The sequence below is a fragment of the Rhodococcus sp. SMB37 genome (genome assembly GCF_004345605.1).
Taxonomy (GTDB): domain Bacteria; phylum Actinomycetota; class Actinomycetes; order Mycobacteriales; family Mycobacteriaceae; genus Rhodococcus.
Genome location: NZ_SLVY01000024.1, coordinates 1 through 57,127, shown reverse-complemented (window position 1 = coordinate 57,127; position 57,127 = coordinate 1). Strand labels below are relative to the sequence as shown.

Below are 57,127 nucleotides of genomic sequence, written 5' to 3'. Positions count from 1 at the left end.
TCGTCACCGCTCCGCTCATGCACGGCGCTGCCATGTACGCGGTGTTCATGGGCCTGTTCATGGGCTTCCCCCAGGTGATCATGTGGAACTTCGAACCGGCGGAGGCGCTGCGTCAGATCGACGAGCACAAGGCCGCCGTGCTCATGGTCGTCGGAGATGCGATCAGCCGTCCCATCGCGGACGTCCTCGCCGAGCGTCGCGACGAGTTCGACCTCAGCTCGCTGATCGTCATCGGTTCGGGAGGTGCGCTGTGGTCGGTCAGCGTGCGCGACCGCCTGAAGGAACTGCTCCCCAATGTCATGCTGCTCAACTCCTTCGGCTCGTCCGAATCGGGAGCCAACGGCGCCCTCACCCCCGGCGAGGACGGTAAGCAGAGACTGCCCGCATCCCCGAAGGTGCGTGTCGTCGACACCGACTATTCGACGATCGAACCGGGATCGGACGCCATCGGCTACCTCGCGCGGGTCGGTCACGTACCGGTGGGCTACTACAACGACCCCGAGAAGACCGCCGCCACCTTCCCCGTCGTGGACGGCACACGAATGTCGCTGCTCGGCGACCTCGCCACGGTCGAGGCGGACGGCTCGATCATCGTGCTCGGCCGCGGCTCGGCCTGCATCAACAGTGGTGGCGAGAAGATCTACGCCGAAGAGGTCGAGGAGGCCGTCAAAGGTCATCCCGCGGTGGAGGACGCACTCGTCACCGGCGTACCTGATCCCAGTCTGGGCGAGACGGTCTCGGTGGTCGTGCAGCTACGTGAGGGTGCGCACGAGCCGACGCAGGAGGAGCTCGCCGAACACTGCCGGACCGTCATCGCCGGGTACAAGGTCCCCCGGCACGTCGTCGTGATGCCGCAGATCGTCCGCTCCCCCGCAGGCAAGGCCGATTACCGGTGGGCCAAATCGGTACTGACGGAGTCGGTCACCACCGAGGTCTGATCACCTGTGGGTGCTGCACTCGGGTCGGTGTTCGCGGCGCCGATAAGGGACTCGAGGGTGGCGGTCAGTACGGATCGGCTCTTGCCGGCGGCCCACCGCGTGACTGTGCCCCTGCGGTACTCGATCAGGGTGAGCGCGTCGCTGTCCTCGAGCGCTGACGGCGCCGGAGCGCCGCTGCCGGAGCCGATGCTGGTCTGATGCAGGGCGAGGACGTCCAGCGAGATCCCGACACGAGCGAGTGCTTCGGTGACGGCCTCCACCGGGCCGACGCCGTGATGCGAGCTGGAGTGCTCGGAGTTGTCCACGCGCAGTGTGAGAGTCGTGGTCTCCTCGGTGGTATCGAAGCCCGTCAGTTCGATGGCGGGCTTGTCACCCGGTGTGAAGATGTACTCGGCCGCGAAGATGTCCCACAGTTGTGATGCGGTGACCTCGCTGCCGGTGGCGTCGGTGTGCTTCTGCACGTGGCGGGCGAAGTCGATCTGCAGACGCCGGGGCAGTTCGATGCCGTACTCGGTTTCCAGCAGGTAGGCGATGCCGCCCTTACCGGACTGCGAGTTCACCCGGATGACGGCATCGTAGCTGCGGCCGAGGTCGGCGGGATCGATGGGCAGGTACGGCACGACCCACTCGGTCTCGCTGGCTCGACGGCCCTCGGCGGCAGCGCGGGCATGGTGCTCGGCGAAACCCTTCTTGATCGCGTCTTGGTGAGTGCCACTGAAGGCGGTGTGCACGAGGTCGCCGACATACGGATGTCTGGGATGGATCTCGATACGGTTGGCGTGCTCGACGGTGCGGCGGATCTCGTCGATGTCGGAGAAGTCGATCATCGGATCGACGCCCTGCGCATGCAGGTTCAGAGCGAGGGTGGCGATATCGACATTGCCCGTGCGCTCCCCGTTGCCGAAAATGCAGCCTTCGACGCGCTGTGCTCCGGCCAGGACGGCGAGTTCGGCACACGCGACCCCGGTACCGCGGTCGTTGTGCGGGTGCACGGACAGGATCACCGCGTCGCGACGATCGAGGTTCTTGTGCATGTATTCGATCTGATCGGCATACACGTTCGGCGTTGCGATCTCGACGGTCGCCGGCAGGTTGAGGATGACCGGACGCTGCGGCGAAGCATCCCACAGCTTCGTCATCGCATCGCAGACCTCGAGGGCGAAGTCGGGCTCGGTGAGGTTGAAAACCTCGGGTGAGAACTCGAAACGCACATTCGCGAGGTCGCCGGCGAATTCGAGCACATCCCGGCCTCCGGACGTGATCAATTCGGTGAGCGCCGTGCGGTCGTGCCCGAGTACGACATCACGCCACGTCGGTGCGGTCGCGGTGTACATGTGGATGACAACGTCATTGCGGACGCCTCGGACCGACTCGACAGTGCGCTCGATGAGGTCGCGGCGGGCCGGAGTGAACACGACGATCGTGACGTCGTCGGGTGCGATGTCGGTCTCGGCGATGAGGCGGACGAAGTCGTAGTCGGTCTGCGAGGCCGACGGATAGCCGACCTCGATCTCCTTGTAACCCATAGCGACCATCAGCTCGAACAAACGGCGCTTGCGGGCGGGATCCATCGGCTCGGCCAGCGCCTGATTTCCGTCGCGCAGATCGACCGGTACCCACAGCGGGGTTGTGGTCAAGCGCTTGGACGGCCAGTCGCGCTCTGTGAGTGGAACTTCCACACGTGAGTACACATCACGGTAACGGTGTGAGGGCATCTGTGAGTGCGTCTGCCGATTCCAGGACGGAGCATCGGCGGGTACCCGTCCGGCGGGAGTGTTGATGCTGGGGAAGGCGGTCATGTTAGTGGTTCCTTCTGCGGGTCGTGAAGTGTCGACCGGCGCGTTCGGGCTCCACGACGGGAGCCGGTCGGGCTACACCCCGCCGTGGCGGCGAAGAAGAAGGAATCCGAGGATGAGCATGCGGCGACACTATCACAACTCCTCAGACAAGCTGAGGAGCTGAAGGGTGTCGAGCCCGGCATGGGAGAATGGCGACATGTCACTCGTCCGTCGTGAGTCACTCGCCGAACAGGCTGCTGACCTGCTGTTGTCGCGAATCAGAGGCGGCGAGTGGAACGTGGGAGACAAGTTGCCCGGGGAGACCACGCTCGCCCCTCAGCTCGGAGTCGGCCGCTCGACCGTGCGCGAGGCGATCCGGCAACTCGCCGGTCAAGGGGTGCTCGCTTCGCGTCAAGGGGCAGGGGTGTTCGTCACCGCCCTCGATATTCCGGAGAACTGGGATGCAGTGCTGCATCGCGCCGACATCGTCGCCGTCATCGAGGCTCGCATCGCGGTCGAGGTCGAGGCTTCCGCTCTGGCGGCCGAACGCCGCACGCCCTCGGAACTCGAGAACCTGCGCCGGGCATTGGTCGACCGCGCGAAGCATCGAGTGGACATAGAAGAGCACGTCCACACCGACTTCGCTTTTCATCGCGGCATCCTGCTCGCAGCGCACAGCGCGATCCTGCTCGAACTGTTCACTCACTTCGCGCCGCGCAGCCGTCAGGCGATGGTCGACATGCTCCGTCTCCGAGGCACTCATGGAGACGACGCCGACCACGCCACACACGAACGCATCTACAACGCGATCGACTCGCGTGATGCCCTGACTGCAGCCTCTCTCACACGCGCCCACCTGAATTCACTCAAGGAACTACTTCTCTGAGGACGCGGAGGGAACAAGGTCTCGGTCGGCCACTTCCCTAGGAATCGAGTTGTTGCCCGGGCGGCTTCGGTGCATTCAGGGCGAAGCCGACACCGATCATCCGGATCACGAAACACACTGCGGCCGCGCTGAGAAGGGCGGCCGTCCCGGCAAAACCCCATGCGTAGGCGGCAGCGAATCCTGCCGCGCCGATCAAAGCCGGAATGGCATAGAGTTCGCTGGTCAAAACGGTGGGAATTCGTCGCACCATGACATCACGGATGGTGCCGCCGCCCACTGCGGTGATCGTGCCGACGAGGATTGCCTGCAGAATGCCGAAATCCAGAGCCAGGGCCTTGGAAGCGCCGAGCACTGCGAAGACACTCAGGCCGATGGCATCGAGGACCGTGATGGGGAATGCGAGGCGGTCCAGTACCCGACTCAGGGCGAACGCAATCAACCCACCTGCTGCCGCCACCGCGAGATATCGCCAGTCCAGGAAGGTGGCCGGCGGCAGGGCGTCGAGGAGGACGTCGCGGATCACGCCGCCCCCGAGCGCGGTGAACATGCCGAGTGCCACCACACCGACGATGTCGAGCCGTGCCGCGCGGACGGCGGTCAACGCGCCGTTGAGCGCGAAGACGAAGGTGCCGGTCAGATCGAGAACGAGCAGCAGCGTCGATTCGGTGGGCATAGTGGACTGTCTACCGGACGCTGACGTGGATCACCCATCCGACAGCCGGTAGAACCGGAAGAAGCTGAAATCCTCGATCGGGAGGATGTCCATCCGGGCGAAGCCGGCCTCCTGCGCGTACTTCCGAAGAGTGGCGGGACGCATGACGGTGCCCGTCCCCACACTCGGTTGATGACTCATCCCGTCGGGGAGGCACACCGTCAGACTGTATCCGTACATGAGTCGCTCGACGTCGTTGCCCGGCGCGGTGAACTCCTCCCCGACGGCCTCGTCCATCACGATCACCGCGCCGCCCGGCACGAGCGCGCGACGTGCTGCCGCGAGCACCTGCACCGGTCGCGGCATGTCATGAATGCACTCGAATGCGAACACGGCTCGGAAAGCCGACTCGGGCAGTCCGGATGCGTCGGCTTGGGTGATCGTGATCCGCTGTGCCACTTCCGGTTCCGACGACACGTTCGAGCGAGCGAGTTCGACGCTGGCGGTGTCGATATCGAAGCCGTGCAGTGTGGCGTTCGGATAGGCTCGGGCCAAGGCGATGGTGGACCATCCACCACCGCAACCGATGTCGGCGATCGCAGCTCCCGGGGCGCGGAGCAGTTCGTCGACCTCGGGTACAGACTGCAGCGCACCCGGCAATGCCAGCTCGAACCACGGGCGGTTCACGTCGGACTGCGACTCGCGCGCGTCGCTGCCGTAGCGCGCCCAGCCGACGCCACCGCCCGTGCGATACGCCTCGAGCAGGGCCGGCATCTGCACGGCGCCGCTGGTCAGGAGGCGCGGCAGCGGAGTCAGATACGCCAGGCTGCGCTCGTCGGTGAGTACTTCCGCTCCGGCGGGCGACAGTGTGAAGTGCGGGGGTTCGTCGTGGTCGACGGAGAGCAGTCCGGTCACGGCCTGCTGTTCGAGCCACTCGCGTGCATACCGCGGGTGGGTCCCGGTGCGGGCGGCGAGTTCGTCGGCGGTGGCCGGGCCGTCCGACGCAAGACTGCGGTACCAGCCGAGTCGGTCGCCGAGATAGATGGCGAACACGTCGATCGCGCCGAGGGCGGCGTCGACGATGCGCTGGGCATAGGCGTCGACCGAATCCGTTTCGGCGACGGAAAGCGAAGGTTGTTCGGGAGTGGATGTGGACATGGCGGTCATCTCCGAAGAGGAGGAAGAAAAGAACGGATGGTGTCTACCATCGTGACTCTCGACGGGGCCGGTGTCACCGGTCGTTCGCCGTTCGAATCATCTTTCGTGCCGAGCCGCGCTACCGTTCGGGAATGAGCGCTTCGTCCGACGTAGCCATCGACGTACTCGAGAAACTGTCCGGTCTGCGTGAGGGCCTGGAGGACTTCTACCGCGACCTGCATGCGCACCCGGAACTGTCGCATCAGGAACACGAGACCGCGAGGAAGGTGGCCGACCGGCTCCGCGACATCGGATACGAGGTGCGCGACGGCATCGGTGGCACCGGTGTGGTCGGGGTGCTCCGCAATGGGGACGGTCCCACGGTCCTGCTGCGCGCACGTCCTTCCGGCACCGGCCGGCCACGTGGGCGCCAGGTCCGGGGCGGTCCTGTCCGCCGCCGACAGCATGAGCATCACCGTGTACGGCCGGGGAGCACACGGTTCGATGCCGCAGGCCGCAGTAGATCCCGTGGTGCTCGCCGCGATGATCATCGTGCGCCTCCGAATCGTCGTGTCGCGCGAGACCGCGCCCGGTGAATCGGCGGTGCTCATCGTGGGCAGTGTCCACGCCGGCAGCAAGGGCAACGTGATCCCCGACAGCGCGGTGCTGCAACTCAACCTGCGCACCTACGACGAGGGCACCCGCGAAGTGATGCTCCGAGTGATCCGCAGGATCGTCACTGCCGAATGCCAGGCCTCGGATGAAGACTTCAGCGACATTCCGAACGCGCTCGGCGTGCCGTATACCTACTGGGGCATCGGCGGTATCGACCCGTCGACCTATCAGAACGCCGTGCAGCCGGACCGTGTCGCACAGGACATCCCGGGCAACCACTCACCGGCGTTCGCGCAGGTCGTGCAGCCCACACTCGACACCGGGGTGGGAGCGCTCGTCGTCGCCGCGCTCGCCTGGCTCGGAGCGAACCGGTCCGCTCAGGGCTGATCGGTCGAGGACCTCACGAGGTCGACGAATGCGCGCCCGGCCTTCGACAGCGTCATCGGGTCGAACGCAAGGGCGACCGTGCGGGTGAACGTCGGCTCGCACGGCCGCACCACGGCGATGTCGCGGACCGATTCCGCGACCGAACGCTCCAGCAGCGACCCGCCGATTCCTGCCAGCACCATCGGGGGCCGTGCCTCCCGGTGATCGGTGACCGCCGCGATGCGCGGCGCGGCGCCCTGCCTGCGCATCTCACGGTCGATCTCGTCGCTCAGGATGCCGCCTCCGCGCGGCACGAACACCATGGGAATCGACGGCAGTGAGGCCAGCTCTACCGGCCCGGGCGGGAGTTCGGTTCCCGGTGGATAGGCGAGCCAGTATTCCTGCTCGCCGAGTTCGATCACCTCGAGTCCGAGGCCGTTCTCGAGCGGTAGGTGCGCGACCACGAACTCGCAGTGCCCGTCGCGGATCACCGAGGCGGAGTCGCCCTCGCTGCGGAGATCGCCGAAACGCACAGTCGCCTTGGGGTGGGCGCGCCGGAACCGGGCCACCAGATCGATGATCGGGCCGGTTGCGAGGGCGGGGAACACCATCAGGTCGAGGCGGCCGGTGACCTCGGCGGAATGCGAGGTCAGTAGCTCCTCCACCCCTGCGACATCACGCAGGATCTGGCGGCTCGGTCCGATGAGGCTGTGTCCGGCGGCGGTGAGCACCATGCCGCGGCCGATGCGGTGGAACAGCTGCACGCTCAACTCGCGTTCGAGGCTGCGCAGCGCCTGTGACACGGTCGGTTGCGCGACTCCGAGCGCGGTGGCTGCGCCGTTTATGCCGTCGTTCTCGACGACTGCGAGGAAGTATTCGATCTGGCGGAATTCCATCGTCTACGCTCCCGGTTTCGTGCCGGTTGCGGCCGAGATGAATGCGGCCGCTGCCGGTGACGGTTCTCCGGCTCGCAGGACGAGCCCGACGGGACGGTGCAGCGGCGGGTCGAGCCGCAGGACGGTGGCGCCGGGTATCTGTTTTTCGGCGACCTGTCGGGGCACCACGGTCGCTCCGGTGCCGCGCATCACGAATTCCCAGATGGCGGTGGGGTGAGCGCAGTCGACGACGACGTTGTCGGAGCCGAGCAGCTCGCCGGTTTTCGCAGCGTCGGCGGGTGATCCCAGATCGATGACCAGGGGAACCTTGCGGACGATCTCGCGCGGCACCGGATCGGGAAGTTCGGCCGCCAGATCGGGGTGCAGGGCGAGGACCATCTCCTGTTCGAGGAGCGGGACGGTGATCATGCCGGCGTGCTCGGCCGACAGGTCGGTCACTCCGATCTCGGCCTCGCCGCGTCGGAGTGCGGAGTGCACACCGGCCGGGCCGTCGGAGTCGGAGATTGCCACCATGATGCCGGGGTGGCGGGTCCGGAACCGTCGGACGAGTTCGACGACGGGATGGATGGAGAACGCGGAGTACGTCACGATCTGGATGCGACCGGCCTCGAGCTCGCGGACCGCCGCGACCTTGCTCTTCGCGCGTTCGACGTCGGCGAGAATGCGGCGCGCCGCGACCTCGAGGGTGCGGCCGTCCTCGGTCAGGGTGAGGCGCCGGCCGGTCCGGTCGAAGAGAGTGGTACCCAGCCGGCGTTCGAAGGTTCGGATGGCCTGCGACAGCGATGGCTGTGAAATATACAGAGCCTGAGCTGCTTTCGTGATTCCACCGTGGTCGATGACGGCCACGAAGTAAGTCACGAGATGCAGGTCCACCCGTTCATCCTAGGTGGTCGAGTATTCGACGGTGCCTGTCGGGCTCGAGCCGGATCCCCGACGCCGATCCGGCAGCTTCCGATGGTGGGGTTCGGCGAGTGATGCCGCACTCATCGGTCGGCCACTGTCTCGAGCTTCGGCTGCAGCTGATCGGCAACCCATGGCACCGCCAGCACGGTCGGCGAACGTAGTGCCATGGCGACGGTCATGTCCGTGACCCAGGTGCGTCCGTCGACGACGGCCGGCACCACTGAGAAGGTGGGTGACCCGAGGAGTTGCGAACTCGCCTCGTCCGATCCGGCCGCAACGATCACGAGATCGGCGTCGAGCACCCCGTAGTTCTCCTCGGAGACGACCGCCGTGCCCGGATTCTGGACGTTGTCTTCGAGCGCGAGCACCTCCGGGGAGATCTTCATGCCGTAGCGGGCGAAGAACTGGGACATGGGGTCGTTCTCATTGTTGATCACATTGACCAGACCCGGTGCCGGAGCGGCAAGGAACAGCCAGGTCCTCCCGTCCAGGCCGTCCGGAGCGTCGGAGGCGGATTCGACGGACGCAACGAGTTCGTCGCCGACCTCCTCTTCGCCGAGGATCGTTGCGACATCGCGGGTGACGGTCTGCCAAGAATCGCCGAACGCGTTCTCGTGGAAAGGGATCACGGGAACCACGTCACCGAGTTCGTCGTAGATCGCCTCCGCGTTGCCGGCCTCCTGAGCGAGCACCAGGTCGGGGTCGAGCGAGAGGATCTGCTCGTAGTCGTATCCGCCGACCTGATCCATCTGCAGAAGTGTGGTCGATGCCGGATCCAGCAGGTCCTCCTGCCACGGTGAGATTCCGGTGGCGCTTACGGGGCTGGCGGCCGCTCCGACCAGGGTGCCCCCCAACGCCAGTACAGCATCGGTCGCGGTGGCCCCCAACGCGACGATCCTCTTGGGCTCGGACTCGATTACCGTCTCGCCGAACGCGTGCGTCACGGTGATCGATTCGGATTCGGTGACAATTCCCGTCGCTTCACTCGCCCCGGTCACAACCCCCGTCGATGAAGCTTCCTGCGAACATCCCGCAACCAGTGCCGCTGCACCGATGAGACCGGCCATGCCGGTGATCCGCCATTTCATTTGTTTCTCCTGAATTCGTACTGCACGAGACCGATAGCGCATGTACGCCACCGGAAAACCTGGCTCGATCACCCTCCGGGCGATTCCCCGCTGGCGGTCAAGCCGGATCCGCGAGGACGGAGAGCATCTGCGCGACTTCTTCTTCGCTCATGTTCTCCACGGCATCGGTGAGCAACGAGGTGAGGCGTTCGGCGATTCCGCTCGGCGTCGCCGGTGAAGCCATGACGTCTGCCAGCGTGACCGTCACCGGATAGGCCTCGGAGAGTCGTGCCGCGACAGCCGTTGCCGTCACGGAATCGCCGCCGAACGCGAACAGGTCGTCGTGGGCGCCGAGCCGTTCGAGGCCCAGTGCTTCCGCAACGGTCTCCGCGACGGCGTCCTCGAGGCCGCTTCGGGGTGCTACGAACTCCGTTCCCGTCTCCGGGCGCTCTGCGCGAGTGAGAGCGACGGGATCGGTGGCCGATGCCGTCGGCATATGGTTCGACCGGCCGATTCGATGCCGCTGTCGCTCGAACGGGTACGTGGGTAGCGGCACACGACGTCCGGAACCCGCGAAGCTCGTGTGATCCGGTTGCGCGCCCGCGCACCACAGACGTCCGGCAAGGTCGGCACCGGCCGTGCCCGCAGGCCACGCCGACTCCGGTCTGCCGACCGTTGCCACGACATCGGTATCGACACCGCACGACCTGACGAGGGAACCGAGTGCGGTTCCGGGCCCGACTTCCACCCACACGGCATCCGGATGGGTGCGGTCGACCACCGCGACCGAGTCCGCGAACCGCACCGTGGTCCGCAGCTGGGTGCTCCAGGTGCCGGTGTCCGTCGCGGTCGCCGCGTCGAGCATCGTGGCAGTGGAGGTACAGATCATCGGGATCCGCGGTGTGCGCAATCCGAGGGCCCGGATCACGTCGTCGAATGGTCTCACCACCTCGTCGACCAGGGGCGAGTGGAAGGCTCGGTCCGTCGGGAGCAGCGTGACGCTCCGGTTGTCCTCCCGCAGGCGCTCGACGACCGTCGCGATGTCGTTGGTCGTTCCGCTCACCACCACCTGCCTCGGTCCGTTGACTGCGGCGACGCACGCGCCGGTCCCGGTGAGCGCGGATCGGACGTCGTCCTCGGTGCACCGGACGACGGCCGTCGCACCCGCTGCGGTCGAGGCCATGAGACTGCCGCGTGCGGCGACGGCGGTGATCGCATCGCCGAGCTCGAAGATCCCCGACGCCACGGCAGCTGCGAATTCGCCGATCGAGTGCCCGAGCAGCACCGTCGGGATGATGCCCAGATCCTGCAGTGCCATGACGGTGGCGTACTCGACGGTGAACAGTGCGGGCTGGGTCAGGTCCGTGCGCGCAAGTTGGCGGGTGAGATCGTCGTTGTCGTCGGTTGTCTCGACGGTGAGGAACTGACGCAGGTCGATACCGATCAGTGGCGCGAACCTCTCGGCGCAGCGGTCGACCGCGGCGGCGTAGGCGGGCACGTCTCGATACAGGTCCGAGCCCATTCCCGGGAACTGGCTGCCTTGCCCCGGGAAGACGAACACTACGTCTTCGCCTCCGGCTGCGTGGACCGCAGCCTTCGTCGACGACGCCCGCAGCGCTTCGGCGGCGTGGGCCCTCGGTTCGACGATCACGTGGCGCCGGAAGCCCAGTTCAACCCGGCCGAGGCTCAGTGTGGTGGCGGCGTCCGCGGGGTCGAGGTCGGTTCCGTCGAACGCATCCGCGAGCCGGTTTGTCAGCGTGTTCAACGCAGCCGGCGTCGCGGCGGACAGCGGCAGCACAAGAGGGCCCGGGGTCGCCTTTCGGCGACCTGCCGGAGCAACCGGGGGTTCCTCCACGACGACGTGGGCGTTCGTGCCGCCGATACTGAAGGCGCTGATGCCGGCACGTCTGGGACTTCCGGGCGTGCGTGGCCACGCCGTGGCGCCGGCGTTGACCCGGCACACCGACGACTCGAAGTCGATCGCCGGATCGGCCTCACGGAAGTCGGGGACCGGCGGGAGCGTCTCGTGTTTCAGCGCGAGCAGTACCTTGATCAGGGCGCTGGCTCCCGCGGCGGTGTCGGTATGGCCGATCACCGGCTTGAGTGCACCGAGCAGACAGGACCCCGGTGCCGCACCGCTGAGTGCTTCCTCGAGCGCCTCCACTTCGATAGAGTCGCCGACTCTGGTTGCCGTTCCGTGTGTTTCGACATACGAGATGGTGCTCGGGTCGACCTCCCCAACGGCGAGCGCCTCGGCGATCACTGCGGCCTGCCCTCGGGGGCTGGGGGCGGTGAACCCGACCTTGTCGGCGCCGTCGTTGTTGACGGCGCTGCCCTTGATCACCGCATGGATCGTGTCGCCGTCCTCGAGCGCGTCGGCATACCGTTTGAGCAGCACAGCTGCCGAGCACGGAACGAACGGGAACGAGGAAGAGCTCTCCGGCCACACCTACCGGACACACCATGCCGTTGGGTTCGGCGACGACGAGCCGGAAATCGGATGTGATCCCGGCATGTTCACCGGCTATTGAAGATGGCCGCGACGCGGGATCGGTCAGGTTCCGGATCCGGTCGAGGTCGACGTCGTCGACGATGACGAGTTCGGACAGTGGGGTCCCGGGATTGCGCACGGCGTTCGTAAGGAGGTTCGACAGGTGTCGCGCGATATCGAGCACGGTGGATTCGTCGAGGACCGATCCATCCGCGACCAGGGTCACGGCGCCCTGATCCACGCCGTCTGCCCAGTGGACGACGAGGTCGAATTGGGCGGGAGATGCCCCCAGTTCGACTGGGTGGGCCGTCACGTCACCGAATCGCAATGAGCCGGGCGCGTCCTGGCGTACGAAGTACACATTGCACAGGGGCGTGCGAACTCCGTCGCGGGTCGGGGCCACCGCAGCGACGACCGACTCGAAAGGCAGGTCTGAGTGGCGGAGCGCATCGGTGTGGGTGCGGGCCGTGGCTGCGACGTGGTCTGTGAACGAGCTGTCCGGGGCGATGTCGGGGCGCACGAGCACGGTGTTGACGAAGTATCCGACCACGTGTTCGTAGGCCGGCCCACCGCGCCCGTCCACCGCGGTGCCGACGGTGACCCGGTCGGGACTGCCGTAGCGGCACAGCAGCGCCTGTAATGCCGCCATGACCACCGTGAACGGGGTCGTGTGCGCAGAACGCGCGAATCGTTCGACGAGATCCGCGGTGCCTGAAGGCAGGTCCCACGTCACGGCATGCGATGCCCCGGTCTCTTGGGGATCGATGATTCCGGTGTCGGGTAGTGGAGTGGTGCCGGAGTGGGTCGGGGTGAGGTGATCCTGCCACCATCGTCGTTGGCGCGCTTCCAGCCCGGAGGACAATCGCTCGTGCAGATCTCGACTGAAATCGGTGAACGTCAGTGCAGGTGCCACCGGAGCGCTGCCGGTCTGTGCCGTCAGATAGGTGTAGTGCTGCGCGATCTCGTTCAGGAGGATGCCGAACGACCGGCCGTCGCCCACGCATGTGATGCACCACCAAGGACAGCACGTGCGAGGAGTCGGGGAACCGCCACAGACCGGCCCGGACCAGGGGGCCTGACTCGAGATCGAAGGGTCTGAGGGCATGTGCCGTCACGAATCCGAGATCTTCGGTGTCGGCGTCCGCGCAGGTCCACGGAAGCGTGACGTGGTCGTGGACCATCTGGTGTAGGTGCCCGTCGATGACGGTGAACGAGGTGCGGAGCGCCGGATGACGTTCGACGAGTGCCTGCACGCACGTGCGCAGCGCGCCGATGTCCGGCCGACCGTCCAGCCGCAGGGTCATCGTCATGTTGTAGCGGGGGGACTCGTCCAGTTGTTCGACGAACCACAGGGCTTCCTGCGCACCGGATGCGGGTACAGGCCCGGTGATCGGAACGTGTCGAGGGCCGTCGGCCCGCGCCGCGGGAACAGGCGTGGACGAGGTGAGCAACCGGGCGAGCAGTGCCTGCCGGTCGGTCCCTGCAGAGGTCACAGCATCGCTTGTCATGAATCTGCCCCGCGGGGGCTCATGACGCGGTCGAGTGCTGCGTGGAAGGTGCCGGTGTTCTCGGCCGGGAAGAAGTGTCCGCCCGGGAATACCTCGGATCGGTATCGTCCCCGGGTCATCTTCTGCCACGCACGGACGTCGGAGGTCTCGACCGTGGGGTCGTCGAGGCCCGCGAAGGTCGTGATATCGGCGGCGAGCAACGGGGCGGGTTCGAGGCGATAGGTTTCCACCAATCGATAGTCGTCGCGGATCGGTCCGAGGAGCATCGCGCGGATGTCGGCGTCGTCCAGCAGTCCCGCGGGAGTAGCGCCGAGGTCCTCGATGGTGCGGACGAGTTCGTCATCCGAGGACAGGTGGACGGTCGACGACGGTGGTTGTGGCCCTCTGCCGGACAGGACGATGTGATGTGGTGCCGATGCCGGTCGCCCGTCGCTCTCCAGTCGCCGCGCGACTTCGAACGCAACCAGCGCGCCCATGCTGTGCCCGAAGAGGATCGGAGCGTCCATCTCGGTGTCCGATATTTCCCGGGCGATCGAATCAGCGAGTGCAATAAGAGAATCCGACGGTGAATCGTCGAGTCGGTCTTCCCTGCCCGGGTACTGGACGACGATCACGTCCACATCCGTAGCGATGCCGGTCGCGAGTCGCCGGTAGTACGACGCTCCGCCACCCGCGTGCGGCAGCATCACCAGCCGGTGCCTGGCCGAAGGCGTGCTGCGGACTGTCCGGAGGGATGGTGACGTGGTGTTTCCGACGTTGTGCAACATGTGACTGGTCCTTGGAGAGTGAGCGGTCAGGGGACCTCGGAGGGCATGGCGGCGAGCACGGGTGTGATTCCCCTGCCGACCACCACCACACCGGCGGCTGCCAGGAGTGCGGCGAAGACCGTGACGGGAACGAATCCGGCGGAACCTGCAGCGGCGATGCCGAGTCCACCGGCTACTGCCATCGCGATGCCCGAGACGGTCGTGAAGAGTGTGAAGTCGGTGCCGGCGGATTCGTGCCGCACCAGGTCCATCGAGATCGTGTAGACGATCGCGCCCGAGGCCGCGAAACCGATATTCGACAATGCCACGACGAGTATCACAGCGGTGCGGCCGTCGGATCCGAGCGCGAGCGCGACGGTGCCCAGGCATGCCGCCACCTGGGTCAGGCCCAGCGCGACCAGCGACAGTCGGCGTCCGAGTCGTCGGATGAACATTCCCGCGGTGACACCCGACACGATGCCGAAGGCGCTGCCGGCGATCACCACGACGGTGCCGATCTCGGATTCGGACCATCCGGCGTCGACGAGCATCGGGCGCACCAGGTTGTAGGAGATCGTCCCGCCGGCTGTGTACACGGGTAACAGGAGCAGGGCCCACCGGGCGACCCCCGGGCGCGTGAAGAACTGCGTGATCGTCTTGCGGGTGACGCGTGGTCGTGGCTGGGTGGCGGTGGTGGTCTTCTCGTTCCAGGCCAGGACGAAGGGCAACGGAAGGGCGCTCCATACAGCGAGAACGAGGGCGGCGGCGGCCCAGCCCGCAGCGCCGTACACGAGGAGAACGAGCCCGCCGCCGACGATCTGGGCGACGCAGCTGCCCGCGGATTGGAAGCCGTTGCCGATCCCGCGGTCGGACGGCGTGAGCAGCCGCGTGGTGGCGGCGTCGGCGGCAACGTCCTGGGTGCCGGCCACGATGAACAACGCGGCGTAGATGACCAGCGCGATGGCGAAGTCCTCCGCGGGGTCGAGGAGAGCGAGCGATGCGGCGCCGACGGCGAGCAGTGATTGTGTCGCGACCAGCCAGCCGCGGTAGTGGCCCAGCCGTGAGGAGCCGTATCGGTCGACGAGCGGCGCCCAGAGGAATTTGAGAACGAGGAGAGTCGCTAGCCCGGTCGCAGCCCCGATGGTAGCAAGGGAGACACCGTTCGCCTGCGCGATGGTGAGGAACGCGTAGGTGAACATGCCCAGCGAGAGGTTCTGCGTGCAGTACAGCAGTGCCACGAGCGTCAAGCGTTGTGACCTGGGCATGGTCGAGGGCGGGTCCGGGGTGGGATCGGTGACGGGAAGAGGTGAGGTGGACATAGGTCTCCGGGCATCAGAAAGCTATCGAGAAACATCGGCGGTAATTGCGAGGGAAACGAACACGATCCCCATTTGAGGTGAGCCTAAGCTATCTTAATGATCATGAACAGTCGTACGACGACAGTCGAGCCGCCGCTCGAGGCCGGACGACGCGGGCCTACGGTGTCTGAAATACTCGTGCGCCGAAGAGTTTCGCTGGTCTTCAGTGCGCTGGCCGCGATTCTCGGCGCGCTTGCGGGCCTGATTCCCTTCGTGGTGGTCTATCTGGTTGCAGTGGATCTCTTCGTTTCCGAAGTGCCGCGCACCGACCGCATCACGAGCCTGGTGGTGCTGGCAGCAGCGGGGGTGGCCGCGAAAGTTGTTCTGCGAGCTGTCGCGAACTGGCTGTCGCACGTGACCGCGTACCGTGCGCTGGCCGACCTACGACTCGAACTCGCCGACCGTATCGATCGGATGCCGTTGGCGAGAGCCAGGTCCCGCAGCGCCGGCGAGCTCAAGAAGGTTGTGCAGGATGATGTCGAGCAGCTCGAGCTCGGGTTGTCGCATGCCATCCCGGATATTGCCTCCTCCATTGCCGTCCCACTCGCCACTTTGGGTGTGATGTTCTGGATCGACTGGCGAATGGGACTTGCGGCGGTCGCGATCGTCGTGTGCGTCGTCGCGTGTATTGCCTGGGCGGTGGGGCGCAGCGCCGATCTCGCTCCCCGGGAATCCGAAATCGCCACCGCCCTGAATGTATCGGTTGTTTCATTTGTCCGAGGGATCCGCGTGATCCGCGGGTTCGTCCGGCCCACGAGTTCGTTCGTCGACGTCGAGCGCGCGGTTACCGACAGCGAGGCGATCGAGAATCTCAAGACGTCCAGGGGCCGGGTCGGGGCGGTCTCCGCGACAGCGTTCGCGTCGATCAGCGTCCTGTTCCTGCTCCCACTCGGGCTCTATCTCGTCCACACCGGATCGCTCGACGTCGCCGAACTAGTGTTCTTCCTGCTGGTCGGTGTGGGATTCGCGCAGCCTCTGATGAGCCTGACACTCAGCGTGGCCGTCCTGCAGTACCAGGTGGAAGCGGGGCTGAAGAACATCGGAGCGATTCTTGCGGAGGAAGATCTGCCACGAGCCGAGCACCCGCGCTCACCGGAAGGCAGCCGAATCGAACTCGCCGACGTCCGCTTCGCCTACGGCGACAACACGGTCCTCGACGGCATCGATCTCACGATCGAACCCGGAACATCGGTCGCCCTGGTGGGTGGCAGCGGCGCCGGCAAGACGACGCTCCTGCGGTTGCTCGCCCGTTTCGCCGACGTGACCGGCGGCGAGGTCCGACTCGGTGGTGTCGACCTGCGAGACATCGACCCGATCGAACTGGCCGGGCTCGTGGCATTCGTCCAGCAGGACGACTACGTCTTCGACGACACCGTGACCGAGAACATCCGATTGGCCAGGCCGGGTGCCACCGACGACGAAGTGCACGAGGCTGCCCGACGCGCGCGCGTGACGGAGTTTCTTCCCGACCTCGAAGACGGTTGGGACACGCGACTCGGAGCCGGCGGTGGCCGGCTCTCCGGTGGCCAGCGTCAACGCATTTCGATTGCTCGTGCGTTCTTGAAGGATGCCCCGGTGGTCCTTCTCGACGAAGCCACCGCGTTCCTCGATGCGGAGAACGAGCAGGCCGTCGTCCGCGCTCTGGCGGACCTCGCCGAGGGTCGTACGGTCGTCACCGTCGCGCACCGCCTCGGGTCGATCACCGGATACGACCGCATCCTCCTCCTCGATGCGGGGCGCATCGCGGCTGCCGGCACGCACACCGAACTGCTTGCCTCGAGCGAGGGCTACCGGTCGCTGTGGGAGGACTATCGCGCAGTCGACGGATGGCGCCTGGAGCCGGCCGACGACGCCGACGACGACCCGACGGCGCATACATCTCGGTCTGCCGTGCTGCCTGCTGATACAGAGGAGCAGGACTCCAGCGATGCGGACCGCACCCCCGCTGTCGCGGATCTCGCTGCGAAAGGTCCGGTGGCGCAATGGTTCGCAATGCTCGGCCACCACCGCTCGACCTTCTTCCGGCGGGGCCTTTGGCGCGTGCTTCTCGAAGGCGCACTCACGAGCGCCCCGATGCTCGTGGTGTTCATCGCGTTGTTCACAGCCCTCGACGGACCTGTCGAGACCTCCGACGTCCTCACCCTCAGCAGTGCTCTGCTCGTTCTGTTCATCGCGCGTGTCGTCATCGGTGTGGATGTCGCCCGGGTCTGGTGGCCGGTGACGCAACGCGCGATCGCCGACCTGCGACGATCGGTCCTGCACCGGCTGCGTCGCGTGCCACTCGGGGCCTTCGACCGGATGGATGCGGGCCGTACCTCGACCTTGGTCGTCTCCGATCTCGCCCTCGTCGATTTCGTCAACCTGCCGGGCAAACTCGTGGTCGCCGTCGTACAACCGGTACTCGCAACGATCGTGCTCGCCGTCCTCGACTGGAGACTCGCTGTTGCGGCGTTGATCGGTGTCCCGGTGTTCCTCGGACTGCTCGTGGTTGCAGACCGGGCCCAGAGCGCGATCAGCACCGACGTCACCGATGCCCGCCGGGAAGCGAACACGGCACTGCTCGAGTTCGTGCGCGGCGCCGCGGTCCTGCGCGCGTTCCCCGATGCACCCCAGGCAGTCCGCTATCGCAGCGCAGTCGAGCGCCTGCGTCGTTCGAGCGTGGGGATGGCGGTGCGCACGAGCCCGCTGACTGCGGTGGCGACCGTGGTGCTGGAACTCGGCTTCGTCGCCCTCCTGTGGCTCGGAAGTTCCTTGTTCCTCGGCGGTGAGGTCGCTGCGACGACACTGTTGCTCTTCCTGGTGATCGCACTCAATCTGTACCGGCCGCTGCAGGAACTGTTGGAGCTGAGTACGTATCGGCATCAGCAGGATCGGATCGCCGAGCAACTCGGTGGCGTGTGGGACATCGATGAACTTCCAGAACCCACCGAACCGACACCCATGTCCGGCACCGACGTCGAATTCCGCGACGTGCGGTTCTCCTACAACGACGACGAAGCCCTGCGGGGTGTGTCGTTCCGGGCCGAATCGGGAAAGGTGACTGCTCTCGTCGGGCCGTCCGGCGCAGGCAAGTCCACGGTCGCGGATCTCGTCGCACGGTTCTGGGATGTCGATTCGGGTTCGATCCGTATCGGTGGAGCCGACCTGCGCGAGGTGACCGAGGACGATCTGCGTCGCACCGTCACGACCGTGTACCAAGAGGTCTACCTGTTTCCCGATACCATCCGCTCCAACCTCACGATCGGTGCGCCCGACGCGACGGACGAGCAGGTGTGGTCGGCCCTCGAATCCGCGCAGGCCGCGGACTTCGTCCGAGCACTACCGGACGGGCTGGACGCCGTGCTGGCGGAAGCCGGCGACGACCTGTCCGGCGGTCAGCGGCAGCGACTTTCGATTGCTCGCGCGCTCCTGCGCGACCCCGACGTCCTGTTGCTCGACGAAGCGGTCGCCTCGATCGACCCGGCCACCGAACGTCGTATCCAGGTCGCGTTGTCGCACCTCGTGGCGGGACGCACGGTACTCGTCGTCGCGCATCGGCTCGACACGATCCGCGGTGCGGACCGCATCGTCGTTCTCGACGGCGGTGGCGTCGACGGAGTGGGCACGCACGACGAACTACTCGAGTCGAGTGCGGTGTACCGGCGTCTGTGGGATGCCCACGAGGTTGCCCACGCGGTCACCGGCTGATGAACGACCGTGTCCACCGTCCCAGGGCTCAGTACCTCGGACGGTGGTCACGGTCGTGTCCGGAGTCGGCTACGCGCCGGTCCAGACGGGAGCACGCTTCTCGGCGAATGCTTTCGCGCCTTCCTGGGCGTCGTTCGACGCGAACACCGGGTCGATGAACTTGCGCTGCGCGACGAACGCGTCGGGGTCGGTGTACTTCGCAGACATCGCCACGACCTGCTTGGTGGCCTTCACTGCGAGCGGCCCGTTGGCGGCGACACGTGCGGCGAGTTCCTTCGCGACGGTCAGCGCCTCGCCGGGCTCGGTGACCCGGTTGACGAGACCGTGCTGGAAGGCGACCTCGGCGGTGAGCGGGTCGCCGGTGATGGCCATCTCCATTGCCAGCGGGTACGGGAGGATCTTCGGCAGCCGCAGTAGACCGCCGGCTGCAGCAGCGAGGCCGCGCTTGACCTCGGGAATGCCGAACTTCGCTTCGCGTGACGCGACGATCAGGTCGGCGGACAGTGCAAGTTCGCAACCGCCGGCGAGTGCCCAACCTTCGACCGCAGCGATCAGCGGCTTCGTGGGTGGAGCTTCGGTGATTCCGCCGAATCCGCGGCCGGGGATCGACGGACGTTCACCGCGCGAGAACGCCTTGAGATCCATGCCGGCGCAGAAAGTTCCGCCGGCACCGGTGAGAATGCCGATGGTCAGGTCGGGGCGTGCCTCGAATTCGTCCATCGCGGCGGCGAGGGCCTCGGACACCTCGAGGGTGACGGCGTTCTTGGCCTCGGGGCGATTGAGGGTGAAGACGGCGATGCCGTCGGCGAACTCGGTGAGAACAACGCTCATGTCAGCTTTTCCTTCGCTACTGGTCGGCGGTGGGGGTGGCGAGACTCCATCGAGAAGGAGTTCCTCCATCAGAGAGAATGACATTTCTGTCGGCAAGAACGATGAGGTGGGCCTGTGTCTCGCGGACGGCGAGGCGGAGCAGCCTCGGATCCATCGCGTCGATCGGCCGAGACCACGTGATGCGTGTGGTGATCTCCCACGCCGTCGACTCGGGGTGTGCGTCGACGGCGCAACGGATCTCTTCGAGGCGGTCGTCGTGGTGTGCCATCAGTTCTCGTGCCCGGTCGGTGACACCACGGAATCGGTACTCGTGGGCGGGGAGCACCTCGCAGTCCGGCAGCATGGTGGTCGCGTGCAGCGACAACAGGTAGCGATTCAGCGGGGAGTCGAGTTCACCCGGGCCCGACGAGATGTTGGGGCTGATGCGCGGGAGCATGTGGTCGCCGCTGAACAGCAGGTCGTTGTCGCGGTCGACGAACGCGAGATGGCCCGGTGTGTGCCCGGGGGTCCACACCGCTTCGATGTTCCATCCGGGTAGATCGAGGCGGTCGCCGCCCTCGAGGACGACGTCGGCGGAGGTGCCGGGAGGGAAGCGGACGAGATCGAAGCGGGGTGCCTCGACGACCTCGGGTGGCGCGCCGAGGTCCGTCAGGTCCACCCGCCACGCCTCGATGTCGGCTGCGGCGTCCGCCGGGGTGAAGTGTCCGAGCGCGGTCGCCTCGGCGGCGTGCATTGCGATCGCGGCGCCCGTGGTCTCTCGCAGTCGCGGGGCGAGGCCGAAGTGGTCGGGGTGCAGATGGGTGATGGCCGCGTACCGCACATCGGTGACGTGGTGACCCGTCGACGCGATGCCGTCGACGAGCGCTTGCCAGGACTCCTCGGTGTCCATGCCGGGATCGATCAGCGCCAGCCCGGTATCCAGAGCGAGCGCATAGCAGAGCACGTAGCGCAGGGGGTTGTGCGGCATCGGGACGGGAATCGACCACAGCCCGGGCCGGACCTCCTCGACAGGAGGTAGTCGGTTCGCTGCCCACGCTTCTCGCTGGACGATGCCGATGTCTTCGGTGATGATCATGGTGTCGAGCCCTCCCGATGCCCGAGGGTGTCGCGCAGGGTGCGCTTGAGGATCTTGCCGCTCGCGTTGCGCGGCAATTCCCCGACGATGTGGATGCGTTGCGGTTTCTTGTACGACGCGAGCCGCTCGGTCGTGAACGCGACGAGTTCGCGTTCTGTCGGTACTTCGACGCCGTCGACCAGGCGTACTACGGCGGTGACGGCCTCGCCCCAGCGTTCGTCGGGCAGACCGACCACGGCGACCTCCGCGACGGCGGGGTGTTCGGCGAGTGCGGCCTCGACCTCGACGGGGTACACGTTCTCCCCACCGGTGATGATCATGTCCTTCACGCGGTCGGTGACGAAGAGGTAGCCGTTCTCGTCGATGTGCCCGGCGTCGCCTGTGCGCAGAAATCCGTCGTCGGTGCACAGTGCGGCTGTCTCGGCGTCGCGCTGCCAGTACCCCGTGACGTTGTTGCGCGACCGCGACACGATCTCGCCGGTCTCTCCTTGTGGCAGCACTTCTCCGGTGACGATGTCGCGGATCTGTACCTCGGTACCCGGAAGTGGCGTCCCCGCAGACCGCAGCAGGTGGGTCCGCGGCCCACGCGGGTCATGGTCGTCGGCACGCAGAGCGGTGAGTGCCCCCATCGTCTCGGTCATTCCGTAGCGCTGCACGAGCCTGCAATGCAGAGTGTCCATGGTCCGCTCGAGTAGCGCCGGAGTGATCGGGGACGCTCCGTAGGCCATGATTTCGAGACTGGACAGGTCGTACTCGTCGAGGTCGGGGAGTTCGAGGAGCATCCCGATCGCGGAGGGCACGAGGAAGGCATGGGTGACTCCGTACTCGGCGATGGCCGCTGCCACCTGTGCTGGGCGCATCTCGCCGAGCAGGATCACGTGCAGCCCGGCCGACAGGGACGTACTGAGCCATCCGCTGCCGGCGATGTGGAACAGGGGCAGCGCATCCAGCGACACCGACTCGTTCCCGAACTCGTAGAGCTCGAGGCCTTCGGGGGTGTTGTAGATGTTGCGATGGACAGCCACAACACCTTTCGGCTTGCCGGTGGTGCCGGAGGTGTAGAGCTGGAGGAGTGCGGTCTCGGGGTCGTCGCCCAGGCCCGGATCGGTGTCGGTACCCGAGGCGACGAGCTGACCCCATGTATTGGCGCCGCCCGGAGCCGAATCACCGACGACGATGATGCGCACGTCCGGCAGTGCTGCGGCGACGGCGTGGGCAGCGTCGGCGAAGTCCGCCTCGACGATGAGCACGCCGATCTGCGCGTCCGTTGCGATCCATGCGATCTCGTCAGGGGTGAGTCGCCAGTTGATCGGGGTGAAGACGAGCCCGGCCTTCGTGCAACCGACGAGTGCCGCCGCGCCGGGCAGACCCATACGGAGTAGCGCACCGATCCGGCCCGACGGCGACGCCAGTGCGGCGAGGGCCGTGGCCACTTTGTTGGTGTACGTGTCGAACTCCGCGTAGGTGAGGGTCGCGCCTTCTGCCGTGACTGCAGGTGCCGAGGGCTGGGAGATCGCCAGCTGCCGAATGCGGTTGGGAAGGTGCAGTTCGCTCACAAGCCACTCCTGATCGACGTCTGTCCGCGCGGACTACCGGTCCGGGGGATCCCAGTCGATCACGGGTGTGACGGCGGCGACAAAGTCCTGCGGCCGCATCCAGCGATAGGGCAAACCTATGTGCGTCGGTCGGTGGTGTGGGGGCCGCCGATGACGGACGCGACGAGGCTGTGCACAGCGTGGGCGAGCCGTTCGGTCTGACCGGCCCGGATGTGTTGCAGGATCACGTCGGGGTTGAGGGCGCCGAGGAGCAGGCGACCGAGGACGGTCGCGTCGACGTCAGGACGTGTTTCCGCCAGAAGCGTCGCGATGTGTCGCGCCCAGAACACATTGATCTCGTCCTCCTGCACTTCCCTGGTGGAGTTGTCGTACGCGATCATGAGCTCGACATTGTCGACGATGAGCTGGAACATCGCGTCGAAATACGCAAGGAGCCGCTCGGGGGCGGGTGCCCCCGGACCGAGCGGTGGCTCCCCTTCGGTCACGGCGTCGCGGAGCGCCAGGGCGCGTTCCCGCACGAGTTCTCTCATCAGACCTGCGCGAGATCCGAAGCGGTGGAAGATCGTGCCTTTGCCGACTCCTGCTGCTGCCGCGATCTGGTCGATGGACACATGCTCGGAGCCGTGGGCGGCGAGGAGGGCGTCGGCGGCGTCGAGGATTGCGCGACGGTTCCGCGCTGCGTCGCTCCGCTCTTTTCTCGGTTGTTCGTCCAGCATCGCAGAGCCCTCCGTTGACAAGTTGACCGGCGGTCCATATCTTCGGTTGTAGTCGAATTGGACCACCGGTCATGTTATCGGGTGTGGCCCGAGGGATTGCATTGCACAAGCGCTACCTGTCGGAAGGATCTGTACATGTCTCACTTTCCGAAACCCGAGGAAGGCAGCTGGACCGAGCACTACGCCATCGACACTGCGCCGATGTCGTACGAGGACTCGATCAGCCCCGAACACTACGAGCTCGAACGCGAGGCAATTTTCAAGCGCTCGTGGATCAATGTCGGTCGTACAAACCAACTTCGGAATGACCAACACCGCTACACGCAGGACATCGTGATCGCAGAGGTCACCGTCCTCGTCACCGAAGGCACCGACGGGAAGGTATCGGCCTTCCAGTTCCCGATCGGTGAAGACCCATCCACCGCCGACCTCACCTCCATTCAGGTCGACGTGTGGGAAGGGTTCATCTTCGTCAACCTCGACAACTCGAACACGAACCCGCTACGCGAGAGCCTGGGCAAGTTCGCGGCCGGCCTCGAAGGGTTCCCGTTCGGCGAATTCACCCAACGGTTCACATACCGGTCGGATGTGGGAAGCAACTGGAAGCTCTACATCGACGCGTTCGCCGAGTTCTACCACGCTCCCGTGCTCCACTCGAAGCAGTACGTGGCGGAGGAAGCGCAGAAACTCCAGGGCTACGGGTTCGAAGCCCTGCACTACGACGTGGACGGCCCGCACGGAATGGTGTCGTCGTGGGGCGGGATGGCGCCCCCGAAGGACCCATCGATGGTCAAGCCCACAGAACGCATCCTGCGCAGCGGCAACTTCGGGCCGTGGGACAAACCCGACATCCCCGGGCTCGCCGATCTCCCCACCGGCCTCAACCCTGCTCGACATCCCTCGTGGGGCCTCGACTCCTACGTGTTCTTCCCGAACTTCATGCTCGTCGTGTGGGAGCCGGGTTGGTTCCTGACCTACCACTACTGGCCGACCGCGTACAACCGCCACACTTTCGAAGGCACGATGTACATGGCGCCGCCGCGCAACGCCACCGACCGCTTGCGTCAGGAGATCGCTGCCGTCACGTTCAAGGAATTCGCACTTCAGGATTCCAACACGCTCGAAGCGACCCAGAAGATGCTCGAAACCCGTGTGGTGAAAGAATTCCCGCTGTGCGATCAGGAGATCCTCCTGCGCCACCTCCACACGTCTGCACAGCGCATCGTCGACGACTACGTCGAGACTCGCCAACCCGCGACCAGCTCGGCCGGATAGGAAGTGAAAGACGTTATGACACAGTTGCTTCCCGCAGAATTTTCCGACCTCGAGCCGTGGGTCGACTGGGCGCTGCCCACCGAGGCACAGCGCTACGGCCGGCGTCTCGAGAGCACCATGCCCGAACTGCAGGCTTTCTACGATGCGGCGCTCCCCCGGCTCGCCGATGCCGCAGCGTATCTCGACACGTTCGACCTCGAAAACCTGCCCGAGGACGCCACCCGGCTGCTGCACGTCTGCTATTCGTTGATCAACATCTCGTTCCCCATCGAGGCTTGGCATCAAGCTCGCGTGCCCGATACGGGGGCTGCAACCATGGATGCGGTGCTCGAACCGGTTCCATGACACAGTGCGTACCGCCGCCCGGCGGTACGCACCGCCTCCGGTTCCTCTCAGCTGATCTCGAGCTCACCCATACGTGCCCACTCGACACCCGGGATCTCCATGTTGAGGATGCGCGGTGTCTCGGTCAGGGCCGGACGCATCGCCTCGAGTCCCTTCTTGAAATGATCGGACCCGACGTGCGCGGCCCCGGCGTCGCCGTCGCGGAACGCCTCCACAAGAACGAACTCGCTCGGATCGTCCACACTGCGTGACCAGTCGAACCACAGATTTCCCGGCTCGGCGAGGGCCCCGCCGAACCACATCACGCCCGACGGGCTCGTCTACCGCATGATCCGAGGCTTCGGGGTCGTGTTCTAGGTAGATGCGCGTTCGCGGGTGTGCACACCCTTGCGCTCCAATTCGGCCGCAATGTCATTGCGGGTGAACACCGGCCCGACCGTCGCGAACGTGCCCAGCAGCGGGACCGCGGTGTGGACGACGGTCTCGTCGTAGATCTGGATCAGGTTGTACCCGCCACCGCCGTCAGCGCCGCGCTGAGCGTCTGCAGGTGCCGACAGGTCGCCCGAATAAGCGACGGAAGTTGCGGTGGACACCGGGATCCCGGCGAACATGCCGGACACTGTGCAATGCAGGTGGCCCGACACGATGGTCCGCATATCCGTGCCGCGGACCGCATCGGCGAGCCGCCACTGCTCGCACAGTTCCCACAACACGGCGCGTTCGGATGTGACGGGAAGCGGCGGATGGTGGATCACGAGGAGGGTGCCGTGCTCGGCGGGAGACGAAAGCTCGCCGGCGAGCCACTGCGCCTGCTCGGCGGTCACCTCGCCACGAGACTTGCCGGGGATGCTCGAATCCAGGCAGATCACGCGCAGGCCGTGCACGTCGTGGACGATATCGATCGGCTCGGTCGTGGGTGCCTCATCGAGGAGGTTCTCACGGAACGCGGCCCGGTCGTCGTGGTTGCCCATCGCCCACAGGACAGGCGCGCCGAGAGCAGCGGCGGCGGGCTCCACCAGTTCCCGCAGACGTCGGTACGCCCCGGGATCGCCGGCATCGGTCAGATCGCCGGTCATGAGCAGAGTGTCGACGGGTACGCCCGTGGCAGCGACGGTGTCGAGGACGTCTGCCAGTTTCTGCTCGCAATCCACAACCCCGTGCAGCGGGGCGGACCCCGCGGTGAAGCGCGTGTCGCTGATCTGGACGAGCGTGTGGGTGGGGCGGGGATACTCTGCGATCCGGAACGTCTCGGTCATGAAGTCAGTCAACGCCGCACGTACTGCGCACCGCCGTACAGCAGGTTGCGTGCGGGTGACCGGAGACCGAATCTGCCGGTGGGGTGGTCAGACTGCCCCGAGCGTGGTGATCACGCGCTGCAGCAGGACCGCGTCGACGGGGACAACATCGGGCGTGAAGGTCCAGTCGCTTCCGGTCCACGGGTCCGCAAAATGCCCATCGGCGCTCGACGGCAGATGCTGGGATTGCTCGAGCAGTATCTGATAAGCCGGGTCCTCGACCACCGTGTCGGCTGCGCCGGCGATCACGATCGAAATATGCTGCGCACCGGGGAGTTGGGTAAGTCGGATGACCTGCATGAGGTCGTCGCTGCTGTACCCGTGGGGCACGCCGGCGAGCACGAGCACACGCGGTTCCACGTGCGCCGCAGCCGGGTCGGTGGACATCGCGAGGGTCGCCAGATCGGCGCTGTCGGCCAGTCCTTTCAGTTTGGATGCGACACCGCCGATGTCGAGGACGGGCGGACCGGCGAGTACGGGAGCGGTCAATGCCCGCAGTTCTAAGAGAGCTCCGGCAGTATCGACGATGTCGATACGCGCACCGGGCTGTGCGGCGAGCAGACGCAGTGCGAGTGCTGTGACAACCTGTTGTGTTGCTGAGTCGTCGCCGTCGATCCACAGTGGCCGGCGCATCGGCAACGGCACACACAGCGGCACCTGGAGACTTCCGCGTTCGGGTGCCGACAGCTCACCGACCCGGATTCCGTCACTCTGCGTGCGCAGGGTGTTCCAGGCCGGAGATGCCCACGACGCCAACGACGCATGCAGTGCGGCGTCGATTGCACGGAGTTCGTCGGTGAGCCGTGCGGTGTCCTCATGGTGCCGTTGCTCTGCGGCAGCGTTCAATTCCGCACACCTCCGGTGTGCCAGTGCGCGTGCGGCTTCGGCTGCGGCACCGGTGCGGGTCGCGGGATCGGCGACGGCCGCGGAGAGTTCGTCGTCGAGGCGGTGCTGGGCGTACTCGTGGGCCGACACGTAGGCCGCGGCGGATCGTGCGGCGTCCTCGAAGATCTTCCACAACCACTCGAACGACGGTGTGACACCGCTCGGGACGGCGGAGGGTTGGGGTTCAGGTTGCGATGGTTGCTCCACCGGCGCGGGGCCGTCGTCGACTTCGATACCGTGCGCGATGAACATCTCGCCGAGGCCAGCTGCGTAGCCCTGTCCGAGCGCCCGAAGTTTCCAGTTTCCATTGTGCGGGTAGAGCTCCCAGCACAACAGCGCCGTTTCGGCACCGGACGGATCCATCTCGAACGTGGCGAGAGACGTACCCGAAGGATCTGTCAGCGTCGTGGAAACAGCGACGGGCGAAGCCGTGCCCGCCGCGCACAGCACGCGAGCGCCCGCGCGCAGAGCGTCCACCTCGACGACGATCGCGTTGCCGTCGAGTCGAACGCCCTGCGTCCGGGGCTGGTTGTAGAACACCACATCGTCCGACGATGCGACCTGCAGGCGGTCGTCGACCACGAACGCACACAGGTCGACCGGAACGGCGGCAGAGACCGTGAAGCGGACGGTCCGGGCTGTCAGCGGAGCGTTCTGCCCCGCAGAGAACACTCCGTTCACGGTTACGAGACCAGGAAGCGGCCGAGCTGCGGCGCCGCCTCGCCCGGGTGCTTGGCCTGGATTCCTTCACCGATGGCCTGCAGTTTCCATTCGCCGCCCTGGCGGTACACCTTCGCCATGACCATGCCGGTGAACGGCATGCCGCCCTGCAACGTGTAGCGGGCAAGCTCGTCGTTGGTGGTGCCGTCGACGAGGCGGCAGAACGCATTCTGGATCTGCTCGAACGTATGACCCTTGTACGAGGTGACGATGAACATCACCGTGTTGATGTGCGGGGGGATACGAGTGAGATCGACGAGGACCACTTCGTCATCACCTGCGCCCTCACCGGTCAGGTTGTCGCCCTGGTGCTGGATCGACCCGTCCTTCGACGTGAGCTGTCCGTAGTAGGCGACATCGACGATGTTCTGGTCGGCGAACATCACCGCCGACGCATCGAGGTCGATGTTCGGTGCGCGGTTGCCGAACAGCCCCCGCTTCTCGACGGGATCCCAGCCGAGGCCCATCCGCAGGAACGTCAGCGCGACGCCGCCGTCCTTGCGGAGCGTGACCTTCTGGCCCTTGACCAGGCTGACGGGGCGGCTCTTCGTCAGGCTCACCTCGGGAGGACCCGCAGGCGCGGGAGGTGCCTGGTTGAACTGTTGCTGCGGGGGCGCCTGGTTGAAAGGCTGCGCGGGGGGCGGCGGAGCAACGGGCCGAGCCGGAGCCGGCGGTGCGGCGGGAGCAGCCGGTGCAGGCGCATCGTCGACGGAGACGCCGTGATCGGTCACGAGCGCCGCGAACCCACCCGCGTACCCCTGCCCTACGGCGCGGACCTTCCACGAACCCTGGCGGCGGTACAGCTCGAGGGCGATCACGATGGACTCGCTGCTCAGACCCTCGATCCGGTACTCGTACAGCACGGTGCCGTTCGTGTCGGACACCCGCGCCGTGGGCGGAGCGAAGCGCCCGAAGTTGCTCGACGCGTCGTCGAGGGTGATGACTGCGCGGACCTGCTCGATGTCGGCCGGCACCGCACCCAGCGACACTGCCAGCGACGCGGCCTGCCCGGGCGCGCCCGGCACAAGGTTCACGCCGGGGCCCGTGGGCTGATTGAAGAACACGAAGTCGGCGTCGGATCGGACCTTGCCGTCGGCCTTGACCAACAGCGCAGACAGGTCTGCCGGTGTCGTCAGTTCCAGGGAAACGACGACGTCGTTTGCGCTGAGGGGGCCGTTCTGGCCTTTGGCGAGCGAGCTGGACAAATCGAGGTCCTCACTGTGTCGGCGGTAGGTGGACGGTTGGGATCACTTTACGAAGCCACCGGCACGGAGGCCGATCGGGTGAACCAGTCGAGAATTTCTTCACCCGCCGCGATGCCCTGCTGTTCCGTGATCGTGAGCGTCGGATGCTGCCAATCGAGGGACTCGAGTTCGCCGTGTCGCGGGCGGATGGCCGCGTCGGCGGAGGCGAGCATCTCGGCGTCGAGTGCGCCGTCGCCGGCTGCGAACACCGGGGAGCCAGGGGCGAGCAGTCCCGCGTCGGTGAGCCGTCGGTGCACCTCGGCGACCGCGCGGCTCTTGCACACCGGATCGGGCATCGTGTAGATCTTGCGGCCCTGCTGTGAGGCGTTCCAGCCGTGTGCGGTGCACCATGCGCTCCAGTCGCTCATGAAGCCGCGGGGCTGCGAGGCGGCATCGACGACGAGATAGCAGAACAGGTCCTCGGCGATCCGGAACTTCGACACCCACTCGTCCGAGATGCGTCGCCGCAGCTCGGTGGTGACGTCGTCGAGGCTCGCGGAGGACGCACGCACCGCGTCGTCGATGCTGTGCCGCCAGCTCGCATCGGCTTCACCGTCGACGAGGATCGCGCCCCCGTTGCTTGTGATCGCATAGGGCCACGGCCCTCCGGGGAGATCGATCCGGTTGAACTGGGCAGGTGTGCGGGTGGTGGTGGGTACCACGGGAAGCGCAGAGGCGAGACCGCGCAACCTGATTGCCGCGGCCTCCGACACATACGACAGCGGCACGCCCTCGTAGTACTCGACGCACAGGAGCCCGCCCTCGGCGAACCGGTCCTCCCCCATCGCACCGCGCGAGTAGATCATGGTGCGGTCGAGGTCGGTGGCGATGAGTGCGGTGGCCGGTGAGCTCGGGGTGTTCGTCAAGGCATGTCCTTGATCAGGCCCATGCACGAATAGGCGAGGTCGGGTACTTCCACGACGGGTACATCCCGAGCCGCAGCAAGCATCCGGATGTGGGTGTGTTCGTCCGCATGGATGTCGCGCACGAGCACCTTCCACGGCACGCGCCGCAGGAGCACACGTGTGGTTTCACCAACGCCGGGCTTGACGAAGTTGACGCTCGAGATACCGAACTGGGCGCGGATCCGCTCGACCGATTCCCAACCGGACCAGGTGGGTTCGCGGTCGGAGTCGAGGATTGTCCGGGCCTGTGCAACGGCGGCCCCGCGATCCCCGAACTCGGCGGTCACGGTGTCGAGGAGGATTCCGGATACGTCGTCGCCGGCGAGTTCGACGTAGAACTTGGCGCCGTGGAACTCGCCCGGTGCGATGAAATCGTCGTTGAGCACGGTGCGCGACACAAGACCGGACACGGTCGAGTTCAGGCAGGCCGACGCGATGAGGAAATCGTCGCGGGTGCCGAACGTGCGTACACAGTGTCCTGGGTCGGCGAGTACTGCGAGATCGCTCGACAGGGTGGGGCCGCCGGAGGCGCCGTACTCGGCGAGCGCTGCCGCGAGTTCCCGTGCGATGGCGCCCTTGCCGGTCCAGCCGTCGACGAACACCACGGACTTCGGGTCGTGCTGCTCCGTTATGTAATCGAGTGCTGCCCTGTCGATTCCACGTCCGCGTACGATCGAGACCGCGTAGTGCGGGAGGTCGAGGTCGTGGTGTTGCTGCGCCCAGCGTCGGATCAGGATCCCGATCGGGGTACCGGCCCGGGCCAGCGATACGAGCGTGAGATCGGTTCCGCGTTCGGCAAGCAGCAGTTCGGTGACGGTGCCGACGGCCTGCGCGAGGCGGGGTGCGGTAGTAGCGAGGGCCTTGTCGAACAGTTCCCGGTACGCGGCGTCGGGTTGGTATTCGACGGGGAGTGACTCGGCGTAGTGGGCGAGACCGGCCTGGATCCGTGCTTCGCGCTCGGCGATGCCGCCTTCTAGGTCCAGGTGCGAGAGGTCTTTGAGGAGCCAGCGCACTTCGTCGGCTGCGTACGACCCGAAATCGGGTCCGGTCAACGGTGTGGTCACTTGTTTTCCTCCCTGGGGCGGCCTGCCCTGGATTCGCGCAGCGTCAGCGGGTCCGTGGACGGCACGACGGCGACGAGCACATCCTCACCCGCGGCCGTGAGCACGTCGAGCACACCTCCGGGCGCACGCAAGCGGTCGGTGTCGGCCGGGCTGTCGATCACCAGGATCAGTTCGGGTCGCGAGCAGGCGCCGGCCCACCGCGCGTTGTACAGGAATCGGGGCGCCTCAGGCTCGAGATCGGACGCGATGTATTCCGGTGCAGCAAAGGTGAATCCACGCCGGAGGGGGTACCCGGGAACGTCGAGGACATACGCCGGGGATCGGGTTGTCGTCTGGAACCGCGTCGGTGTTCCACGCGAGGCGAGTGAGTTCGCGAGCCGCAGCGGTAGGTACATCAGCTCTTCGTGACCGATCACGATGGCCGGACGGGTGGCATCGCGTACACCCGCAAGTGCGTCGGTGGCGGCCTCGACGGCGGCATCGAATCCCGCGACGTCGGAGTTCAGTACCCCGTGGCGTCCGCCGTCGGGAACATGACCCGGCCACGGCAACGACACGAAGCGGGCTTCTCCCCGATGCGGCGAAACCGGATTCAGTTCCGGATCCGGTAGCGCCGTCACGCGCTCGGTCAGCCCGTCGGGGATCTCCGTGTGTCCACCGGCAAGACTCACGTGATCGATGCGGGCACCGAGTTCGGTGGCGGCAGCAACAGTGAGGAGTCGATACTCGTCCGAGCGCATATCGACCAGGGACGCCACGACGTAGTGCGCCCGCGGCTGCTGGCGGTGCAGTGCCCGGATCGCGTCGAGCGCTGTCGCGCCGGTGGAGATCTCGTCGTCCACGAGAACCAGCGGCGCCGGGTTCGCGAAGAGTTCGGGCGACGTGGGTTGCAGCAGGTGCGACGTCGCGTGCGAGTGGCCTTCTTCGAAGCCGGCGAAGACGTCGGCGCCGGGGACGTGCCGCCGCGTGGAGTGCAGATAGCAGGCGGCCCCGATCGCATCGGCGACGCAATGTCCCAGTCCCGTTGCCGTTTCTGCGAACCCGAGTATCACCGCGTCGGCGACATCCGGTCCGAGTGTCTCCGCGACGAGCTGCCCGAGCCGGTGGCCCGCGCCCAGCACCGTCGCGGGGTCGGTGGGCAGGTGCTTGCCGAGTACCGTCGAGACCAGCAGGTGCGCGCGCCGCGGATTGCGGCGCAGGCCGGGCTCGACCAGCTCTGGCACGGTGTACCCCGTCGACGTGGTGTCGTGGTGCAGGGCCAGCCCGAATTCCTCTGTTGCCCACATGGGCTGCAGCGTGTTGGTCACCGGACCACCAGAGCGGTCAGCAGGTCCACGAACGAGACTCCCTTGTTGGTGACCCCGAACACCGACGCGCGCACCAGGGTCTGTTGTGCCCACGTGCGGTGCGGTCGGCGTTCGTTCATCTTGTTTCCGTACCCGGACGCGCGCACCCCGCCGGTGTCGGCATCGAGAATGTCCACGGCGTCGTGGTACTCCTCGTGGGTCACCGCAGACAGCGCATGCACTGCGGCGACGTGCGACGGGTGGATGACGGTCTTGCCCTGGATGCCGTTGGCGCGGTCGAGTGCGATCTCGCGTAACAACCCGTCCAGGTCGCGGCTGACGAGTTGCTGTCGGAACAGCACGGCGTCGTGCTCCTCGAACGGGGTGGCGCGCAGCATCGGACGGAACATGCGTTCGTGGTCGGCGAAGTACTCCCAGACCGGGCCGGTGATGAGAAATCCGGTGCCGTCGGTGCGGCCGAGGTAGTTGACGATGGTGGCGATCACGTCGACGACGACGCGCACGTCGTAGATGGTCAGGTCGCGGTCGCGCCGGATGCCGAAGGTCGCGCACATGTCGGTCGCGCCGACCCGCACGGCCAGTACATGGGGTCGATATTCGGCGAGCAGCTGCGAGATGGCACGCAGTTCTTCGTCGCGGGTCTCGCGGTGCACGACCGAGGCGGATTCGATGACCGGCATCGCGTACAGGTGCTTGCGGAGCAGTTCGGATGCGCGGGTGACCGCGTCGAGGAATTCGCGGCCGAAGCCGGAGGTGAACTTGGGCAGCACGAACCCGGTGAGGACCCGCACACCTTCGCCGAGGGCGGCCGCGATGCGGTTGATGCCGTCGGGGGTTCGGACGCGGACGAACAGGAGCATCGGGGCGTCGCCCTGTGCTGCGAGCTCGTCGAGGGTTGCGACGGCGTTGCTCAGGCCCTGCTCGACTTCGTCGTCGGCGACGGCGTCTTCGAGATCGAGGACCATCGACGTGACGCCCTCGGCGGCCCGGCGCAGGACCGTCGCGGTCAGGTTGCCGCGTGTCGCGGGCACATACAGCGTGGCACCCAATGCGACCGCGAGGCGATCGCGGTCATCGCCGTCCCCGAACGGCTGCGGCACCTGGAAGAACAACCTGTCGAGCGTGGTTCGATCCAGGTGCCGGAAGTGACGCATGGTCTGCGTCCTCGTGTAGGTTGCCCCCGTCATTGGCCGTCGGCCCGTCCTCTCATTCGATCCACCACCCCGGCGATGAAATCCGATACCGCATCGAGATCGCGCACGTAGGCCCAGTAGTCCGGGTGGACTCCGGTGAGCGCGTCGACGGCTCTGTCGATTCGGTCCAGTTGGGCATCGAGAACCGACCCCCACTCTGCAGTCAGATCACGTTGTACGGCAAGGAGCTGCGCGTCACGCAGCCGGAACCGTACTTCGTCGACCTTGGCCTCCGGATTCTTCCGGACGGCACGCAATGCCGCCAGTCGTTCGGTGACGGAATCGACCAGTTCCTCGGCGGCAGCGAGATCGATGCGGACTTCCGTGGCGAGATCGAGTGCGAGCTCGGGCCGAGCGTCGTCCGCGGCTCGGCGTGCTTCGTCGAGGCGTGCACCGGCGCGTTCGAGGAGTACCTCGGCCTGTTGTGCGTTGCCGGACAGGTCGGCCGAGCTTGCGGCGTTGAATTCACGCAGCAAAGCCGAAAAAGCTGGGGGAAGGCCCTCTGTTCTGGTGCGCACCGCGTTGAGTCGGGTGGTGACCGACGCCACGGTGTTGCGCGCTTCACTCTGGCGCCCAGGTGCGTCGGTCAGGGCCTGCCGCAGAACCTTCGTGGCTTCCTCGACCTTGTGCGCTCCCGTGCGCAAGGCGCCGGTGCCGCGAGCGGAGTCCAGGGAACGCAGTTCGATCTCGAGGGCTTCGACGGCGGCGCGTACCGACCGATAGTGCGCGAACGGTGCACGTTCGGGAGCCTGCAGTGCCTCGAGTGCAACGTGGGCATCGGCCCGAACTCGATGTGCGAGTTGAGGAACCGTCTGGGCGAGCGCGGACATGTGTTCGAGGTGCCCACGGTTGTTCTCGTAGAATTCATCGAGAATTCTTGTTGCGTCACCTATTCGGCGAATGGCCTGTTCGTAGTCGGCGGTGGACGCCAATTCCTGGTCGGGTTCGGTGTGTGCGAGCTGCAGATACCCCTCGGCTGCGCGATAGCAGGTCTGCCGGATCGGTTCCCACTGTCGGAGCAGATTCCGCTCTGGAGCGAGCTCATGAGATTCGGCAACGCCCGCCTCGGCGACCGACTGACGTCGATCCATGTCGAGGAACGCGGCCACCATCGCGTCATGGGCACGACGAGCCGCGGGGTCTTCGGAGTGCCCGCCGCCGAAGAGGCGGCGCGTCCATCGGCTCGCCACAAGACCGAATGGTACTGGTCGTTCAGTGTTCGCTACCGCGGGCCGCAACACTGGGCATAGTGGACAGGAGCGTACTTCATTCCCACCCATTACTGTGGTGGAACACGCGCGAAAACCGAACGTACCTCCCTGGTGCGTCGACGACCGATCGAAAGGACCCCGCATGGGCGTCAGCTTGACCAAGGGTGGAAACGTCTCCCTGACGAAGGAAGCCCCGAACCTGACTGCCGTCGCAGTCGGCCTCGGCTGGGACGTGCGCACCACCACCGGCACCGATTTCGACCTCGACGCGAGCGCCATCGCCACCGGTGCCGACAAGAAGGTCGTCTCCGACCAGCACTTCATCTTCTTCAACAACATGAAGTCGCCCGACGGATCCATCGAGCACACCGGCGACAACAAGACCGGCGAGGGTGAAGGCGACGACGAGGTCATCAACGTCGACCTGGCTGCCGTTCCGGCGAACATCGAGTCCATCTTCTTCCCCGTGTCGATCTACGACGGCGACGCCCGCAGCCAGTCGTTCGGTCAGGTCCGCAACGCATACATCCGCGTCGTCGACCGCGCCAACGGCACCGAGCTTGCCCGCTACGACCTGAGCGAGGATGCCTCCACCGAGACCGCCATGGTGTTCGGTGAGCTCTACCGCAACGGCGCAGAGTGGAAGTTCCGTGCGATCGGCCAGGGCTACGCCTCGGGTCTGTCGGGTATCGCCCGCGACTACGGCGTCAACGTCTAAGAACCATCCGGATCGGATCCGGTCCTGGGCTTCGATGCCGGGGACCGGATCCGCATCTGTCGTATTGCAGTAACCACCCTGCAAAGACCTGACTTCGAAAAGAAAGGCCACGCTTCGTGGTACTGCGAATATTCGGTGCGTCGTTCGCCGTCACCGTCGTTTCTCTGGTCGTCGCGTTCCTCTACGGCGGCCCTCAGGCACTTTTCCTCTGCGTGATCCTCGGCATCCTCGAGGTGTCGCTCTCCTTCGACAACGCGGTCATCAACGCGACCGTGCTGCAGCGGATGAGCGAGTTCTGGCAGAAGATCTTCCTCACCGTCGGCATCCTCATCGCCGTGTTCGGTATGCGCCTGGTGTTCCCCCTGCTCATCGTGTGGGTTGCGTCGGGTCTCGGCCCGGTCGCTGCACTGGACCTGGCACTGAATCCACCGCCGGACGGCGCCGCCTACTTCTCCAACGGGGATCCGAGCTACGAAACGCTGATCACCGACGCGCATCCGCAGATTGCGGCGTTCGGTGGCATGTTCCTGCTGATGCTGTTCCTCCACTTCATCCTCGAAGAGCGTGAGATCAAGTGGCTGGAATGGCTCGAGCGTCCGCTGGCGAAGGCCGGCAAGCTCGACCAGCTCGAGGTCGTCATCGCGATCGTTCTGCTGCTCATCACCGCCACGGTGATCGCCCCGGACGACAAGGTGTCGACCGTGATGATCGCCGGCGCGCTCGGCATGATCACGTACATCGCGGTCAACGGTCTCGGCGAGATGTTCCACATGCCGGAGGAAGGCGAAGAGCCCAGCGGCGGCCCCTCGGGCCTGGCCAAGGCCACTGGTAAGGCCGGATTCTTCCTGTTCCTCTACCTCGAGGTCCTCGACGCGTCGTTCTCGTTCGACGGTGTCATCGGCGCCTTCGCGATCACGTCCGACCCGATCATCATCGCTTTGGGTCTCGGTTTCATCGGCGCGATGTTCGTGCGTTCTATCACCATCTTCCTGGTGCGCAAGGGCACGCTGGCCGACTACGTGTATCTCGAGCACGGTGCCCACTGGGCGATCGGTGCGCTCGCACTGATCCTGCTGTACTCGATCGGCACGCACGTCCCCGAGGTCATCACCGGCCTGGTCGGCATCGCGCTGATCGGTGCGGCGTTCGCATCGAGCATCTACCGCAACCGCAAGGAAGCCAAGGCGGAAGTAGCCGCCTGACCGAGCTGACCGATGGGAGCCTTCGACCTTGTTCTCGGGCCGGAGGCTCCCATCCGCATATCCGGGATACACCTATCGAAAGGGGCACGCACATGGCCATCGACTACAACAAGAAGCCCGAGCAGGGATCCGGGGGAGTCAACCTCAGCAAGATCAACCTCACCAAGGAATCCCCCACTGTCAGCCTCAGCAAAGGCGGATCAGGCCAGGGTGTGACACGCGTGAATCTCAACTGGTCGCGCGGTGAACAGAAGAAGGGATTCCTCGCCAAGCTCACCGGCGCTGCCGGCGGAGTCGACCTGGACCTCGGGTGCCTGTACGAGCTGACCGACGGCTCGAAGGGCGTCATCCAGGCGCTCGGAAACAGCTTCGGGTCGCTGAACACGCCGCCGTACATTCACCTCGACGGCGACGATCGCACCGGTTCCGCTCAGGGCGGCGAGAACATGCACATCAACCTCGAACGCCCCGAGCTGATCAAGCGGGTGCTGATCTTCGCCATGATCTACGAGGGCGCTGCCAACTGGGCTGCCGTCGACGGCGTCGTCACCCTCACCCAGCCGTCGGGACCGGAGATCGAGGTGCGTCTCGATTCGCCGAACAACGGTGCGCGCATCTGTGCCATCGCGATGCTGCAGAGCACCGGGCAGGGCGTGACCGTGCAGCGTCTCGTCGAGTACGTCAACGGCAGCCAGTCCGACCTCGACCGTCAGTACGGATGGGGCATGCAGTGGCAGGCCGGCCGGAAGTAGGCGCGTTCACCCGTTTCCCGCCCGCCAGGGCAATGTTGCTGTGGCGGGCGTTCGGGTCCGCACGCCTGCGGTCATGAAACCGGGGCCGGTGGTGCGCTGCTTCGATCGAATTCGGGCAACGTGAGTTCGACGTCGTATTCATAGGTCGCGTCGTTTCCGGAGTTCCGCTGCTCGATGATCCGCCCGTCGTCGTCGACCCACAGGTTCACGGTCGGATCCATCATCTCGACGACCTGTCGGCGTACGTCCTCGATGCCGGGTACGTCCTGGTACAACTCATCGATGTAGGAGTCTGAGTACGCCTCCACATCCAGCATGGCGACGTAGCGGGTGGTGTCGATTCCGTAGATCGTTTCGTTGCCGACTTCCTGAGCGCTGGTGAGCGACGAGGCGAGGATCTTGTTGATGAGTTCCTGGTTCTCGAAGGTCATCAGGTGCATCCTGCCCGCTTCCGAGTCGGGATCCACTCTGTACCAGACGGCCTGCTCGAAGGGAGACCTGTCGGACGGATTCAGGTACTGGACGAACAGTTCGCCGTCATCGAACAACACCCGGAACGGACCCACCGGCGATTCGGTCGCTTCGGTGTAGTTGACATTGCGGGTGTAGTCCACGATGGCCTCGGAGGTCGAGCCGAGCACAGTCTGTACGGCGCGGACGGTACCGGTGTACGTACCGCTGATCGTGAAGGCTGCGCGCACCTTGGCGAGAGGTGTGGTCGCGGCGTCGTAGGAGAGCGACGGTCGGGTATCACCAGCGATGCCGACAGCCCGACCGGACAAGGCGTCGGTGCTGCATGCACTGCCCAGAAGCGAGGCCGATACCGCCACTGTGATTGCGGCACCACGTAGACGTCGAGATACGACCATGAGATTCCCCCCGGATAGTCTGTCCGTGCCTGTCGGCACTCCCCGGGCGGGAATCCTACCGGTCCCCGGACGGCTCCACAGTCCGGGTGTCGATCGTCAAGACGAGGAACCACCAATGCGTAGTCCGCGCCTACGGATGGGGCATGCAGTGGCAGGCCGGCCGTAAGTAAGACCGAGTGATGTTTCCTCACCGGCCACATGGGTACGCAGTCTGGGGACTGTGTGCCGGGCCGGTGAGGAGCAATCGATGCGCGACGACTACGACGAACGCGACTTGAAAGTCGGGGAGCCGAAGGAGTGGGCGGCCGGTGTTCCCGGTGTCGCCGTCGCGCTGAAGCGTTCCTATGAACACATGGGTCTCGTGCGGACCGCCGAGACTCTGCGTGAACTGAATCAGGCCGAGGGCTTCGACTGCATGAGCTGCGCGTGGCCCGACCCCGACCCGGGCCACCGCAAGATCGCGGAATTCTGCGAGAACGGCGCCAAGGCGGTCGCGGAGGAAGCGACCCGCGACCGGGCCACTCCCGAGTTCTTCGCGCGGCACAGCATCGCCGATCTCGCTGGCCACAGCGAGATGTGGCTGGGGCAGCAGGGCCGCATCACGCATCCGATGGTCAAAAATCCCGGCGCTGCGCACTACACGCCCATCGATTGGGATGACGCATTCGCATTGATCGGTGAGCAACTGGCCTCGCTGGGCAGCCCGCACGAGGCAATCTTCTACACGTCGGGTCGCGCATCGAACGAGGCTGCCTTCGTCTATCAGTTGTTCGCGCGCGCATTCGGCACGAACAACCTGCCCGACTGTTCCAACATGTGCCACGAATCGACGAGCATCGCGCTGCAGGAATCCATCGGCATCGGCAAGGCAAGCGTCACCCTCGACGACATCCACAACGCCGAACTCATCATTCTGCAAGGCCAGAATCCCGGCACCAATCATCCACGCATGCTCACCGAACTCGAGACGGCGAAACGTCGCGGCGCAAAGATCCTCACGATCAACCCGTTGCGAGAAGCCGGGCTGATGAACTTCCACAACCCACAGGCACCTCGGGGCGTGGTGGGCCGCGGCACCGAACTGTCGGATCTCCACCTTCCGATCGCGATCAACGGTGATCTGGCGCTGCTGCAGGCATTCGGAGCACTTCTGGTCGAATGGGATGCGCTCGACCACGACTTCATCGACCGTTATGCCCACGGTTTCGACGAATGGAAGCAGCATGTCGCGGCCCTCGATTGGGACATCGTGACCTCGGTGACCGGCCTGTCACGTGAGCAGATCACCGAAGCAGCCCAGATGCTGCGGGACTCGAACGCCACGGTGTTCTGCTGGGCGATGGGCCTGACACAGCACCGCAACGCGGTGGCCACCATCAAGGAAGTGGTCAACCTCGCGCTGGCGCAGGGGAACATCGGGAAACGCGGCGCGGGTGTGATGCCGGTGCGCGGACATTCGAATGTCCAGGGCGACCGCACGATGGGCATCTGGGAACGGGCACCGCAGCATTTCCTCGACGCCATCGAGCGGGAGTTCGGATTCGACCCTCCACGTGAGAACGGCTGGGATACCGTCGATTCCATTCGGGCCATGCGCGACGGCAAGGCACGGTTCTTCCTGGGGCTCGGAGGCAACTTCGTGCAGTCCGCACCCGACACCGCGGTCACTGCCGAAGCGCTGGCGGGTATGTCCATGACGGTGCACATCTCGACGAAGATCAACCGGTCGCACCTCGTGTGCGGCGACACCGCGTTGATCCTGCCCACGCTCGGTCGTACGGAGAAGGACATCCAGGCGTCGGGTGAGCAGTTCGTCAGTGTCGAGGACACGGCCTGCGCTGTGCACGCGTCGCGCGGACCGTTGACGCCTGCGAGCAAGTATCTGCGGTCGGAGGTCGCGATCCTCACGGGCATTGCGGAGGCGACTCTGGGTGAGAGACATGGGATCGACTGGACCGCAATGCGCGAGGACTATGCGAATATCCGTACCCACATTTCCCGCGTGGTCGCCGGTTGCGAAGGATACGAGGTCAACGTTCGACGGCCCGGCGGATTCATCCTTCCGCACCCGCCGCGCGACAGCAGAACCTTCCAGACAGAGTCGGGGCGGGGGGAATTCGCGCTCTCTCCCATCGAGATCCTGCACGTGCCCGAGGGGCACCTGTTGTTGCAGACCCTGCGCAGTCACGACCAGTTCAACACCACGATCTACGGGCTGAGCGATCGGTACCGGGGAATCGAGGGTGGGCGACGAGTGGTGTTCCTGCACCGCGACGACATCGCCGCGCTCGGGTTCGACGACGGCGACATGGTCGATCTGTTCACTCTCTGGGGCGGCGACGAGCGGGTGCGATGCGCGCTGAACTTCCGCATCGTCGAATACGACGTCCCGCGGGGATCGGCCGCTGCCTACTATCCTGAGACCAATACGCTTGTTCCGCTGGATTCGACTGCGCTCCACAGTAATTGTCCGACGTACAAGTCGGTCGTCATCTCGCTGGCGGCAGCGGGTACTCGGGACCACACGTGCCCGGACGTGCAGAGTCAGCAGCCCGTAGGGTCGGATCGATCGCACAAGTCGCAGCCGTCGCCGGAGTATCTGTCCTAGAACACGCCCTCGCGCAGAAGAGCTTCGGCGTCGGCGAACGCCCGGGCGCGGCGCAACACTGTGGGTGGTCCGGGCGGGTTGCCGTGCCACTGGTCGAACAGGGTACTCAGATTCAGCACCATCCGCTCCGGTGAGCTCCAGTGGCGCCATCGCTCGAATTCGGTGCTGCGAGCCAGTTCTCGTGCTGCCTGCCGGGCTCCGATTCCGAGGTCGTATCGTGCGCGAGAGGCCTCGCGCAGCCACACCCAGTACGCGCGTAGTTCACGGATCTCGTCGGCGCCGCACAGTGGTCCGTGACCCGGAACGTAGACGTCGGCGTCCCATGCGAGCAGACGATCGAGCGCCGCGATCCAGTTCTCGAGCGGGCCGTGCCACAGGATGGGTGTCGTCCCGATGAACAGCATGTCGCCGGCGAAGACCACGCCCGCGTCGGGCACGTGCGCAACGAGGTCGCCCGCGGTGTGGCACGGTCCGAGCCGTTCGAGTTCGACGGTTCGGTCGCCGATCGTGAGTCGGTGGGTCTCGTCGAAGATGTGATCCGGGAAACGGGGGGTCCGGCGCGGAAGCCGGGCGCCGGCCCGTACCCGTGCCATGTAGGCCCCGGCCGCGCCGATCGGCCCGGGCATCCGCCCGATCAACTCACCGGTCGTGGCCATCGCGGTCAGCGCGGCCGGAGGCAGATCCTCGTGCATTCCGCCCAGTGCCGCCGCGCTGGTCGTGATGCGTGTGCCGGCGGGAAGGGTGTCGTTGCCCCACCAGTGGTCGCCGTCGGAGTGTGTATTGACGGCCTCGGTGATCGGTGCGTCGGCCACGAGAGGTTGCTGCACTTCGGCGACACGTTTCGCCCACGCGACGTCCCACACGGTATCCACCACGAGCGACGCGGTGCCCTGTGCGACGACGAGCCCGGTGTTGGCCTCGCCCCAGCCGCCCGACGGGCGCAGGAACGCCCACACTCCGTCGCCCAGTTGTGTCAGTCCCGACTCCGACATGTGTTCCCCCTCGACAAGTTCGGTTTTCTCACGCTACTCCGAACTCAACGAGGGTGTTCGGCGGCCTCCTTGATGGCATCGAGCCTGCGATCCCAGCCTGTGCCGACAGCATCCAATGCCCGGCCCACCGCGCTCAGTCTGGAACCGGCGGCGGCGAAACGGAGTTCACGGCCGACGCGTTCGGATGTCACGAGCTCGGATGCTTCGAGTACTGCCAGGTGTTTGGCGATGGCCTGGCGCGACACCGTGAACTCGGATGCGAGGCCGGACGCGGACGCGGGGGATCGCCCGAGGCGCTGAAGGATCCGCCACCGCGTGTCGTCGGCCAGGGCTGCGAACACGCGTGCGGTGTCGGATATCTGGTTCGACTCAGTGTGTGGCAACCGTTTTCCCCTTCTCGAGGTGAGTCCTGGCGAGATCCAGTTCGATGGCCCAGCCTTCGACATGCCCCTCGTACTGTGCACGACGTTCCGCGGAGTCACCGGGGAGCGAATCGAATCCGGTTTCCGTCACGCTCAGGACGGTGGAGGTATCGGAGACGGCGTCGAGTCGGAATTCGACGAGCGTGGACGGGCTGTCGGGGTCTGTGTGGTCGGACAGCCAGCGGAACGCCGCATAGATCGGTTCATCCAGTGCGACGGTGCGGAATGTGAAGGCGCCGTGGACGGGGTCGTGGACGACGGTGAGGTCGCCGTCGCGTTCGAGCCGATGCTCGGTGATCTGCTTCTCGTTGATGTACCACCCGGGTTCGGTCACGAGCTCCCATACTCGTGTGGCGGGGGCGTCGATGGTGATCTGTCGTTCGATGCGATCGAGTTCGCTCGTCATGATTCCTCCTCGTCGATTCCTGCCGAGCTGAGTGCAACCCTATGATTGCATTCAGGCGGACGTATTGCAACCTGTTGGTTGCATTGGACGTGTTTCGGGTAGCTCGGCCTCGGGTAGTCGAACCTGTCGTTGCTTTCGAGGAGAGGCGTACCCGGATGAAACTCACGACCGTGTTGGGAACCGCGGCGGCGACGACGGCGACTGCGCTCGTGGGATCGATCGCGTCGCGCGACGTGGATTCGCGGTGGTACCGGAAACTGCGCACACCACGCTTTCAACCGCCCGCGTCGGTGTTTCCGGTCGTGTGGACCACGTTGTACGCCGACATTGCAGCCACGTCGGCAGTTGCGATCGACGAGTTGACCGATCGAGGTGACCTCGATGGGCGTCGGAGTTACATCACCGCGCTCATCGCGAACCTCGCGCTCAACGGGTCGTGGTCGTGGGTCTTCTTCAAGGGGCATCGTCCCGTTTCAGCCACGGTCGTGTCGGCGCTGCTCACCGCCAGCAGTGCCGATCTTGCCCGGCGAACCGCTGAGGCTCATCCGGTGGCCGGTGCGGTCTTGGTTCCCTACCCGGTGTGGACGTCGTTCGCGACAGTACTCAGCGGGCGGATAGCACAGCTCAACCGGTGACATCGGTGCGCCGGGTATACGGGATGATGGGTGCATGCTCGAAACACCCGTGATCATCGGTATCGGCTCGATCTGTGTCGGCTTCGTGTTCTTCCTTGCCGCCGCGAGTGGGGCTAGGGCCAAGTGGAACAGGAAAGTGACGATCACTCTGTTCGTTGTTGCGATCGTGTTCATGACGGTCATCCCGGTGATCGGCGCGGTCGGGTTCGCGGCGTAATTTTTGTCGGATCCTGTGATTGCGGACCGAAACTGTCCTCGATTGTTCTTACATTGTCTGCATGACCGAAAACATGACCGTCGAAGCGGCCGATATTCTGGCCATGCTCGCGGAACAACGAGACATGCTCCTCATCACCGTGCGCGGACTCGACGACGCGGGCGCTCGCGCCCGAAGCACCGCCAGCGACCTCACCCTGGGCGGACTCATCAAGCACGTATCGGCCACCGAGAGCGGCTGGATCGACAGGATCCGTGAACTGGACGAGAACGCCGTCTTCGATATGGACTCGGCGATGGTGTCGTACTACATGAGCGACGACGAGACCCTCGCCGGCTTGCTGGACGAGTATGCGAAGGTGGCGGCTGCGACCGAGGAGTTCGTCGCAGGTCTCGACCTCGACCTGCAGGTTCCGCTCCCGACCGCACCGTGGGCGCCGGAGCGGGAATGGTGGAGTGCGCGAAAGGTGTTGCTGCACATCATCCGCGAAACAGCCCACCACAGTGGTCATGCCGACATCATTCGCGAGTCGCTCGACGGTGCGAACACCACCATGCAACGCGGCGCTGATGCCGGCATGACCTTCGACTGATCTTCACTTGATCGGGCCGGGGAAGTGGGTGTGTCGGCGTCAGTGCACGCCCGCGACCTCCGCGCCGATACCGGTCTCCGCGCGCACCAGCATCTCGGCGAACTTCTCGTCGTCGTGGAGACCGCGACCGCGGCGCTTCTCGGCGACGAGCGAGCCGATGACGCAGGCGGCGAGGCCGAGTGGCATCGTGAAGATCACCGGCAGCTGGATGGTCAGGGGCGCGGGTCCGCTGCCCATCCACAGTGCCTCGGTGAACATGAGGCTCACGACCGTCGAGACCAGGCCGGTGAGCACGCCCCACACCGCGCCCGTGCTGTTGAATCGTCGCCAGTTCAGGCTCAGGACCAGGGCGGGGAGATGGGCGCTGCCGGCGACCATGAACGCCATGCCCATGAAGAACGTGATGTTGGTGTCGTCGCCGATCAGCATGGTCAGGCCGATGGCAATGATGCTGAATGCGACCGCACCGTAGCGCGCGATTCGAGCCTGCGCGTTCTCCTCGCGGTGCCGGTCCGCGACGTCGAGGTGCTCGACGGGTTCCTTGCGGGTCAGGGCCGGCCACACGTCGCGTGCGAATGTTCCTGCGGCGGAGATGACCACACCTGCGACGACGGCGATGATGGATGCGAAGGCAACCGCTGCGACGAGCGCGAGTGCGATCGAACCGCCGGTGGTGCCGATGCCGCCGCCGAGTTCGGTGACGAGGACCGGGGCTGCGAGGTTTCCGCCGGGGCCGACGAGATCGGTGCCGTTCGGGCCGAGCAGTGCCGCGGCGCCGAAACCCATCACGATGACGATGAGGTAGAACATGCTGCACAGCGCGACAGTCCAGCCGAGCGAGCGTCGTGCGGTCTGTGCCTCGGGGACGGTGAAGAACCGGATGAGGATGTGCGCCATGCCGGCGGTGCCGAGCGCGAACGCCAAGGCGTAGGAGACGAGATTGATTGCGCTGGTCTCGCCGAAGATCAGGCCGGGCGACAGGATCGCCTCGCCCGCAACGGCGTTGTCGGTGGCGTCGCCGAGCACCTTGGGGAAGCTGAAGCCGAACTGCGCGAGAATTCCGAAGCACACGATGAGCGCGAGCGCCGACAGGATCGACGACTTGATGACCTGAACCCAGGTCGTGGCGAGCATGCCGCCGACGAATACGTAGATGCCCATGAGCGAACCCGCCACGATCACCGACAGCCAGAACGGAATTCCGGACACCGATTCGAGCAGCACGCCGGCGGCAACGAGCTGGGCGAGCAACACGAACGTGCCGGTCGCGATGGTGCTGAGCGCCACCACGACACGCACATTGCGGGATTCGGTGCGGAAGACGAGCACGTCGGCGAGAGTGTACTTGCCGAGATTGCGCATCTTCTCCGCGAGCAGGAACAGCACCGGCAGGAAGGAGATGACGGACGTGAACAGGATGACGGTGCCGTCGACGCCCTTGGAGAAGATCAGACCCGTGGTGCCGAGGAAGCTACCGGCGGAGATGAACTCACCTGCGATGGCAAATCCGTTCTGCCAACTCGAGATCGAGCGACCTGCCGCGAAGAAGCCGTCGGCGCTCTTGGCGCGACGAGACGCCGCGAACGTCACCCACAGGGTCAGTGAGATGACGGCACTGCAGATTGCGATGGCCAGGTAATCGGCGTCGCCGGTCATGCGACGACCTCCTCGGAGTCGGGCCGGTTATCGGCGACAGCGCGGATCGCGACGTCGGCGGCGGGTTGAATGTATGTGCGGGACAGTCGGAAATACGCCCAAACCAGAACCCAGGTTCCAGCAAACTGGCTCAGAACCACCCAGAGCGAGAGCGGGATCCCCAGAACGGACGTGGAACCGAGCTGGTCCGGGAATCCGATCCAGGCAACGAGGAAGCTCGTGAACAACGCGATGGTGATGCCGCCGAGGGCGTTGGTGACCATCTTGCGTCGATGCCGCAGTTCGGCGACCTCGGGTAGCTGCAGCATCCGCGACCAGATCAGATCGTCTGCGGCGAAGATGCCCTTGTCGGAGACTGGGTTACTGCCGGAAACGGTGTCGTTCATGCCCGCACCGCCGCCCGGCGTGCCGTGTCGAGCGCGAAGAGGTTCTCGTCCCAGCCGGCTTCGAGGGGGCCGAAGAAGTGGAAGCGCACCTGCTTGACCCGGTAGAGCCAGCGGCCGTCGACCTTGACGACCTCGTCGGTGTACCTGCCGGCGGCGATGCTCGCGGTGCCTTCGGTGACACACGGTTGCCACAGGAACGAGCGCACCGTGGCACGGTCTCCGTCGAGGTCGATCTCGAGATTCGTGATGAAGTGCCAGAACGCGGTGAGACCGCCGTCGGCGAGACCGGCGAAGAACTCCTTCATCTCGTCCTTGCCCTTGGGGTGTGACAGCCCGTCGAATTCACCGTCGTCGGTGAACAGGTCCATCAGGGCATCCCAGTTCCCGTCGTCGAGGTGGCGGCAGTACCGGGCGTCGAGCGTGCGGATCGCCTCGAGGTCTTCGAGACGTGCGATGCGCTCGAGGAGCGAGCGATCGGATTCGGGGTTGGTCACGGGAAAGCCTCCGAGAACGCTGTGGTTAACGTATGTTCATGTGACGGGAACCATAACAAGCGCGAATTGGGCGGTCAAGGGCGACGTTGTTGCTGGTAGTGGCATGTGCCTCTACCCTTCGAAAGATGAACACGCGGTCAACTGCGGCCCTGCCGTCCGTTCGTGAGCGGATTCTCGAAACTGCTCTCGACGAGTTCTATGCATCCGGATTTCACGGGGCAACCGTGCGAAACATCGCGAACAGTGCAGGTTGTAGCGCTGCGAACGTCTACAACCATTTCGAGAACAAGTCCGAGTTGCTGGTGGAGATCCTGCGACGCGCGAGCGACGAGCAGTTCACTGCGACCCGGAATGCGCTGCGGAAGGCGGGTGCGGACCCGGCCGAGCAATGGCGGGCGGCAGTCGTCGCGCATGCGCTGTTCACTGCGCGGAATCCGCGTGCCTGTCTCGTCGCGAACACCGAGTTGCGGTACCTCGACGATCTGAATCGCAGGCGCGTGGTGGGGTCGCGCGATGCGCAGGAGCAACTGTTCGTCGAGATCGCAGAAAGAGGCGTCGAACAGGGATTATTCGATCTTCCGAGGGTGCATCAGGCGGTCACGGCGGTGTTGACGATGTGCTCGGGGATTCCGCTGTGGTTCCGTCCGGACGGGCCACTGACGGCGCAGGAGGTCGCCGACGACTACGGTCGCTACGCGCTCAACCTGGTGGGATACCGGAAAGTCTGAGGTCGGGCGTTGACGAGTGATGGGTGTCATGGTCTACTGGGTGAACAAGCGTTAATGACCTACTCCGGTCCATAGAGGGAGTACCCCCCATGACTCACCGCCCGTCTCAGCCCCGCACCGACTCGCCGCGCTACCTCACCGAGGAACGGCTCGAGATCCGCGATCTGGCCCGCGACTTCGCGATGACCCGGGTCCTGCCCGTGGCGAACGAACTCGACCCGGTCCAGGGCACCATCCCGGACTCGCTCAAGAAGGAAATGGCCGAGATCGGTTTCTTCGGTATCATGATCCCCGAGGAATACGGTGGTCTCGGGCTCGGTGTTTTCGAATACTGCCTCGTCGCCGAGGAACTCTCCCGAGCCTGGATGAGCGTGTCGGGCCTCCTTGCCCGCGGCAACGGCATGGGCGGCGGTTTCACGCCCGAGCAGGAGCAGGCCTTGCTCCCGCGGGTCGCCCGCGGTGAATACCTCGGCGCCTACGCGCTGTCCGAGGCCGAAGCCGGTTCCGACGTCGCCAACATCTCCTGCCGTGCGGTGCGCGACGGTGACGAATGGGTGGTGAACGGCACGAAGATGTGGTGCACCTACGCCGACGAAGCCGACTACATGGTGCTGTTCGCCCGCACCGATCCGAACAAGGACCCGGCCAAGCCTCACCGCGGCATCAGCGCGTTCCTCATCGAGAAGGACCGTGGGGGATTCCCTGAAGGTATCTCGGGCACGAAGGTCCGAAAGATCGGCTACTTCGGCTGGAGCACCTGGGAGTTGTCGTTCGACAATTACCGCATTCCCGCCGGGAAGATGCTCGGCGAAGAAGGCAAGGGCTTCTACCTCGCAGTATCCGGTCTCGAGGTGGGGCGGGCCCACACCGCTGCCCGTGCGATCGGCCTTGCCCGCGCCGCGCTCGAGGACTCCATCGAGTACATGCACACCCGCCGCCAGTTCGGCCGGCCGATCGGCGATTTCCAGCATCTGCGCTTCAAGGTCGCGAAGATGGCCACCGACATCGAGGCTGCACGCCAGTTGATGTATTCGGTGGCCACCGATATCGACACCGGTCGTCGCTGCTCGCTCGAGGCGTCGATGTGCAAGCTCGTCGCTACCGAAATGGCCGAGCAGGTCACCAGCGAGGCCGTGCAGATCCACGGCGGCGCGGGGTACACCACCGATTTTCAGGTCGAGCGTCACTGGCGTGATGCTCGCCTGACAAAGATCTTCGAGGGTACCAGCGAGATCCAGATGCGCATCATTTCCGATGAGCTGCTCGGAAGGCCGGAAAAGTGATGAGTACCAACGCCGCTCGCGGCCTGGTCGCCGTCGGTAGCCGAACAGCAACACCGCTGCAGGTTGTTGCCGACGCCCTCGCTGCAGCGGGGGTGGTCCTGCCCGCCGGCTCCGCACTGGCCGGTGCTGCCGTCGCAGCCGCGACCGTGCCTGCAGTTCCGGGGGCATGTCGCATCGGATCCCGATGGAATGCAGAAGGATTCGTCGAACAGAACGAGAGCGTGTCCGTCGGGACGGTGATCACTCGCATCACCGGCGACCGCGTCGAGCGACACGTATCCTTGCGTGGCATCGATGGTGTACTCCGTGAGAGTGGCACCGAGATATGGCGTCTCGACGATCCGGCGGCCGTGCTGCCCACTCCGGAGCTCGATTTCTGCAGTGTCGAATGGGGCAACCTCCTGAGCGACAGCCTCGAAGACGACCGCGGTTTCACCTCCTCCCTGTCGACGTGGGACGGCACCATCGGACTGCGCTGCGGCGATCGGGAACTGCACCTGCGCATCTACAAGGGCACTGTCGTCGATGTGACGCGACGTGTCCCGCACGGCGCCACATTCACGTTCGTTGCACCTGCTCACACCTGGGTCGACCTCGTCCTGTCGGATACCGACGATTTCATGCGCCGCGCCATAAGCGGCGAGTTCTCCTCCAGCGGAGACGGATACGAATACCTGAGACTGACCAAGCCGCTCAATACGATCATCGCGCACGCGCGACTCATCGCCCGGAAGGCCAACTCATGATCGAGGCCCGGTATCTCGACATCGGGGGAGCACTCGGATTCGTCGAGATCGTCACTCCCGACCGTCATGACAATGACCACCGCGACACCGACCCCGCCGCATTGCCCGCGATCCTGTGTATCCATACCGCAGGCCAGAGCGGCGTGCAGTGGCGGCACGTCGCACGCAGTCTCGCGAACCTGGGTTATCGGGTGATCGTGCCCGACCTGCCGGGGCACGGACGTTCAGAACCCGCTCCCTGTGGCCCGGTGACCAGCATCGTCGACTACGGCGACTGGTTGTGCAGCGTCCTCGACGCTCTCGGCATCGAGCGCCCCTACGTGATCGGGTGCTCGATCGGCGGCAAGCTCACCCTCGAACTCGCGACCCGTCCCGGGCGGCCGCTGTCCGGCGCAATTGCGATGGAAGCAGAAGCCGGACCCGGCCGGGTCAACGTGAACGGACTTCGTCGCGAACTCGAAGACGTCGCGGGCCCGGCCCGCGCCGAGCGCACCTATCTGGGCACTCTTGCCTCGGTGGGACGCTCCGTGCCCGAAGCGAAGGCGCACGTCGTGGCGCTCATGCACAAGCGGGAAGACCCGGAGATCTCGTCGTCCGACCTGATCGGCTGGGGGACCCACGACGTCCGCGATCGCCTCGATCAGGTCACTGCACCATTGCATGTGGTCGCGGGGCGTGACGATCCGTGGATCGTCGTCGACGAGATCGCCCGCGTCGCCGAGATGGTCAACGAGATTGCGCCCGGTCGTGCACGATTCACGGCCCTGGACGGCATCGGACACTATCCGATGGAGGAGATCGACGATTTCGCCGCACTCGTCGACACATGGATCGGCGAACTGAAGGCATCCGTGCAGGCGGAGGAGATATCGCTGTGACGACACGAACCGAGACCCTGTCCGCACTGCTGGACACTCTCGTCGACGACGACCCAGCAGTTCCACTCACGTACGACGTGGTCGCGGGTGAACTCGTCGTGAGCGGTAGGTCCGACATCCGCGACCGCGCAGAGGCCCTGCGGGCAGAACTCGAGGCTGTCGGGGTCCGACCCGGGCAGTGTCTCGCCGTGATGCTGCCGAACTGGTCCGACGCCCTGGTCTGGCAGTTCGCCGCCGCCGCGGTGGGTGCCCACGTCATCGGCGTCAATACCCGATACAACACCGGCGAGGTCGCGCATATCCTCACCGCCGCACGACCCGCGGTGGTCGCGGTCCCCGCGGCCTTCCACGGCCTGGATCTGTTCGGCCGTCTGACCGAAGCCGCCGCCTCGGTTCCCGATGTGGCGTCGCCGACCATCGCTGTGGTTCGCGGACCCGACGAAACCGAAGCGACGGCAAGTGAATTCGACCTCGGTAGTGGAGCGTGGGTCGCCGGAAGCGGCGACACCGGCGCGGTCGAGGCCCCCGAGACGCCCGACCGGGTCACGCTCACCGCAGCCGGAATCGACGACGACCCGCAGGATCTCCTCGCCGTCGCGTTCACGACCTCCGGCTCGACCGGTGTCCCGAAGCTCGCCGCGCACCGCCACAGCGCCATCGTGCGGCACGGACATGCCGACGCCGCGATCATGCAGGTGCGCGGCGGCGATGTGGGGCTGTGCGTCCTTCCTGTCTCGGGTGTGTTCGGGTTCAGCGCTGCGATGGCGATGATCGCCGGTGGTGGCGCGCTGCTCATGGAGACGGTGTTCGATCCCGCAGCCGTGCTGCGCCGCATGCAGCAGGTGAAGGTCACACACGGAGTAGGTGCCGACGACCTGTTCGGCCGCCTGTACGACGAGTGGCACACCGGCGAGCGCGCCGATCTGTCGTCGCTGCGCTGGCTCGGTATCGCCGACTTCCTCGGCCGGTCCAAGGAGATCGCGCGGTGGGCCCGCGACGAGTTCGGGACGCACACCTCCGGGGTGTTCGGATCGTCCGAGGTGTTCGCCCTCGCGATGCTCTGGAACGCGGACGACCCGGAATCGGTGCGCTGGAACGGTGGTGGCCGTGCGGTGGACTCCGCGATCGAGCTACGTGTTGCGGACCCGCTCGAGGACACCCCGATCGCCGATGGTGAACAGGGAGAACTGCAGTTCCGCGGACCCAACGTCGTCGACGCCTACCTCGGCAACCCGGAGGCCGCAGCTCGCGCCTTCACGAAGGACGGCTGGTTCCGCAGCGGCGACCTGGCTGTGGCACTCGGTGACGGCGGCTACCGGTATGTGTGCCGTATGGGCGACGTGTTGCGTCTACGCGGGTTCCTCGTCGACCCCGCCGAAATCGAACGACGCCTCGCTCAGCATCCGGGTGTGGGAATCGTGAAGGTCGTCGGCATCACCGGCGACGGCGGCTACACGCAGGCCGTCGGGTTCGTGGTCCCCACCGACGACGCACCTGACGACACCGACGCCGAAACCCTGAAGTCTTGGTGCAAGGAAGAACTCGCGGCGTTCAAGGTGCCGTCCGCCATCCATGTCATCGACCGCATGCCGACCACCGTGGGTGGCAACGGCTCGAAGATCCGGGCCGTAGAACTGCGCGAATGGGCGCAGAACTGGACCGACAGTGAAAGGGATTACCGTCGTGACTGATTCCACCGCTTCTCCCGCTTCCGCCACCGATGTGGTCATCTGCGAGCCGCTGCGCACGCCCGTGGGCCGCTACGGCGGCATGTACATCGACGTGCCTGCCACCGATCTCGCCGCACGGGTCATCTCCGAGCTGCTGTCGCGCACGGCAATCGACCCCTCGAGCATCGACGACGTCATCTTCGGCCAGTGCTACCCCAACGGTGAGGCACCCGCGATCGGCCGTGTCGCGGCGCTGGACGCGGGCCTTCCCGTCACCGTCCCCGGTCTGCAACTCGACCGTCGTTGCGGTTCGGGTCTGCAGGCGGTGCTCGATGCCGCGATGCGCGTGCAGACCGGTGTCGCCGACATCGTCATCGCCGGCGGTGCCGAATCGATGAGCCGCTCCGAGTACTACACCGAATCGATGCGCTGGGGAGCCAAGGGTGCGCCCGCCGCGTTGCACGACCGCCTCGCACGCGGCCGCGTCACCGCCGGCGGCCGGAACTATCCGGTGCCCGGTGGCATGCTCGAAACCGCTGAGAATTTGCGACGGAAGTACGACATTCCCCGCCTCGAGCAGGACGAACTCGCCGTCGAGTCGCACCGGCGAGCGGTCGCCGCGATCGAATCCGGCAAGTTCGCCGACGAGATCGTGCCCGTGCAGGTGCCGCAACACAGGGGCGACCCGAGGACGATCGACCGTGACGAGCACCCGCGCGCCGACACCACCGTCGAGACGCTCGCGAAACTCCGCCCGATCATGGGCAAGCAGGATCCCGACGCCACCGTCACCGCCGGCAACGCCAGCGGGCAGAACGACGGTGCCGCAGCCTGCATCGTGACCAGCCGCGCGACCGCGGACCGGCTCGGCCTGCGCCCGCTCGGAAAACTGCTCACGTGGGCGGCCGCCGGAGTGGCCCCCGCGGAGATGGGTATCGGCCCGGTGCCGTCCACCGCGAAGGCACTCGATCGTGCAGGATTGAACCTGTCGGATATCGACCTCATCGAACTCAACGAGGCATTCGCCGCGCAGGCCCTCGCCGTGACACGCGAATGGAAGTTCACCGCAGCGGATTTCGAGCGCACCAACGTCAACGGGTCCGGGATCTCCCTCGGACACCCCGTCGGCGCAACCGGCGTGCGGATCCTCGCGACGATGCTGCGTGAACTCGATCGTCGCGGCGCCCGTTACGGCCTCGAGACGATGTGCATCGGCGGTGGCCAGGGCCTGACCGCGATCTTCGAGAGGGTCGCGTGACCTGGCGTCCGCTGGACGGAATCCGCGTCATCGATCTGTCCAGCTTCGTCGCCGGACCCACCGCAGGCCGGATGCTCGCCGAACTCGGTGCCGACGTGATCCGCGTCGACCCGATCGGCGGCGCGGTCGACGGCGGCCGCTGGCCGCTCACCGACGAGGGTGCGAGTCTGTACTGGACCGGGCTCAACCAGGCCAAACGCTCGGTCGCGGTGGACCTGCGCAGCGAGGAGGGACGTGCCCGGGTCGTCGAGTTGATCGCCGATGCCGGGATCGTCCTCGAGAACGCCGCGCACGCGCCGTGGCTCGCCCACGACACGCTCGCCGAGCACCGCGCCGATCTGATCCACCTGCACATCGCGGGGAACGCCGACGGCAGCCCGGCGGTCGACTACACCGTCAACGCCGCGGCAGGGGTTCCGCTGATGACCGGCCCGACCGGTCTCGGTACCCCGGTGAATCATGTGCTGCCAGCGTGGGATCTGCTCACCGGTGTGCATGCGGCGCTCGGCATCGTCACCGCGCTCCGCCGCCGCGAACAGACCGGCGAGGGAGCGTATCTCGAACTTGCACTCGACGACGTTGCGAATTCCGCGGTTGCGAGCATGGGCTGGCTGGCCGAGGCGCAGGCGCGAGGATCGGGTCGTGAGTTGCAGGGCAACGCGCTGTACGGCAGCTACGGTTCCGAATTCGCAACTGCCGACGGACGCTACGTCATGATCGTCGGCCTGACGCGCGGGCAGTGGCGGGCACTCGTCGAGGTCACCGGTACCGCTGACGTGTTCACGGCGCTCGCTGCGCAACGCGGTCTCGATTTCGAGAACGAAGGTGACCGCTATGCGGCGCGCGACGCGATCACGGCGATTCTCGCACCGTGGTTTTCTGCGCGGACCCTCGAACAGATCGAAGCGGATCTCGCGGGCACGCGGGTGCTGTGGGCGCCGTATCGGACGATGGACGAGGTCGCGACCGACCTCGCGGCACGGCCCGACTCGGTGGTCCAGTACGTCGACCAACCCGGAATCGGGTCTGTGCTGACCGCACGGTCGCCACTGCGCTGGAACGGTCGCTACACCGACGCGCAGCCTGCGCCTCGGCACGGGCAGCACACCGACGAGATTCTCGATATCGCGCACACCGCAGATCGGTGACCTGCCGCATGGGCACCCGCCGCGCAAGCTGCGCGGACGGCGAGCGGTCAGCGTGACTGCTCGTCGGTGAGGGTGAGATCGAACAGTGTCGCCGGATGCCCCTGCCAGATGCGTCGCGAGACCTGCTCGGGATACGGGACGGTGGCCGGAGACGTGTCGAGAAGCCGGGTCGCAGGGTCATTCCCAGTGAACGGCTCCCAGCCTGGATCACCGTCCGCTACGAACCCGATCCACGATCGACGTACGACGTCGCAGACGATGTCCGCGCCGACTGCCGGCCGTCCGTCCAGCGCGGCCTGTACGGCGGGAGCATCCAGGGTGCCGAACAAGGCGGGAATGTCGAGGCTGTGGAATGCCCCCGTGGGCAGGGCGGGCTCCCAGCAGAACTCGTAGACGTGGGTGGCCCCGCCGGCAGCGCTGTGTGTTTCGGCCAGTTGTACCGCCGGCATGCGGAACAGTGCGTCCGAGTGGACGATCTCGAAGAGTTCACGGTCGGACGATGTCGGATACCCGGTGCGATACGCGGCTACCGGGTCGACGCCGGGCACGTGCGCGCTGATCGCGGTGTCGGCCATCTCCGCGGTCACCGGAAGGTCACCGAGCATGCCCATGAACAGACGGAACTCGTCGCGGGTATGCCCCACCAGCAGGTCGACGTCGGTTCGATGGTCCGGGCTGGGCACACATGGGTGGGTGGGGAGCGTCTTGCCATCGACGATCGGGCAGAACGGCGCGCCGATCCCGGTGATCCGCCCCCATCGCGCGGCATGCTCGGGCATCTCCGCCATCAGCAGATCGGTCTCGTCGGCCAGTGTCTGCGGATCGATGGCAGCGAGCGAGTCGCGTGTCGGTGCCGCAGACAGTCGCGTTGCCAGTCGCTCGGTGATTTCGGCGGCAAGTGACTCCGTGCAGTACATGCCGGGAAAGCTCTGTGCGATTGCCCGGTGGAAGAGTCCGCGGGCGCGCGGCATGCACATCAGCGCTCCCACCGATCCCGCGCCGCTCGATTGCCCCGCAATGGTCACGCGGTGTGAGTTGCCGCCGAAGGCCTCGATGTTGTCGCGGACCCACTCGAGCGCGGCGATCTGATCGAGCAGGCCGCGGTTGTTCGGTGCCCCGGTGATGCGGGCGAATCCTTCGGCGCCGACACGATAGTTGATCGTGACCACCACCAGACCCGAGCGAGCCAGGTCGGCGCCGTCGTACATCGGGTCCGCGGACGAACCGGCCATGTACGCACCGCCGTGGATCCACACGAGCACAGGAGCATCGCCTCGCGCAGTCGCGGGAGCCCAGACGTTGAGCGTCAGCCAATCTTGATCGGCGTATGCGGGGGCGCGTGCCGGTCCGCTCTGTGGAACCGCGGAACCGAAGTCGGTGGCCTGTCGCTCTCCCGTCCAGGACGAGGGCGCGTGCGGCTCGCGAAATCGCAGGTTGCCCACCGGGGGGCGCGCATATCGAATCCCCTTGTAGATATCGACGTTGCGGTCTCGTCGTCCTCGGAGTTGTCCGTATGCGGTGGAAACCAGTGGGTCCATCTAAACCTTCGTGGGTCGCAGCTCTTGGTAGGTCACTGTATTACTATCGTAGCGTAGCAAGTGTCGAGCAGTTCTTCGCCATGAGAACCAGGCCACCGCAGGCAGAGGAGTCACACCGTGCCCCGGAGAGTGGATCGTGAACAACGTCGACGTGAGATCGTGGCGGCGCTGTGGCGGGTGGCCTACCGTGACGGGTGGGATGTCGTGAGTCTGCGTACTGTCGCCGCTGAGGCCGGGCTCTCACTCGGTTCGGTTCAGTATTTCTTCACGGGGATCGACGAATTGGTCCACGTTGCAGTGAGTACCGTCCGCGACATTCTCACCGGCCATCTGCAGGAGCAACTCACCACCCTGCGGGAAAGTGAGGATCCCCGAGCCGACGTCGTCATCCTGCTTCGGCAGATGCTGCCGGGCCGTATTCCCGAACAAGTCGGCGGCAGCGAGTCGTCGGGCGACGACCTGTGGCGCGCGCATCTCCTCGCGTGGCTCGCTCTGGTTCAGAGAGCCGCCCGCAACCCGGATCTGGGAGTCGACCTGGCGCGCGGTTCGACCGAACTCGCCGACGCGATCTGCGAATGCATCCACACCGCGATCCCACAGCGCACCGCCGTGGAATGCCGACGCGACGCATCGGGACTGCTGGCAACTGTCGAGGGACTCATCCTGCAGATGAGTTACGGGTTGCAGGATCCCCGATCCGCCGCGCAGGTCATCGAACAACAGGTGGCGCGAGTGTTCGCCACGAACACCGAGACGATGTGACCACCGGCGTGGACGTTCGGAAATTGCGGCCGGTCAGCTCGGTCGCTGGACTCGGGAGTCAGCTACCGGGCGCTCGATAGGACGCGTCCCGCCGTGCGGCTTCGTCGACCTGTTCGGGGGTGAGCAGCGCGATCGGTTTCGACCGCGCGGCGCCCGACGCGATGGTGCGGAGTTCGAGGGTGGCGGCGGCGATCTCGTCGGGCACCTCACCGAGCACATACAGGTCGTGCCCACCCAAGGCGAAGTGCACGGATTCGACGGTGCCGCCGACACTTTCGACCATCGCGACGATCGCGTCCCGACGGGCACTGCCGCCGTCGCTCAGGAGTCCTTTCGCGCCCTCTGCGGTGTAGGTGACCTGCCATAGATAAAGCACTTGCATACCCCTATTCTGTGTGGGTCCTATGCTCCCTTAAATGCTTTTAGAGCGTGTCTCACGTGGATGAAGTGGTTTGTGGTGCATCATGTAACGCGTGGTAGATGAGCTGTCTCTCCGTTTGGTTCCGGATGCATTGTG

General features: G+C 65.8%; 52 protein-coding genes and 1 pseudogene (1 of these 53 cut by a window edge). 22 read left to right on the top strand and 31 right to left on the bottom strand.

What is annotated here, in order from left to right:
• Nucleotides 1–938, top strand: the 3' portion of a protein-coding gene (locus EV641_RS27045; protein ID WP_132476279.1) for an acyl-CoA synthetase. The gene continues 688 nt to the left of window position 1, outside the view; 938 of the gene's 1,626 nt are visible here — the last part of the coding sequence; the start codon falls outside the window, past its left edge; its stop codon occupies nt 936–938.
• On the opposite strand, the gene EV641_RS27040 is transcribed toward EV641_RS27045, so the two are convergent.
• Nucleotides 887–2,737 (bottom strand): 2-isopropylmalate synthase, encoded by a 1,851-nt coding sequence (locus tag EV641_RS27040; RefSeq protein WP_132476276.1) that lies wholly within the window; start codon nt 2,735–2,737, stop codon nt 887–889. The genes EV641_RS27045 and EV641_RS27040 overlap by 52 nt on opposite strands.
• A gap of 196 nt (nt 2,738–2,933) precedes the next feature.
• On the opposite strand from EV641_RS27040, the gene EV641_RS27035 reads away from it, so the two are divergent.
• Nucleotides 2,934–3,602 (top strand): GntR family transcriptional regulator, encoded by a 669-nt coding sequence (locus tag EV641_RS27035; RefSeq protein WP_132476273.1) that lies wholly within the window; start codon nt 2,934–2,936, stop codon nt 3,600–3,602.
• A gap of 37 nt (nt 3,603–3,639) precedes the next feature.
• Here the strand turns inward: EV641_RS27035 and EV641_RS27030 are convergent, their stop codons facing one another.
• Both EV641_RS27030 and EV641_RS27025 read right to left on the bottom strand, forming a co-directional pair.
• Nucleotides 3,640–4,275, bottom strand: coding sequence for a TRIC cation channel family protein (locus tag EV641_RS27030; RefSeq protein ID WP_054714071.1), 636 nt, complete (start codon nt 4,273–4,275; stop codon nt 3,640–3,642).
• Nucleotides 4,276–4,305: 30 nt separating this feature from the next.
• On the bottom strand, nt 4,306–5,421 hold the full coding sequence (locus EV641_RS27025; protein WP_132476270.1) for a class I SAM-dependent methyltransferase: 1,116 nt from the start codon (nt 5,419–5,421) through the stop codon (nt 4,306–4,308).
• A gap of 122 nt (nt 5,422–5,543) precedes the next feature.
• Here EV641_RS27025 and EV641_RS27020 point away from each other — a divergent pair.
• Nucleotides 5,544–6,393, top strand: a pseudogene (locus EV641_RS27020) (peptidase dimerization domain-containing protein).
• Here the strand turns inward: EV641_RS27020 and EV641_RS27015 are convergent.
• The 4 genes from EV641_RS27015 to EV641_RS27000 all read right to left on the bottom strand — a co-directional run bounded on the left by EV641_RS27015 (nt 6,384) and on the right by EV641_RS27000 (nt 11,636).
• Nucleotides 6,384–7,268: a LysR family transcriptional regulator gene (locus EV641_RS27015; protein WP_132476267.1), complete on the bottom strand. Its 885-nt coding sequence runs from the start codon at nt 7,266–7,268 to the stop codon at nt 6,384–6,386. The pseudogene EV641_RS27020 and the gene EV641_RS27015 overlap by 10 nt on opposite strands.
• A 3-nt stretch (nt 7,269–7,271) precedes the next feature.
• Nucleotides 7,272–8,141, bottom strand: a complete 870-nt coding sequence (locus EV641_RS27010; RefSeq protein ID WP_054714066.1) for a LysR family transcriptional regulator — start codon at nt 8,139–8,141, stop codon at nt 7,272–7,274.
• 110 nt (nt 8,142–8,251) lie between these two features.
• Complete coding sequence (locus EV641_RS27005) at nt 8,252–9,259, bottom strand: ABC transporter substrate-binding protein (RefSeq protein WP_054714063.1); 1,008 nt, start codon at nt 9,257–9,259, stop codon at nt 8,252–8,254.
• Nucleotides 9,260–9,356: 97 nt separating this feature from the next.
• Nucleotides 9,357–11,636 carry a type I polyketide synthase gene (locus EV641_RS27000; protein ID WP_241997493.1) on the bottom strand — a complete coding sequence of 760 codons (2,280 nt, stop codon included), beginning with the start codon at nt 11,634–11,636 and terminating at the stop codon, nt 9,357–9,359.
• A 256-nt stretch (nt 11,637–11,892) separates the two neighbouring features.
• On the opposite strand from EV641_RS27000, the gene EV641_RS29575 reads away from it, so the two are divergent.
• Complete coding sequence (locus EV641_RS29575; RefSeq protein WP_199233403.1) at nt 11,893–12,060, top strand: hypothetical protein; 168 nt, start codon at nt 11,893–11,895, stop codon at nt 12,058–12,060.
• Between the two features lie 1,173 nt (nt 12,061–13,233).
• Here the strand turns inward: EV641_RS29575 and EV641_RS26985 are convergent.
• On the bottom strand, nt 13,234–14,004 hold the full coding sequence (locus tag EV641_RS26985; RefSeq protein WP_132476255.1) for an alpha/beta fold hydrolase: 771 nt from the start codon (nt 14,002–14,004) through the stop codon (nt 13,234–13,236).
• A 26-nt stretch (nt 14,005–14,030) separates the two neighbouring features.
• Complete coding sequence (locus EV641_RS26980; RefSeq protein WP_132476252.1) at nt 14,031–15,302, bottom strand: MFS transporter; 1,272 nt, start codon at nt 15,300–15,302, stop codon at nt 14,031–14,033.
• Between the two features lie 102 nt (nt 15,303–15,404).
• Between EV641_RS26980 and EV641_RS26975 the strand changes: the two genes are divergently transcribed.
• Nucleotides 15,405–19,028 carry an ABC transporter ATP-binding protein gene (locus EV641_RS26975; protein ID WP_158289220.1) on the top strand — a complete coding sequence of 1,208 codons (3,624 nt, stop codon included), beginning with the start codon at nt 15,405–15,407 and terminating at the stop codon, nt 19,026–19,028.
• 69 nt (nt 19,029–19,097) lie between these two features.
• On the opposite strand, the gene EV641_RS26970 is transcribed toward EV641_RS26975, so the two are convergent.
• The 4 genes from EV641_RS26970 to EV641_RS26955 all read right to left on the bottom strand — a co-directional run bounded on the left by EV641_RS26970 (nt 19,098) and on the right by EV641_RS26955 (nt 23,206).
• Nucleotides 19,098–19,859 carry a crotonase/enoyl-CoA hydratase family protein gene (locus EV641_RS26970; protein WP_054718091.1) on the bottom strand — a complete coding sequence of 254 codons (762 nt, stop codon included), beginning with the start codon at nt 19,857–19,859 and terminating at the stop codon, nt 19,098–19,100.
• 16 nt (nt 19,860–19,875) lie between these two features.
• Nucleotides 19,876–20,934, bottom strand: a complete 1,059-nt coding sequence (locus tag EV641_RS26965; protein ID WP_132476246.1) for an MBL fold metallo-hydrolase — start codon at nt 20,932–20,934, stop codon at nt 19,876–19,878.
• Nucleotides 20,931–22,490 carry a long-chain-fatty-acid--CoA ligase gene (locus EV641_RS26960; protein ID WP_054716728.1) on the bottom strand — a complete coding sequence of 520 codons (1,560 nt, stop codon included), beginning with the start codon at nt 22,488–22,490 and terminating at the stop codon, nt 20,931–20,933. Before EV641_RS26960 ends, EV641_RS26965 begins: the two co-directional genes overlap by 4 nt.
• Before the next feature lie 116 nt (nt 22,491–22,606).
• A complete protein-coding gene (locus EV641_RS26955; RefSeq protein ID WP_132476243.1) occupies nt 22,607–23,206 on the bottom strand; it encodes a TetR/AcrR family transcriptional regulator in 600 nt (199 codons plus the stop codon).
• A 135-nt stretch (nt 23,207–23,341) separates the two neighbouring features.
• Here EV641_RS26955 and EV641_RS26950 point away from each other — a divergent pair, with 135 nt between their 5' ends.
• Complete coding sequence (locus tag EV641_RS26950) at nt 23,342–24,481, top strand: SRPBCC family protein (protein ID WP_132476240.1); 1,140 nt, start codon at nt 23,342–23,344, stop codon at nt 24,479–24,481.
• Between the two features lie 15 nt (nt 24,482–24,496).
• Nucleotides 24,497–24,826 (top strand): hypothetical protein, encoded by a 330-nt coding sequence (locus EV641_RS26945; protein WP_132476237.1) that lies wholly within the window; start codon nt 24,497–24,499, stop codon nt 24,824–24,826.
• Nucleotides 24,827–24,873: 47 nt separating this feature from the next.
• Here EV641_RS26945 and EV641_RS26940 read toward each other — a convergent pair whose 3' ends face one another.
• From EV641_RS26940 to EV641_RS26900, 9 genes are all read right to left on the bottom strand, one after another.
• Nucleotides 24,874–25,128 (bottom strand): putative quinol monooxygenase, encoded by a 255-nt coding sequence (locus EV641_RS26940; RefSeq protein ID WP_132476335.1) that lies wholly within the window; start codon nt 25,126–25,128, stop codon nt 24,874–24,876.
• Between the two features lie 51 nt (nt 25,129–25,179).
• Nucleotides 25,180–26,082 (bottom strand): metallophosphoesterase, encoded by a 903-nt coding sequence (locus EV641_RS26935; RefSeq protein ID WP_132476234.1) that lies wholly within the window; start codon nt 26,080–26,082, stop codon nt 25,180–25,182.
• An 87-nt stretch (nt 26,083–26,169) separates the two neighbouring features.
• Nucleotides 26,170–27,687, bottom strand: coding sequence for a TerD family protein (locus EV641_RS26930; protein WP_132476231.1), 1,518 nt, complete (start codon nt 27,685–27,687; stop codon nt 26,170–26,172).
• Between the two features lie 2 nt (nt 27,688–27,689).
• Entirely contained in the window at nt 27,690–28,931 is a 1,242-nt protein-coding gene (locus EV641_RS26925; RefSeq protein WP_132476228.1) for a TerD family protein, read from the bottom strand.
• A 47-nt stretch (nt 28,932–28,978) separates the two neighbouring features.
• Nucleotides 28,979–29,776, bottom strand: a complete 798-nt coding sequence (locus EV641_RS26920; RefSeq protein ID WP_132476333.1) for an HAD family hydrolase — start codon at nt 29,774–29,776, stop codon at nt 28,979–28,981.
• 56 nt (nt 29,777–29,832) lie between these two features.
• Nucleotides 29,833–30,939, bottom strand: a complete 1,107-nt coding sequence (locus EV641_RS26915; RefSeq protein WP_054719959.1) for a cysteine protease StiP family protein — start codon at nt 30,937–30,939, stop codon at nt 29,833–29,835.
• Nucleotides 30,936–32,225, bottom strand: a complete 1,290-nt coding sequence (locus EV641_RS26910; RefSeq protein WP_132476330.1) for a phosphoribosyltransferase family protein — start codon at nt 32,223–32,225, stop codon at nt 30,936–30,938. Before EV641_RS26910 ends, EV641_RS26915 begins: the two co-directional genes overlap by 4 nt.
• 17 nt (nt 32,226–32,242) lie before the next feature.
• On the bottom strand, nt 32,243–33,400 hold the full coding sequence (locus EV641_RS26905; RefSeq protein WP_132476225.1) for an HpcH/HpaI aldolase/citrate lyase family protein: 1,158 nt from the start codon (nt 33,398–33,400) through the stop codon (nt 32,243–32,245).
• A gap of 29 nt (nt 33,401–33,429) precedes the next feature.
• Complete coding sequence (locus EV641_RS26900) at nt 33,430–34,551, bottom strand: hypothetical protein (RefSeq protein ID WP_054713401.1); 1,122 nt, start codon at nt 34,549–34,551, stop codon at nt 33,430–33,432.
• 241 nt (nt 34,552–34,792) lie between these two features.
• Here EV641_RS26900 and EV641_RS26895 point away from each other — a divergent pair, with 241 nt between their 5' ends.
• The 3 genes from EV641_RS26895 to EV641_RS26885 all read left to right on the top strand — a co-directional run bounded on the left by EV641_RS26895 (nt 34,793) and on the right by EV641_RS26885 (nt 37,322).
• Nucleotides 34,793–35,368 carry a TerD family protein gene (locus tag EV641_RS26895; protein WP_132476222.1) on the top strand — a complete coding sequence of 192 codons (576 nt, stop codon included), beginning with the start codon at nt 34,793–34,795 and terminating at the stop codon, nt 35,366–35,368.
• A 116-nt stretch (nt 35,369–35,484) separates the two neighbouring features.
• The gene (locus EV641_RS26890; protein ID WP_054713402.1) at nt 35,485–36,570 is read left to right on the top strand and encodes a DUF475 domain-containing protein; all 1,086 of its coding nucleotides are present in this window, start codon (nt 35,485–35,487) and stop codon (nt 36,568–36,570) included.
• 92 nt (nt 36,571–36,662) lie between these two features.
• Nucleotides 36,663–37,322: a tellurium resistance protein gene (locus tag EV641_RS26885; RefSeq protein ID WP_132476219.1), complete on the top strand. Its 660-nt coding sequence runs from the start codon at nt 36,663–36,665 to the stop codon at nt 37,320–37,322.
• 71 nt (nt 37,323–37,393) lie between these two features.
• Here the strand turns inward: EV641_RS26885 and EV641_RS26880 are convergent, their stop codons facing one another.
• Entirely contained in the window at nt 37,394–38,191 is a 798-nt protein-coding gene (locus EV641_RS26880; protein ID WP_132476216.1) for a hypothetical protein, read from the bottom strand.
• Between the two features lie 247 nt (nt 38,192–38,438).
• On the opposite strand from EV641_RS26880, the gene EV641_RS26875 reads away from it, so the two are divergent.
• Complete coding sequence (locus tag EV641_RS26875) at nt 38,439–40,799, top strand: FdhF/YdeP family oxidoreductase (protein WP_132476213.1); 2,361 nt, start codon at nt 38,439–38,441, stop codon at nt 40,797–40,799.
• Here EV641_RS26875 and EV641_RS26870 read toward each other — a convergent pair.
• Genes EV641_RS26870 through EV641_RS26860 form a run of 3 tightly spaced genes read right to left on the bottom strand, consistent with a single transcriptional unit; the run spans nt 40,796 to nt 42,619 of the window.
• The gene (locus EV641_RS26870) at nt 40,796–41,791 is read right to left on the bottom strand and encodes an MBL fold metallo-hydrolase (RefSeq protein WP_132476210.1); all 996 of its coding nucleotides are present in this window, start codon (nt 41,789–41,791) and stop codon (nt 40,796–40,798) included. The genes EV641_RS26875 and EV641_RS26870 overlap by 4 nt on opposite strands.
• 44 nt (nt 41,792–41,835) lie before the next feature.
• Nucleotides 41,836–42,174 carry a metalloregulator ArsR/SmtB family transcription factor gene (locus EV641_RS26865; protein WP_054713404.1) on the bottom strand — a complete coding sequence of 113 codons (339 nt, stop codon included), beginning with the start codon at nt 42,172–42,174 and terminating at the stop codon, nt 41,836–41,838.
• Nucleotides 42,161–42,619, bottom strand: a complete 459-nt coding sequence (locus EV641_RS26860; protein ID WP_132476204.1) for an SRPBCC domain-containing protein — start codon at nt 42,617–42,619, stop codon at nt 42,161–42,163. The genes EV641_RS26865 and EV641_RS26860 overlap by 14 nt, the downstream gene beginning before the upstream one ends.
• A gap of 155 nt (nt 42,620–42,774) precedes the next feature.
• On the opposite strand from EV641_RS26860, the gene EV641_RS26855 reads away from it, so the two are divergent.
• From EV641_RS26855 to EV641_RS26845, 3 genes are all read left to right on the top strand, one after another.
• Entirely contained in the window at nt 42,775–43,254 is a 480-nt protein-coding gene (locus tag EV641_RS26855; protein ID WP_054713406.1) for a TspO/MBR family protein, read from the top strand.
• A gap of 34 nt (nt 43,255–43,288) precedes the next feature.
• Complete coding sequence (locus EV641_RS26850) at nt 43,289–43,471, top strand: hypothetical protein (protein ID WP_054713407.1); 183 nt, start codon at nt 43,289–43,291, stop codon at nt 43,469–43,471.
• A 61-nt stretch (nt 43,472–43,532) separates the two neighbouring features.
• The gene (locus tag EV641_RS26845) at nt 43,533–44,063 is read left to right on the top strand and encodes a DinB family protein (RefSeq protein ID WP_054713408.1); all 531 of its coding nucleotides are present in this window, start codon (nt 43,533–43,535) and stop codon (nt 44,061–44,063) included.
• Nucleotides 44,064–44,102: 39 nt separating this feature from the next.
• On the opposite strand, the gene EV641_RS26840 is transcribed toward EV641_RS26845, so the two are convergent.
• The 3 genes from EV641_RS26840 to EV641_RS26830 form a co-directional block, all read right to left on the bottom strand.
• On the bottom strand, nt 44,103–45,719 hold the full coding sequence (locus EV641_RS26840) for a cation acetate symporter (RefSeq protein WP_132476201.1): 1,617 nt from the start codon (nt 45,717–45,719) through the stop codon (nt 44,103–44,105).
• Nucleotides 45,716–46,027 carry a DUF485 domain-containing protein gene (locus EV641_RS26835; protein ID WP_241997494.1) on the bottom strand — a complete coding sequence of 104 codons (312 nt, stop codon included), beginning with the start codon at nt 46,025–46,027 and terminating at the stop codon, nt 45,716–45,718. The genes EV641_RS26840 and EV641_RS26835 overlap by 4 nt, the downstream gene beginning before the upstream one ends.
• A 74-nt stretch (nt 46,028–46,101) precedes the next feature.
• Complete coding sequence (locus EV641_RS26830; protein WP_132476195.1) at nt 46,102–46,599, bottom strand: nuclear transport factor 2 family protein; 498 nt, start codon at nt 46,597–46,599, stop codon at nt 46,102–46,104.
• A gap of 125 nt (nt 46,600–46,724) precedes the next feature.
• On the opposite strand from EV641_RS26830, the gene EV641_RS26825 reads away from it, so the two are divergent.
• The 7 genes from EV641_RS26825 to EV641_RS26795 all read left to right on the top strand — a co-directional run bounded on the left by EV641_RS26825 (nt 46,725) and on the right by EV641_RS26795 (nt 54,310).
• Nucleotides 46,725–47,327, top strand: coding sequence for a TetR/AcrR family transcriptional regulator (locus tag EV641_RS26825; RefSeq protein WP_132476192.1), 603 nt, complete (start codon nt 46,725–46,727; stop codon nt 47,325–47,327).
• An 89-nt stretch (nt 47,328–47,416) separates the two neighbouring features.
• Entirely contained in the window at nt 47,417–48,610 is a 1,194-nt protein-coding gene (locus EV641_RS26820) for an acyl-CoA dehydrogenase family protein (protein WP_132476189.1), read from the top strand.
• Nucleotides 48,610–49,356, top strand: a complete 747-nt coding sequence (locus EV641_RS26815; RefSeq protein WP_132476186.1) for a hypothetical protein — start codon at nt 48,610–48,612, stop codon at nt 49,354–49,356. The genes EV641_RS26820 and EV641_RS26815 overlap by 1 nt, the downstream gene beginning before the upstream one ends.
• Nucleotides 49,353–50,234 carry an alpha/beta hydrolase gene (locus tag EV641_RS26810; protein ID WP_132476183.1) on the top strand — a complete coding sequence of 294 codons (882 nt, stop codon included), beginning with the start codon at nt 49,353–49,355 and terminating at the stop codon, nt 50,232–50,234. The genes EV641_RS26815 and EV641_RS26810 overlap by 4 nt, the downstream gene beginning before the upstream one ends.
• Complete coding sequence (locus tag EV641_RS26805) at nt 50,183–51,925, top strand: AMP-binding protein (RefSeq protein WP_132476180.1); 1,743 nt, start codon at nt 50,183–50,185, stop codon at nt 51,923–51,925. Before EV641_RS26810 ends, EV641_RS26805 begins: the two co-directional genes overlap by 52 nt.
• Complete coding sequence (locus EV641_RS26800; RefSeq protein ID WP_132476177.1) at nt 51,918–53,162, top strand: acetyl-CoA C-acetyltransferase; 1,245 nt, start codon at nt 51,918–51,920, stop codon at nt 53,160–53,162. Before EV641_RS26805 ends, EV641_RS26800 begins: the two co-directional genes overlap by 8 nt.
• Entirely contained in the window at nt 53,159–54,310 is a 1,152-nt protein-coding gene (locus EV641_RS26795) for a CoA transferase (RefSeq protein WP_132476174.1), read from the top strand. Before EV641_RS26800 ends, EV641_RS26795 begins: the two co-directional genes overlap by 4 nt.
• Nucleotides 54,311–54,357: 47 nt before the next feature.
• Here EV641_RS26795 and EV641_RS26790 read toward each other — a convergent pair whose 3' ends face one another.
• On the bottom strand, nt 54,358–55,848 hold the full coding sequence (locus EV641_RS26790) for a carboxylesterase family protein (protein WP_132476171.1): 1,491 nt from the start codon (nt 55,846–55,848) through the stop codon (nt 54,358–54,360).
• A 117-nt stretch (nt 55,849–55,965) separates the two neighbouring features.
• On the opposite strand from EV641_RS26790, the gene EV641_RS26785 reads away from it, so the two are divergent.
• Nucleotides 55,966–56,610 (top strand): TetR family transcriptional regulator C-terminal domain-containing protein, encoded by a 645-nt coding sequence (locus EV641_RS26785; protein ID WP_132476168.1) that lies wholly within the window; start codon nt 55,966–55,968, stop codon nt 56,608–56,610.
• Between the two features lie 58 nt (nt 56,611–56,668).
• On the opposite strand, the gene EV641_RS26780 is transcribed toward EV641_RS26785, so the two are convergent.
• The gene (locus EV641_RS26780; protein WP_054713887.1) at nt 56,669–56,992 is read right to left on the bottom strand and encodes a GYD domain-containing protein; all 324 of its coding nucleotides are present in this window, start codon (nt 56,990–56,992) and stop codon (nt 56,669–56,671) included.
• Nucleotides 56,993–57,127: the final 135 nt, after the last annotated feature.

What these genes read in the sequence shown, in the direction of transcription:
- EV641_RS26885 (WP_132476219.1), top strand. Translation starts at nt 36,663, where the DNA reads ATGGCCATCGACTACAACAAGAAGCCCGAGCAGGGATCCGGGGGAGTC.
- EV641_RS27040 (WP_132476276.1), bottom strand. Translation starts at nt 2,737, where the DNA reads ATGACCGCCTTCCCCAGCATCAACACTCCCGCCGGACGGGTACCCGCC.
- EV641_RS26850 (WP_054713407.1), top strand. Translation starts at nt 43,289, where the DNA reads ATGCTCGAAACACCCGTGATCATCGGTATCGGCTCGATCTGTGTCGGC.
- EV641_RS26895 (WP_132476222.1), top strand. Translation starts at nt 34,793, where the DNA reads ATGGGCGTCAGCTTGACCAAGGGTGGAAACGTCTCCCTGACGAAGGAA.
- EV641_RS26855 (WP_054713406.1), top strand. Translation starts at nt 42,775, where the DNA reads ATGAAACTCACGACCGTGTTGGGAACCGCGGCGGCGACGACGGCGACT.
- EV641_RS27035 (WP_132476273.1), top strand. Translation starts at nt 2,934, where the DNA reads ATGTCACTCGTCCGTCGTGAGTCACTCGCCGAACAGGCTGCTGACCTG.
- EV641_RS26980 (WP_132476252.1), bottom strand. Translation starts at nt 15,302, where the DNA reads ATGTCCACCTCACCTCTTCCCGTCACCGATCCCACCCCGGACCCGCCC.
- EV641_RS26875 (WP_132476213.1), top strand. Translation starts at nt 38,439, where the DNA reads ATGCGCGACGACTACGACGAACGCGACTTGAAAGTCGGGGAGCCGAAG.
- EV641_RS26815 (WP_132476186.1), top strand. Translation starts at nt 48,610, where the DNA reads ATGAGTACCAACGCCGCTCGCGGCCTGGTCGCCGTCGGTAGCCGAACA.
- EV641_RS26790 (WP_132476171.1), bottom strand. Translation starts at nt 55,848, where the DNA reads ATGGACCCACTGGTTTCCACCGCATACGGACAACTCCGAGGACGACGA.
- EV641_RS26870 (WP_132476210.1), bottom strand. Translation starts at nt 41,791, where the DNA reads ATGTCGGAGTCGGGACTGACACAACTGGGCGACGGAGTGTGGGCGTTC.
- EV641_RS26970 (WP_054718091.1), bottom strand. Translation starts at nt 19,859, where the DNA reads ATGAGCGTTGTTCTCACCGAGTTCGCCGACGGCATCGCCGTCTTCACC.
- EV641_RS26845 (WP_054713408.1), top strand. Translation starts at nt 43,533, where the DNA reads ATGACCGAAAACATGACCGTCGAAGCGGCCGATATTCTGGCCATGCTC.
- EV641_RS26825 (WP_132476192.1), top strand. Translation starts at nt 46,725, where the DNA reads ATGAACACGCGGTCAACTGCGGCCCTGCCGTCCGTTCGTGAGCGGATT.
- EV641_RS26955 (WP_132476243.1), bottom strand. Translation starts at nt 23,206, where the DNA reads ATGCTGGACGAACAACCGAGAAAAGAGCGGAGCGACGCAGCGCGGAAC.
- EV641_RS27015 (WP_132476267.1), bottom strand. Translation starts at nt 7,268, where the DNA reads ATGGAATTCCGCCAGATCGAATACTTCCTCGCAGTCGTCGAGAACGAC.
- EV641_RS26975 (WP_158289220.1), top strand. Translation starts at nt 15,405, where the DNA reads ATGAACAGTCGTACGACGACAGTCGAGCCGCCGCTCGAGGCCGGACGA.
- EV641_RS26835 (WP_241997494.1), bottom strand. Translation starts at nt 46,027, where the DNA reads ATGCTGCAGCTACCCGAGGTCGCCGAACTGCGGCATCGACGCAAGATG.
- EV641_RS26985 (WP_132476255.1), bottom strand. Translation starts at nt 14,004, where the DNA reads ATGTTGCACAACGTCGGAAACACCACGTCACCATCCCTCCGGACAGTC.
- EV641_RS26880 (WP_132476216.1), bottom strand. Translation starts at nt 38,191, where the DNA reads ATGGTCGTATCTCGACGTCTACGTGGTGCCGCAATCACAGTGGCGGTA.
- EV641_RS26935 (WP_132476234.1), bottom strand. Translation starts at nt 26,082, where the DNA reads ATGACCGAGACGTTCCGGATCGCAGAGTATCCCCGCCCCACCCACACG.
- EV641_RS26905 (WP_132476225.1), bottom strand. Translation starts at nt 33,400, where the DNA reads ATGCGTCACTTCCGGCACCTGGATCGAACCACGCTCGACAGGTTGTTC.
- EV641_RS26920 (WP_132476333.1), bottom strand. Translation starts at nt 29,776, where the DNA reads ATGATCTACTCGCGCGGTGCGATGGGGGAGGACCGGTTCGCCGAGGGC.
- EV641_RS26810 (WP_132476183.1), top strand. Translation starts at nt 49,353, where the DNA reads ATGATCGAGGCCCGGTATCTCGACATCGGGGGAGCACTCGGATTCGTC.
- EV641_RS26910 (WP_132476330.1), bottom strand. Translation starts at nt 32,225, where the DNA reads ATGTGGGCAACAGAGGAATTCGGGCTGGCCCTGCACCACGACACCACG.
- EV641_RS26840 (WP_132476201.1), bottom strand. Translation starts at nt 45,719, where the DNA reads ATGACCGGCGACGCCGATTACCTGGCCATCGCAATCTGCAGTGCCGTC.
- EV641_RS26965 (WP_132476246.1), bottom strand. Translation starts at nt 20,934, where the DNA reads ATGATCATCACCGAAGACATCGGCATCGTCCAGCGAGAAGCGTGGGCA.
- EV641_RS26805 (WP_132476180.1), top strand. Translation starts at nt 50,183, where the DNA reads ATGGATCGGCGAACTGAAGGCATCCGTGCAGGCGGAGGAGATATCGCT.
- EV641_RS26860 (WP_132476204.1), bottom strand. Translation starts at nt 42,619, where the DNA reads ATGACGAGCGAACTCGATCGCATCGAACGACAGATCACCATCGACGCC.
- EV641_RS26780 (WP_054713887.1), bottom strand. Translation starts at nt 56,992, where the DNA reads ATGCAAGTGCTTTATCTATGGCAGGTCACCTACACCGCAGAGGGCGCG.
- EV641_RS26820 (WP_132476189.1), top strand. Translation starts at nt 47,417, where the DNA reads ATGACTCACCGCCCGTCTCAGCCCCGCACCGACTCGCCGCGCTACCTC.
- EV641_RS26940 (WP_132476335.1), bottom strand. Translation starts at nt 25,128, where the DNA reads ATGTGGTTCGGCGGGGCCCTCGCCGAGCCGGGAAATCTGTGGTTCGAC.
- EV641_RS27030 (WP_054714071.1), bottom strand. Translation starts at nt 4,275, where the DNA reads ATGCCCACCGAATCGACGCTGCTGCTCGTTCTCGATCTGACCGGCACC.
- EV641_RS27025 (WP_132476270.1), bottom strand. Translation starts at nt 5,421, where the DNA reads ATGACCGCCATGTCCACATCCACTCCCGAACAACCTTCGCTTTCCGTC.
- EV641_RS26945 (WP_132476237.1), top strand. Translation starts at nt 24,497, where the DNA reads ATGACACAGTTGCTTCCCGCAGAATTTTCCGACCTCGAGCCGTGGGTC.
- EV641_RS27005 (WP_054714063.1), bottom strand. Translation starts at nt 9,259, where the DNA reads ATGAAATGGCGGATCACCGGCATGGCCGGTCTCATCGGTGCAGCGGCA.
- EV641_RS26900 (WP_054713401.1), bottom strand. Translation starts at nt 34,551, where the DNA reads ATGGTGGCCGCGTTCCTCGACATGGATCGACGTCAGTCGGTCGCCGAG.
- EV641_RS26950 (WP_132476240.1), top strand. Translation starts at nt 23,342, where the DNA reads ATGTCTCACTTTCCGAAACCCGAGGAAGGCAGCTGGACCGAGCACTAC.